This is a genomic window from Bradyrhizobium sp. UFLA05-125 (assembly GCF_059803515.1).
This window is the reverse complement of record NZ_JBANBJ010000015.1, coordinates 57672-114147: the sequence shown is the minus strand read 5'-3', so window position 1 is coordinate 114147 and position 56476 is coordinate 57672. Positions and strand designations below refer to the sequence as shown.

At 65.0% G+C, this 56476-nt stretch carries 53 protein-coding genes and 2 riboswitches (2 of these 55 only partly in view); of the genes, 29 read left to right on the top strand and 24 right to left on the bottom strand.

Going from position 1 to position 56476, the window contains the following annotated elements; genetic code table 11:
- A protein-coding gene (locus tag SO156_RS16610) for a cobyric acid synthase (protein WP_498535540.1) crosses the window boundary here: on the bottom strand, positions 1-1411 show its 5' portion. The gene continues 38 nt to the left of window position 1, outside the view; the window shows 1411 of its 1449 coding nt (coding positions 1-1411); it begins with the start codon at positions 1409-1411; the stop codon falls past the left edge of the window.
- A gap of 7 nt (positions 1412-1418) precedes the next feature.
- Positions 1419-2054: a cob(I)yrinic acid a,c-diamide adenosyltransferase gene (gene cobO / locus SO156_RS16605; RefSeq protein WP_498535539.1), complete on the bottom strand. Its 636-nt coding sequence runs from the start codon at positions 2052-2054 to the stop codon at positions 1419-1421.
- Positions 2055-2094: 40 nt separating this feature from the next.
- Positions 2095-2314, top strand: a riboswitch (cobalamin riboswitch).
- A 94-nt stretch (positions 2315-2408) separates the two neighbouring features.
- Here cobO and SO156_RS16600 point away from each other — a divergent pair.
- The 7 genes from SO156_RS16600 to cobJ are packed head-to-tail and all read left to right on the top strand — an operon-like array spanning position 2409 to position 10331.
- Entirely contained in the window at positions 2409-2783 is a 375-nt protein-coding gene (locus tag SO156_RS16600) for a DUF1636 family protein (RefSeq protein WP_458151331.1), read from the top strand.
- The gene (cobW, locus tag SO156_RS16595) at positions 2780-3814 is read left to right on the top strand and encodes a cobalamin biosynthesis protein CobW (RefSeq protein WP_458151332.1); all 1035 of its coding nucleotides are present in this window, start codon (positions 2780-2782) and stop codon (positions 3812-3814) included. The genes SO156_RS16600 and cobW overlap by 4 nt, the downstream gene beginning before the upstream one ends.
- A gap of 14 nt (positions 3815-3828) precedes the next feature.
- Positions 3829-7077 carry a cobaltochelatase subunit CobN gene (cobN, locus tag SO156_RS16590; RefSeq protein ID WP_498535538.1) on the top strand — a complete coding sequence of 1083 codons (3249 nt, stop codon included), beginning with the start codon at positions 3829-3831 and terminating at the stop codon, positions 7075-7077.
- Entirely contained in the window at positions 7074-8237 is a 1164-nt protein-coding gene (gene cobG / locus SO156_RS16585; protein ID WP_498535537.1) for a precorrin-3B synthase, read from the top strand. The genes cobN and cobG overlap by 4 nt, the downstream gene beginning before the upstream one ends.
- A complete protein-coding gene (locus SO156_RS16580; protein ID WP_498535536.1) occupies positions 8237-8866 on the top strand; it encodes a precorrin-8X methylmutase in 630 nt (209 codons plus the stop codon). Before cobG ends, SO156_RS16580 begins: the two co-directional genes overlap by 1 nt.
- Positions 8867-8868: 2 nt before the next feature.
- On the top strand, positions 8869-9600 hold the full coding sequence (locus tag SO156_RS16575; RefSeq protein ID WP_498535535.1) for a precorrin-2 C(20)-methyltransferase: 732 nt from the start codon (positions 8869-8871) through the stop codon (positions 9598-9600).
- Complete coding sequence (cobJ, locus tag SO156_RS16570) at positions 9597-10331, top strand: precorrin-3B C(17)-methyltransferase (RefSeq protein WP_498535534.1); 735 nt, start codon at positions 9597-9599, stop codon at positions 10329-10331. Before SO156_RS16575 ends, cobJ begins: the two co-directional genes overlap by 4 nt.
- Here the strand turns inward: cobJ and SO156_RS16565 are convergent.
- Positions 10307-11053, bottom strand: a complete 747-nt coding sequence (locus SO156_RS16565; protein ID WP_498535533.1) for a cobalt-precorrin-6A reductase — start codon at positions 11051-11053, stop codon at positions 10307-10309. The genes cobJ and SO156_RS16565 overlap by 25 nt on opposite strands.
- Between SO156_RS16565 and cbiE the strand changes: the two genes are divergently transcribed.
- Genes cbiE through cobT form a run of 7 tightly spaced genes read left to right on the top strand, consistent with a single transcriptional unit; the run spans position 11052 to position 17253 of the window.
- Positions 11052-12230, top strand: coding sequence for a precorrin-6y C5,15-methyltransferase (decarboxylating) subunit CbiE (gene cbiE / locus SO156_RS16560; RefSeq protein ID WP_498535532.1), 1179 nt, complete (start codon positions 11052-11054; stop codon positions 12228-12230). The genes SO156_RS16565 and cbiE overlap by 2 nt on opposite strands.
- Positions 12227-12595 carry a cobalamin biosynthesis protein gene (locus tag SO156_RS16555; RefSeq protein WP_498535531.1) on the top strand — a complete coding sequence of 123 codons (369 nt, stop codon included), beginning with the start codon at positions 12227-12229 and terminating at the stop codon, positions 12593-12595. Before cbiE ends, SO156_RS16555 begins: the two co-directional genes overlap by 4 nt.
- Positions 12592-13374, top strand: a complete 783-nt coding sequence (cobM, locus tag SO156_RS16550; protein ID WP_458150963.1) for a precorrin-4 C(11)-methyltransferase — start codon at positions 12592-12594, stop codon at positions 13372-13374. The genes SO156_RS16555 and cobM overlap by 4 nt, the downstream gene beginning before the upstream one ends.
- A complete protein-coding gene (locus tag SO156_RS16545) occupies positions 13374-14684 on the top strand; it encodes a cobyrinic acid a,c-diamide synthase CobB (protein WP_498535530.1) in 1311 nt (436 codons plus the stop codon). Before cobM ends, SO156_RS16545 begins: the two co-directional genes overlap by 1 nt.
- Entirely contained in the window at positions 14681-15418 is a 738-nt protein-coding gene (gene cobA, locus SO156_RS16540; protein WP_498535529.1) for a uroporphyrinogen-III C-methyltransferase, read from the top strand. Before SO156_RS16545 ends, cobA begins: the two co-directional genes overlap by 4 nt.
- A complete protein-coding gene (cobF, locus tag SO156_RS16535) occupies positions 15412-16161 on the top strand; it encodes a precorrin-6A synthase (deacetylating) (RefSeq protein ID WP_458150960.1) in 750 nt (249 codons plus the stop codon). Before cobA ends, cobF begins: the two co-directional genes overlap by 7 nt.
- Positions 16162-16194: 33 nt before the next feature.
- The gene (cobT, locus tag SO156_RS16530; protein ID WP_498535528.1) at positions 16195-17253 is read left to right on the top strand and encodes a nicotinate-nucleotide--dimethylbenzimidazole phosphoribosyltransferase; all 1059 of its coding nucleotides are present in this window, start codon (positions 16195-16197) and stop codon (positions 17251-17253) included.
- 132 nt (positions 17254-17385) lie between these two features.
- Here the strand turns inward: cobT and SO156_RS16525 are convergent, their stop codons facing one another.
- The gene (locus SO156_RS16525) at positions 17386-17958 is read right to left on the bottom strand and encodes a histidine phosphatase family protein (protein WP_458150958.1); all 573 of its coding nucleotides are present in this window, start codon (positions 17956-17958) and stop codon (positions 17386-17388) included.
- Between the two features lie 75 nt (positions 17959-18033).
- A riboswitch (cobalamin riboswitch) is annotated at positions 18034-18232 on the top strand.
- A 120-nt stretch (positions 18233-18352) separates the two neighbouring features.
- Between SO156_RS16525 and SO156_RS16520 the strand changes: the two genes are divergently transcribed.
- A complete protein-coding gene (locus SO156_RS16520; protein WP_498535527.1) occupies positions 18353-20710 on the top strand; it encodes a TonB-dependent receptor in 2358 nt (785 codons plus the stop codon).
- 12 nt (positions 20711-20722) lie between these two features.
- The gene (locus SO156_RS16515) at positions 20723-22171 is read left to right on the top strand and encodes a PepSY domain-containing protein (protein WP_498535526.1); all 1449 of its coding nucleotides are present in this window, start codon (positions 20723-20725) and stop codon (positions 22169-22171) included.
- Positions 22172-22177: 6 nt separating this feature from the next.
- On the opposite strand, the gene SO156_RS16510 is transcribed toward SO156_RS16515, so the two are convergent.
- A complete protein-coding gene (locus tag SO156_RS16510) occupies positions 22178-22831 on the bottom strand; it encodes an alpha/beta hydrolase (protein ID WP_498535525.1) in 654 nt (217 codons plus the stop codon).
- The gene (locus SO156_RS16505) at positions 22831-23769 is read right to left on the bottom strand and encodes a ring-cleaving dioxygenase (RefSeq protein WP_498535524.1); all 939 of its coding nucleotides are present in this window, start codon (positions 23767-23769) and stop codon (positions 22831-22833) included. The genes SO156_RS16510 and SO156_RS16505 overlap by 1 nt, the downstream gene beginning before the upstream one ends.
- A gap of 133 nt (positions 23770-23902) precedes the next feature.
- Between SO156_RS16505 and SO156_RS16500 the strand changes: the two genes are divergently transcribed.
- Positions 23903-24787, top strand: coding sequence for a LysR family transcriptional regulator (locus SO156_RS16500; RefSeq protein WP_498535523.1), 885 nt, complete (start codon positions 23903-23905; stop codon positions 24785-24787).
- A gap of 408 nt (positions 24788-25195) precedes the next feature.
- The gene (locus SO156_RS16495; protein WP_458150952.1) at positions 25196-25858 is read left to right on the top strand and encodes a response regulator transcription factor; all 663 of its coding nucleotides are present in this window, start codon (positions 25196-25198) and stop codon (positions 25856-25858) included.
- 3 nt (positions 25859-25861) lie between these two features.
- On the opposite strand, the gene SO156_RS16490 is transcribed toward SO156_RS16495, so the two are convergent.
- The 6 genes from SO156_RS16490 to SO156_RS16465 all read right to left on the bottom strand — a co-directional run bounded on the left by SO156_RS16490 (position 25862) and on the right by SO156_RS16465 (position 32866).
- Positions 25862-26257 carry a response regulator transcription factor gene (locus SO156_RS16490; RefSeq protein ID WP_498535522.1) on the bottom strand — a complete coding sequence of 132 codons (396 nt, stop codon included), beginning with the start codon at positions 26255-26257 and terminating at the stop codon, positions 25862-25864.
- Positions 26258-26500: 243 nt separating this feature from the next.
- Entirely contained in the window at positions 26501-28453 is a 1953-nt protein-coding gene (locus SO156_RS16485; protein ID WP_498535521.1) for an alpha/beta hydrolase domain-containing protein, read from the bottom strand.
- A gap of 81 nt (positions 28454-28534) precedes the next feature.
- A complete protein-coding gene (locus SO156_RS16480; RefSeq protein ID WP_458150950.1) occupies positions 28535-29218 on the bottom strand; it encodes an SDR family NAD(P)-dependent oxidoreductase in 684 nt (227 codons plus the stop codon).
- A gap of 4 nt (positions 29219-29222) precedes the next feature.
- Positions 29223-30413: a sialidase family protein gene (locus SO156_RS16475; protein ID WP_498535520.1), complete on the bottom strand. Its 1191-nt coding sequence runs from the start codon at positions 30411-30413 to the stop codon at positions 29223-29225.
- Entirely contained in the window at positions 30410-31846 is a 1437-nt protein-coding gene (locus SO156_RS16470) for a sodium:solute symporter family protein (RefSeq protein ID WP_498535519.1), read from the bottom strand. Before SO156_RS16470 ends, SO156_RS16475 begins: the two co-directional genes overlap by 4 nt.
- A gap of 222 nt (positions 31847-32068) precedes the next feature.
- Positions 32069-32866 carry an IclR family transcriptional regulator gene (locus SO156_RS16465; RefSeq protein WP_498535518.1) on the bottom strand — a complete coding sequence of 266 codons (798 nt, stop codon included), beginning with the start codon at positions 32864-32866 and terminating at the stop codon, positions 32069-32071.
- Positions 32867-33100: 234 nt separating this feature from the next.
- On the opposite strand from SO156_RS16465, the gene SO156_RS16460 reads away from it, so the two are divergent.
- The 10 genes from SO156_RS16460 to SO156_RS16415 all read left to right on the top strand — a co-directional run bounded on the left by SO156_RS16460 (position 33101) and on the right by SO156_RS16415 (position 43601).
- A complete protein-coding gene (locus SO156_RS16460; protein WP_498535517.1) occupies positions 33101-34006 on the top strand; it encodes a dihydrodipicolinate synthase family protein in 906 nt (301 codons plus the stop codon).
- Positions 34003-35118: a four-carbon acid sugar kinase family protein gene (locus SO156_RS16455; protein WP_498535516.1), complete on the top strand. Its 1116-nt coding sequence runs from the start codon at positions 34003-34005 to the stop codon at positions 35116-35118. The genes SO156_RS16460 and SO156_RS16455 overlap by 4 nt, the downstream gene beginning before the upstream one ends.
- Positions 35115-36146 (top strand): 4-hydroxythreonine-4-phosphate dehydrogenase PdxA, encoded by a 1032-nt coding sequence (pdxA, locus tag SO156_RS16450; RefSeq protein ID WP_458150944.1) that lies wholly within the window; start codon positions 35115-35117, stop codon positions 36144-36146. The genes SO156_RS16455 and pdxA overlap by 4 nt, the downstream gene beginning before the upstream one ends.
- 17 nt (positions 36147-36163) lie before the next feature.
- Complete coding sequence (locus SO156_RS16445; RefSeq protein WP_498535515.1) at positions 36164-37294, top strand: iron-containing alcohol dehydrogenase; 1131 nt, start codon at positions 36164-36166, stop codon at positions 37292-37294.
- 123 nt (positions 37295-37417) lie between these two features.
- Positions 37418-38590: an ROK family transcriptional regulator gene (locus SO156_RS16440; protein WP_458150328.1), complete on the top strand. Its 1173-nt coding sequence runs from the start codon at positions 37418-37420 to the stop codon at positions 38588-38590.
- Positions 38591-38648: 58 nt separating this feature from the next.
- On the top strand, positions 38649-39938 hold the full coding sequence (locus SO156_RS16435; protein WP_498535514.1) for an ABC transporter substrate-binding protein: 1290 nt from the start codon (positions 38649-38651) through the stop codon (positions 39936-39938).
- 77 nt (positions 39939-40015) lie between these two features.
- Positions 40016-40864, top strand: coding sequence for a carbohydrate ABC transporter permease (locus tag SO156_RS16430; protein ID WP_498535560.1), 849 nt, complete (start codon positions 40016-40018; stop codon positions 40862-40864).
- Entirely contained in the window at positions 40857-41714 is an 858-nt protein-coding gene (locus tag SO156_RS16425; RefSeq protein WP_458150330.1) for a carbohydrate ABC transporter permease, read from the top strand. The genes SO156_RS16430 and SO156_RS16425 overlap by 8 nt, the downstream gene beginning before the upstream one ends.
- Before the next feature lie 10 nt (positions 41715-41724).
- Positions 41725-42837 (top strand): ABC transporter ATP-binding protein, encoded by a 1113-nt coding sequence (locus tag SO156_RS16420; protein ID WP_458150331.1) that lies wholly within the window; start codon positions 41725-41727, stop codon positions 42835-42837.
- Entirely contained in the window at positions 42834-43601 is a 768-nt protein-coding gene (locus SO156_RS16415) for an SDR family NAD(P)-dependent oxidoreductase (RefSeq protein WP_498535513.1), read from the top strand. Before SO156_RS16420 ends, SO156_RS16415 begins: the two co-directional genes overlap by 4 nt.
- 37 nt (positions 43602-43638) lie before the next feature.
- Here SO156_RS16415 and SO156_RS16410 read toward each other — a convergent pair whose 3' ends face one another.
- From SO156_RS16410 to SO156_RS16365, 10 genes are all read right to left on the bottom strand, one after another.
- A complete protein-coding gene (locus tag SO156_RS16410) occupies positions 43639-46791 on the bottom strand; it encodes an efflux RND transporter permease subunit (protein ID WP_498535512.1) in 3153 nt (1050 codons plus the stop codon).
- Positions 46788-48011: an efflux RND transporter periplasmic adaptor subunit gene (locus SO156_RS16405; protein ID WP_498535511.1), complete on the bottom strand. Its 1224-nt coding sequence runs from the start codon at positions 48009-48011 to the stop codon at positions 46788-46790. Before SO156_RS16405 ends, SO156_RS16410 begins: the two co-directional genes overlap by 4 nt.
- Before the next feature lie 104 nt (positions 48012-48115).
- On the bottom strand, positions 48116-48439 hold the full coding sequence (locus tag SO156_RS16400) for a twin-arginine translocation signal domain-containing protein (protein ID WP_458150335.1): 324 nt from the start codon (positions 48437-48439) through the stop codon (positions 48116-48118).
- A 21-nt stretch (positions 48440-48460) separates the two neighbouring features.
- Positions 48461-48739 (bottom strand): DUF308 domain-containing protein, encoded by a 279-nt coding sequence (locus SO156_RS16395; RefSeq protein ID WP_498535510.1) that lies wholly within the window; start codon positions 48737-48739, stop codon positions 48461-48463.
- A 158-nt stretch (positions 48740-48897) separates the two neighbouring features.
- Positions 48898-49383: a DUF992 domain-containing protein gene (locus tag SO156_RS16390; RefSeq protein ID WP_498535509.1), complete on the bottom strand. Its 486-nt coding sequence runs from the start codon at positions 49381-49383 to the stop codon at positions 48898-48900.
- A gap of 1 nt (position 49384) precedes the next feature.
- Positions 49385-49987: a hypothetical protein gene (locus SO156_RS16385; protein WP_458150338.1), complete on the bottom strand. Its 603-nt coding sequence runs from the start codon at positions 49985-49987 to the stop codon at positions 49385-49387.
- Entirely contained in the window at positions 49984-51120 is a 1137-nt protein-coding gene (locus SO156_RS16380; RefSeq protein ID WP_458150339.1) for an AI-2E family transporter, read from the bottom strand. Before SO156_RS16380 ends, SO156_RS16385 begins: the two co-directional genes overlap by 4 nt.
- 41 nt (positions 51121-51161) lie before the next feature.
- Positions 51162-51398 carry a hypothetical protein gene (locus tag SO156_RS16375; protein WP_498535508.1) on the bottom strand — a complete coding sequence of 79 codons (237 nt, stop codon included), beginning with the start codon at positions 51396-51398 and terminating at the stop codon, positions 51162-51164.
- A 34-nt stretch (positions 51399-51432) separates the two neighbouring features.
- Positions 51433-52872 carry a basic amino acid/polyamine antiporter gene (locus tag SO156_RS16370; RefSeq protein ID WP_498535507.1) on the bottom strand — a complete coding sequence of 480 codons (1440 nt, stop codon included), beginning with the start codon at positions 52870-52872 and terminating at the stop codon, positions 51433-51435.
- A 218-nt stretch (positions 52873-53090) separates the two neighbouring features.
- Complete coding sequence (locus tag SO156_RS16365; protein WP_498535506.1) at positions 53091-53273, bottom strand: DUF6894 family protein; 183 nt, start codon at positions 53271-53273, stop codon at positions 53091-53093.
- A gap of 229 nt (positions 53274-53502) precedes the next feature.
- Here SO156_RS16365 and SO156_RS16360 point away from each other — a divergent pair, with 229 nt between their 5' ends.
- Positions 53503-54216 (top strand): Bax inhibitor-1/YccA family protein, encoded by a 714-nt coding sequence (locus SO156_RS16360; protein ID WP_498535505.1) that lies wholly within the window; start codon positions 53503-53505, stop codon positions 54214-54216.
- A 15-nt stretch (positions 54217-54231) separates the two neighbouring features.
- Here SO156_RS16360 and SO156_RS16355 read toward each other — a convergent pair whose 3' ends face one another.
- On the bottom strand, positions 54232-54735 hold the full coding sequence (locus SO156_RS16355) for a DUF1269 domain-containing protein (RefSeq protein WP_498535504.1): 504 nt from the start codon (positions 54733-54735) through the stop codon (positions 54232-54234).
- Positions 54736-55008: 273 nt separating this feature from the next.
- Positions 55009-56476: the 3' portion of a complex I subunit 5 family protein gene (locus tag SO156_RS16350; RefSeq protein WP_498535559.1), read on the bottom strand. The gene runs 164 nt beyond the window's last position; 1468 of the gene's 1632 nt are visible here — the last part of the coding sequence; its start codon lies off the right edge, out of view; its stop codon occupies positions 55009-55011.

Genomic DNA, 56476 nt, shown 5'->3' with positions numbered 1-56476 from the left:
GCGCCTCGATGTGATCGGCGAGCGCGTCGAGCGCGCTCTCCACCCGGGCGTGATAGGGCTGATCGGCCGAGGGAATGTCGAGCTGCGCGAGGAACGCCATGCGGAAACCGTCCGACGTGAACAGGCCGTGCAGATAGCTGCCGTGCACGCGCCCATCGCCGGAGATCGCGCCTTCCGGCGCGCCGTCGAGCATTGCGAAGGGACGCGCGCGATCCAGCCCTTCGGTGCGGCCGATGTGAATTTCGTAGGCGTCGATGGGCTCGCTGGTTCCGGCATGGCGCGCGGTGACGCGCGTGAGCGTCTTTTGCGGCGACATCACCGTCGTAACATCGAGAAGGCCAAGACCTGCCGTCTCTCCGGCTGGGCCCTCGATGCCTTCGGGATCATCCACGCTGTGACCGAGCATCTGATAGCCGCCACAGACACCCAGCACATGGCCGCCACGGCGGTGATGCGCGAGGAGATCGATGTCCCAGCCTTGCGCGCGCAAGAAGGCGAGGTCGCCGCGCGTTGATTTCGAGCCGGGAATGATGACGAGCCGCGCGTCTCCGGGAATCGCCTCGCCCGGGCGGACCATCACGAGGTCAACGTTGGGCTCGACCTTGAGCGGATCGAGATCGTCGAAATTGGCGATCCGCGATAGCGCCAGAAACGCGATCTTGCTTTTGCCGGGCTTCCGCGCCTCGCCCAATCCCAGTGCATCCTCGGCCGGCAACTCGCCGGCGCGCGCGAACCAGGGCAGCACGCCAAAACCGCGCCAGGATGTCCTGTCCTGGATCAGGCGGTAGCCGTCATCGAACAGCGTGGGATCGCCGCGAAACTTGTTGATGATGAACCCCTGGATCATCGCGGCATCGTCAGGATCGATTACGGCCTTGATGCCGACGAGTTGCGCGATGACGCCGCCGCGGTCGATGTCGCCGATCAGCACGACGGGCACATCGGCTTTCCGCGCAAAGCCCATATTGGCGATGTCGGCCTTGCGCAGATTGACCTCGGCCGGGCTGCCGGCGCCTTCGACCAGCACGAGATCGGTGCGCGCCTTCAGCCGTTCGAAGCTTTCGAGCACGGCGCCCATCAGCGAAGGCTTCATCGCGGCGTAGTCGCGGGCGCGTGCGGTCGCGATGCGCTTGCCCTGCACGATGATTTGCGCTCCGACATCGGTCTCGGGCTTGAGCAGCACCGGATTCATGTCGGTGTGCGGCTCGACGCCGGCGGCGAGCGCCTGGAGCGCCTGCGCACGGCCGATCTCGCCGCCGTCGACGGTGACGGCCGCATTGTTCGACATGTTCTGCGGCTTGAACGGGAGCACGCGCAGGCCGCGGCGCTTTGCGGCACGCGCAAGGCCCGCGACGACGAGCGACTTGCCCACGTCCGAGCCCGCTCCCTGGATCATCAATGCGCGCGCCATCGAAGTCTCAGAACTCGACGCCCGCTTGCGCCTTGATGCCGGAGCGGAACGGATGTTTCACCAGCGTCATCTCGGTGACGAGATCGGCGATCTCGATCAGCTCGTCCTTGGCGTTGCGCCCGGTGAGGACGACATGCGTCAGCGGTGGCTTCTGCGTTTTCAGGAAATCGACGACCTCGGCGATATCGAGATAGTCGTAGCGCAGCGCGATGTTGATCTCGTCGAGCACGACCATGCGCAGGCGTTCGTCCGATATCAGCTCCTTCGCCTTATCCCAGCCGGCGCGCGCGGCGGCGATGTCGCGGGCGCGGTCCTGCGTCTCCCAGGTAAAGCCTTCGCCCATGGCGTGGAACTGGCAGAGATCGCCAAAATGCCCGGTGAGCAGCCGCCGCTCGCCGGTATCCCACGCGCCCTTGATGAACTGGACGACCGCGCAAGGGAAGCCATGTGCGACACAGCGAACGATCATTCCGAAAGCGGAGGAGGACTTGCCCTTGCCCGCGCCGGTATGGACGATGATCAGTCCCTTTTCGCCGCTCTTGGTCGCCATGATCTTGTCGCGGGCGACCTTGATTTTCGCCATTTTCGCAGCATGCCGGGCGTCCGTGTTGTCCACCGCTGGGGTATCCGGTTCAGGCGTCATCTGAAATGGTCCTTCGGCTTGACAAGTGGCGGCCATGGGCAAATGGTGGGCCAGCGTTGGTTCCTGTCCTACGACAGGCGAAGAGGGAATGCGATAGGGCTCGTATCGGCAAGATTCGTGTTCGAAAAGCAGCCGCCCCCGCGACCGTGACCGGAGAGATGCCCGAAGCCACTGATCCCATGGGGGATCGGGAAGGCGGGGATCGAAGGGAAAAAACCTGCTCCGCAAGCCGGGAGACCTGCCAGCGCGAATGTTTTTGGACCGGCGGACGGGGTGTTCCGCGACGGGGAAACGGACCCTCTCTCGAGCGGTTCGTGCGCCTCATCGCCTCCCGCAGATATCCTGGAAGGGGCGATGGCCGTTACACTTCACGTTTGCATCACCTGCCGCGCCGGGCAGACACTCGGCGAAGGCGAAACCACGCCCGGCGCACGGCTGCATGCCGCGATCCTCGACGCCGGCGTGCCCGAAGGCGTCAACCTGGTTCCCGTCGAATGCCTGTCGGCCTGTAGCCAGGGCTGCTCGGTAGCTCTCAGCGCGCCCGGTCGATGGTCCTATGTCTATGGCCGCCTGTCGGATGCCAATGCGAACGACGTGATCGCAGGCGCTTCGGCCTACGCCGCAGCGCCCGACGGCATCGTGCCATGGCGCAGCCGTCCCGAAATCTTCCGCAAGCAATCGCTTGCCCGCATTCCCCCCATCGCCGTCGTGCCGGAGGCCGCCGAATGAACACGCTCGCAAAAGTCCCGGTCACGGTCGTCACGGGTTTTCTGGGATCAGGCAAGACGACGCTGATCCAGCATCTGATCAGCAATGCCAACGGCAAGAAGCTCGCGGTGCTCGTCAACGAGTTCGGCAGTGAAGGTGTCGACGGCCAGATCCTGAGATCCTGTGCCGATGCCAATTGCCCAGAGGAAAACATCGTCGAGCTCGCCAATGGCTGCATCTGCTGCACCGTGGCCGACGATTTCATTCCAGCGATGGAACAACTGCTCGCGCGCCAGGTGAGGCCGGATCACATCCTGATCGAGACGTCGGGGCTGGCCTTGCCGAAGCCGCTGCTGAAGGCGTTCGACTGGCCGGAAATCCGCTCGCGGATCACGGTCGATGGCGTGATTGCGCTGGCCGACGCCGAGGCGGTCGCAGCCGGACGCTTCGCGCCGGACCCGGATGCGGTGGAAGCGCAGCGCGCGGCGGATGAGAATCTCGATCACGAGACGCCGCTGTCGGAGGTGTTCGAGGACCAGATCGCCTGCGCCGATATCGTGCTCCTGACCAAGGCCGACCTCGCAGGTGCGGCAGGCCTCGAAGCAGCCAAGGCGGCGATCGCAGCGGAGATGCCGCGTCCGGTGCCTATGCTCCCCGTGGTCGACGGCGCGGTCGATCTGCGCGTCATCCTCGGCCTTGAAGCGGCGGCCGAAGACGATCTCGCCGCGCGCCCATCGCATCACGACGGCGAGGACGAGCACGAGCACAACGATTTCAACTCCGTCGTGATCGATCTGCCTGAGGTCGTCGACGTCGAGGCGCTGATCGCCTCGGTGCAGCGGCTGGCGCGCGAGCAGAACGTGTTGCGTGCAAAAGGCTATATCGCGGTCAAGGGTAAGCCTATGCGGCTGTTGCTGCAATCGGTCGGCGAGCGGGTTCGGCACCAGTTCGATCAGCCCTGGGGCGCGTCTCCCCGGCAATCGAAGCTGGTCGTGATCGGCGAGCATGGCGATATCGACGAGGCGGCGATCAAGGCAGGGCTTGGCATTTAAGGACTCGGCATCTGATGCACGTCGTTTTCCGCGAGAGCCGTGGTCTGGAGGAGACCGCGACGCCAAGGGACATCGGGCAGGACCCGGCCGATCTCGTGGTGCTCTCGTTCTCGGATTCCGATCTCGCCGCGTTCGCTGCCGGCTGGCGGCGAGGGCGCGCTGGCCTGCCGTCGCTGCGGCTCGCCAATCTCGCCGAGCTGCGTCATCCGCTGTCGATCGACACTTATATCGAGCGGACGCTGTCGCAAGCGCGCGGCATTCTGGTGCGCCTGATCGGCGGCGAGTCCTATTGGGCCTATGGGCTCGCGGCCCTGCATCAACTGGCGAAAGACCGCGGAATCGCGCTTGCCGTGTTGCCGGCGGATGGTCGCGACGATGAACGGCTGGATGCGTTCTCGACGTTGCCGGTCTCGACGCTCAGACGGCTCAAGGTGCTCTGCGACAAGGGCGGACCGGTTGCCGCACAAGCCGCGATCGCGCAGCTTGGGCTGGCCTCGGGTCTCTATGCGGGGCCCGTCGTTGGTGAGATCGAGGTCCCCGAGATCGGTTTCTACGAGCCGGGGCGCGGTGTTGTCGGGGCATTGCCCGATCCTGACGGAAAACCTCGCGCGTTCGTGACCTTCTACCGCTCGTATCTTACGGCCGCGGACACGGCGCCGGTCGATGCGCTGATCGCAGCGCTGAGGCAGAAGGGATTTGATGCCCACGGCGTGTTCGTGACGTCGTTGAAGGCACCTGACGTCGCCCACTGGTTGCACGCGCAATTTGCGCAGCATCCGCCGGCGGCCATCGTCAATGCGACCGCGTTCTCCGCAGCTGGCGACGACGGCGCGACGCCGTTCGATGCTGCATCGTGTCCGGTCTTCCAGGTCGCACTCTCCACGGCACGGCGCGAGGACTGGGCCGAATCGCTCCGCGGGCTTTCGCCGGGCGATCTCGCGATGCACGTCGTGCTGCCGGAGGTCGACGGCCGCGTGTTCGCGGGGGTGGTGAGCTTCAAGTCGGCCGGCGAGCGCGATCCTGATTTGCAGTTTTCGCACCTTGCCCATCGGCCGGACGATGAGCGCATCGCTGCCGTCGTTGCGCGCGTGGCCGCCTGGCAGCGGCTCGCGGAAAAGCCGGCGGGGGAGAAGCGGCCGGCGATCGTGCTCTCCAACTATCCCGGTCGGCCGCACCAGATCGCCCATGCGGTCGGGCTCGACGCGCTCGCTTCCGTTGAAGCGCTGCTCAGTGATCTCGGTGAGGCCGGTTTCGACGTCGAGCCGCAGGGTGCGCTCGGCGATGTCTTGCCGAAACAGGAGTTGACGTGGAGCGTCGCCGACTATCGCGCGGCGCTTTCCTGCCTTCCACGGGCATTGCAGGATGACCTCGAGCGTGCCTGGGGTGCACCCGAGGACGATCCGAGCTGCCGCGGCGGCGAATTTCATTTCGCGGCGATCGAAAGCGGCAAGGCGATCATCACAGTGCAGCCGGAGCGCGGCGAGGTCAGTCACCGTGACGCCGACTATCACGATCTTTCGCGCACGCCGCGTCACGCCTATGTCGCGTTCTATCTCTGGCTCCGGCAGCAGCGCATCGACGCCGTCGTGCACATGGGCGCGCATGGCACGCTGGAATGGCTGCCGGGAAAATCCGTGGCGCTGTCGTCGTCCTGCTGGCCCGAGGCGCTGATCGGCGATCTGCCTGTCATCTATCCCTTCATCGTCAACGATCCCGGCGAGGCGGCGCAGGCCAAGCGGCGCACCGGCGCGGTCACGATCGGCCATCTCCCGCCACAGCTGACGAAGTCCGCTGTGCCGGAGGGCCTGCGCCGGCTCGAGCAATTGCTCGACGAATATTCGACTGCCGATGGTCTCGATCCCGCGCGCCGGCAGCGGCTCATTGCTGCGATCCGCGACGAGGCGCACGCGGCCGGCCTCGACGCCGATCTCGGCCTCGCCGCAACGGCTGCATCGGCCGAAGCGATCCCCCGCATCGATCGTTTCGTCTGCGATCTCAAGGAAAGCCAGTTCGGAGACGGCCTGCATGTGTTCGGCCGGGGGACTTGCGGCGAAGCGGAGAGGGACGCGCTGATCGCCGCGTTGTCCGGCCGCCGCGTCGCGCCCGGGCCTGCGGGCTCGCCGTATCGCGGGCGCCAGGACGTGCTGCCGACCGGACGCAACTTGTTTGCCGTCGATCCGCGCGCCGTGCCGACGCCGTCGGCGCATGCGCAAGGTATCAGGCTTGCGGAAGAACTGTTGCGCCGTCACCTGCAGGATCATGGCGACTGGCCGAAAGGGCTTGTCGTCGATCTCTGGGGTTCCGCCACCATGCGCACGGCCGGTGAGGAGTTTGCGATGGCGCTGCATCTGGCCGGTCTCGCGCCGCACTGGGATCACGGGTCGGGACGTGTGACCGGCTACGACATCATCGCTCCGGCCGAGCTCGGCCGTCCCCGCATCGACGTCACGCTGCGGGTGTCTGGCCTGTTCCGCGACGTCTTCTCGAGCCTCGCGCAATTGTTCGACGCAGCCAGCGAAGCGCTCTCGAAGCGCGACGACGAGGGCGACGAAAATCCCTATCGCATGCGCGTCGCGCGCGTGTTCGGGCCACGTCCCGGACAATACGGCGTCGGCCTGTCCTCGATACCGGATGTCTTCACGCAAGACTCGCGTGCGGCGGCCGGCGAGGCCTGGCTGTCGGCATCATCCTGGGCGTTGTCATCAGATGGCGAGATGCGGCCCGATCGCGCCGGCATCGAGACGAGGCTCGCGAGCGCCGACGCCTTCGTCCATATACAAGATCTACCGGAGACGGATTTGCTGCTCGCCGCCGACTATGCCGCGCATGAAGCAGGCGTTGCAGCGGCGGCGGCAAGGTTAGGTGCGGCCGCGCCATCGCTCTATCACCTCGACGCGACGCGGCCCGACCAGCCGCAGGCGCGCGCGCTGACGGAGGAGATTTCGCGCGTCGCCCGCGCCCGCGCCGCCAATCCGGACTGGATCGCAGGCATGATGCGCCATGGTTTTCGCGGCGCTGCCGAGATCACAGCGACGCTCGAGCATATGGCCGCATTCGCGCATCTGGCGGGCGCCGTGCCACCGCATCTGTTCGATCTCTATTATGACGCGACCCTCGGCAATGACGATGTTCGGACGTTCATGGCGCAGGAAAATCCGGCCGCATTGGCTGCGATGGAAACCTGCTTCACCCGACTGCATGAAGCCTCGCTCTGGAAGACGCGCCGCAACTCGATCGCGGCAGCGCTGAAGGAGGCCTCATGAGCGCAGTCGCGATCAAAGGCTGGTGCCCCGGCGCGCTGCGGCCGATGCTGTCGGGCGATGGCCTCGTGGTGCGCGTGCGTCCGCATGGCGGTCGGCTGGTGGCGACGCAGGCGGCGGGCATTGCGAGCCTTGCCGCGCGCTATGGCAACGGTTTGATCGACGTGACCAGCCGGGCCAATCTTCAAGTGAGGGGTGTGACCGAGGTGGCGCATCTGCCTCTCCTCGATGGCCTCAAGCAGTTGGGCCTGCTGGATTCGGACCCCGATACCGAATCGCGACGCAATATTCTGGTGACGCCATTCTGGAACGTCGACGACGACACCTGCTTGATGGCCGACGAGCTCGAGCAGGCCCTGGCCGACAGCGCGCTCGATCTTCCGACCAAGTTCGGTTTCGCTATCGATGATGGCTGTGAGCGTGTGCTGGCTGGCGCGTCCGCGGATATCCGGATCGAACGCGACCGCGCGGGAGGGCTGACGGTGCGTGCCGACGGCGCGCAACTTGGCCGGTCCGTCACACGCATAGAGGCTGTGTCCGCCGCGCTCGCGCTGGCAGAATGGTTCGTGGCATCCGGCGGCGCCAAGGGTGGACGAGGACGCATGGCGGCGCATATCGCCGACGGCGCGAAATTGCTCGACGCCTTGCGCGGCGAGTCGCTGCCGGCCGCCGCAGCCGTTGCGCCGCGTCCCGGTCTTTATCCGCATGGCGCGATCGTGGGTGTCGCGTTCGGCCAGTTACCGCATTCGGCGCTCACTCGTCTTGCCTCTCGTGCCCCGGCGCTGCGTATGACGCCGTGGCGGATGGTTTTGGCGGAGGGCATGCGTGACATGCCGGGCGGTGAAGGCCTCATTACCGAGGCCGATGATCCCGCGCTGCGCGTGATCGCCTGCAGTGGCGCACCGCGTTGCCGCGAGGCGCATGCCGATACGCGCGCGCTTGCGGCAGCGCTCGCGCCGAAGATCGCACCCGATGCACGGCTTCACGTGTCCGGTTGCGCCAAGGGGTGTGCGCATTCGGGACCGGCAACGCTCACGCTGGTTGCGACCCGCGATGGATTCGACCTCGTCCGCTCCGGCTCGACCCGTGATGCGCCGGTGCTGCGCGGACTGAGCGGCACCGCCATCGTCAAGAATCCTTCCCTGCTCATGGGAGGGCGCTGATGGCGCACGTGTACGAGACCGACGGCGCGGCGATCTATCGACAATCCTTTGCGACCATCCGTGCCGAAGCCGACCTCGCGCGCTTCGCGCCGGACGAAGAGCAGGTCGTTGTGCGCATGATCCATGCCGCTGGAATGGTTGGGCTCGAGGCCCATATCCGTTTCACGCCGGGCATGGCGCGCACCGCGCGCGTGGCGCTCGAGAAGGGCGCGTCGATCCTGTGCGATGCGCGCATGGTGTCGGAGGGAATCACGCGCGCGCGGTTGCCGGCCGGCAATGCCGTCATCTGCACGCTCGGTGATCCCGCCGTGCCCGCGCTGGCGCACGCCATGCGCAACACGCGCTCGGCGGCGGCGCTCGAACTCTGGCGTCCGCATCTTGAAGGTGCGATCGTCGCCATCGGCAACGCGCCGACCGCGCTGTTTCACCTGCTCAACATGCTGGAGGACCGCGACTGTCCGCGGCCAGCGGCGATCATAGGCTGTCCGGTCGGCTTCGTCGGCGCGGCCGAATCCAAGGCGGCGTTGATGACGAATCCTCCAACGCCGGCATTGACTGTCGAGGGGCGGCTCGGTGGCTCGGCGATCACCGTTGCTGCCGTGAATGCGCTGGCAAGCCGGAACGAATGAAGATGGGGCGTATCATCTGTTGCGGCCTTGGGCCTGGCGATCCCGACCTGATGAGCGTCCGCGCCGATCGCGAGGTGCGTGCGGCCAGGCACGTCGCTTATTTTCGTAAGCAAGGCCGTCCGGGCCAGGCGCGACGCATCGTCGAGGGCATGCTTGCGGCCGATGTCACCGAATATCCGATGGAATATCCGGTCACGACGGAGATTGCCTTCGACAGTCCGGAATATATGCGACTGCTCGGCGGATTCTACGACGAATGGGCGGAGCGGCTGGCGCGGCTGGCACGCGCGATCGACGTCGTGGTGCTCTGCGAGGGCGATCCTTATTTCTACGGCTCCTTCATGCATCTGCACGCGCGCCTGCAGGGGCGTGTCGAGATCGAGGTGATCGCCGGCATTCCCGGCATGGCCGGTTGCTGGAACGCGGTCGGCCAGCCGATCGCGCTCGGCGACGACGTGACGACGGTGCTGATGGGGACGCTCGCCGAGGACGAGCTCGAGCAGCGCATGTGTAATTCCGATGCGCTCGTCATCATGAAGACGGGGCGCAACCTGCAGAAGGTGCGCCGTGCGCTTGCTTCCGCCGGCAGGCTCGACGATGCCTGGCTGGTCGAGCGCGGCACCATGCCCGGCGAACGCGTCGTGCGGCTCGCCGAGATCGACGAAGCCGACTGTCCCTATTTCGCGATCGTGCTGGTGCACGGCCGCGGGCGGCGAATGGACGCGGGCGAATGATGGGAACGCTGACTATTGCGGGGCTTGGGCCCGGCGACGAGGCGCTGGTGACGCCGGAGGTTTCCGCCGCCCTTGCTGCTGCGACTGATGTGGTGGGCTACGCGCCCTATGTCGGGCGTGTTGCTCCCAGGGATGGACTGACGCTGCATCCGTCCGACAATCGCGTGGAGCTTCAGCGCGCGAGCGAGGCACTGCGGCTCGCGGCCGAGGGACGAAACGTCGTCGTGGTGTCCTCCGGTGATCCCGGCGTGTTCGCGATGGCGTCGGCCGTATTCGAGGCGCTTGAACAGGCTCCAGAATGGCAGAAGCTTCCGATCCGCGTTCTGCCTGGCGTGACCGCGATGCTGGCCGCTGCTGCGCGCGCAGGCGCGCCGCTCGGCCACGATTTTTGCGCGATCAATCTCTCCGACAATCTCAAGCCGTGGCCATTGATCGAGAAGCGCCTGCGGCTTGCAGCCGAGGCGGACTTCGCAATCGCGCTCTACAATCCGCGCTCGGCGAGCCGGCCGGAAGGCTTTGGCCGAGCGCTCGCGGTATTGAGGGAGGCGGGCTGCGGCGAACGGCTGGTGATCTTCGCCCGCGCGATCAGCGCGCCGGACGAGCGGATCGAGACGGTCACGCTCAACGAGGCGACGCCCGGGATGGCCGACATGCGCACGCTCGTCATCGTCGGCAATTCGCAGACGCGCCGCGTTGGTCGCTGGGTCTATGCGCCGAGGCAGGTCCGATGACCGAGCCACGCCATGACCTCGGCCACGCTTTCGACGCGATGCCGTCGGGGCAGGTGCGGCCGCGCGATCATGATGACGGGCAGGCCAAGCGCGCGGCCCGCGTCGATCTTGGCGCGCGCGCCATCGCCGCCGGAATTGCGGGCGACGATCCATGCGATGCCACGCGATCGCAGCATCTCGACTTCGCCCTGGTAGGTGAACGGCCCACGCGACACGATGATTTCGGCGTCAAACGGCAGCGTTCCCTCGGGCGGATCCACGAATCGCAATGTGTAGGCGTGCTGCGGCTTCTCGCGGAATGGGGCGATATGCTGCCGGCCGATCGCGAGGAAGACGCGCGCCGGCGTCTCGGGCAGGGCCGCGAGGGCGGCGGCGATGTCGGCGACCTCGATCCAGTGATCACCGGGGGCTTTGATCCACGGCGCGCGTTCGAGCGCGACAAGGGGCGTATGCGTTTCCGCGCACGCCAGGGCGGCGTTGCGGCTCATCTCCGCTGCAAAGGGATGGGTGGCGTCGATGACATGCGTGATGCCTTCTTGCCGGATGTAATCCGCAAGTCCGCTCACACCGCCAAAGCCACCCGTGCGGATCGGCAGCGGTTGTCCGGCCGGCGCGCGGGTGCGGCCGCCGTAGGAATAGATCGCATCGACGCCGGCGCGCGCGATCTCCGCGGCGAGCGCATTGGCATCACTCGTTCCGCCCAGAATGAGGGCGCGCGTCATGGCTGATCCCTGGCTGACCATCATCGGTATCGGCGAAGATGGCCTTGCCGGCCTCTCCGAGGCAAGCCGAAAGGCACTTGCCAGGGCCGAGACGGTGTTCGGCGGCGAGCGCCATCTTGCGCTTGCAGGCATAACCGATCGTGGCCACCCGTGGCCAGTGCCGTTCGATGCCGATGTCGTGCTGGGCTGCCGCGGCCGGCCCACCGTGGTGCTCGCGTCGGGCGATCCGTTCTGGCACGGTGCCGGCGCCAGCCTCGCCGAGAGATTGGAAGCGGGTGAGTGGATCGCGCATTCCTCGCCGTCGACATTCTCGCTTGCCGCGGCGAGGCTGGGCTGGCGACTCGAGTCTTGCATCTGCGTTGCGCTCCATGCCGCCCCGTTCGAGCGCCTGGTGCCGCATCTCGCAAATGGCGCGCGGATCATCTGCCTCGTGCGCGACGGCAAGGCGGCCGGCGATCTCGCGAAGTGGCTGACGGAGCGGGGCTGGGGCGCATCGCCGTTCTGGACGCTATTCGCGCTCGGCGGCCAGCGCGAGCGTATCGTGACGCACCGTACAGATGCTCATACAGCCGAGCCTGGCGACCTTGTTGCGGTCGCGCTGGAGGCGAGGGGCCTGAATGGCATTGCCCGCAGCTCCGGCCTTGCCGACGATCTCTTTGTGCATGATGGCCAGATCACGAAGCGAGCGATACGCGCGCTGGCCTTGTCCGCGCTGGCGCCGCGGCCGGGCGAACGTCTCTGGGACGTCGGCGCGGGCTCCGGCTCGATCTCGGTGGAATGGGCCGTGTGCGGCGGCGCGGCAATGGCGATCGAGGCGCGCGAGGATCGCGCTGCGAACATCCGCAGCAATGCCGCGGCTTTCGGACTAGCGCATCGAATCACTGTGGTCGTGGGAGCTGCGCCGGGCGTTTTGTCCGGCCTTGAGACACCTGATGCCGTATTCATCGGCGGCGGCCTCGATGCCACAATGTTCGACGCCGTCTGGTCGCGGATTGCGCCGGGCACGCGGCTGGTGGCGCACGCCGTGACGCTAGAGACGGAAACGCTGCTGGTGGAGCTAAACCGGCGCCTTGGCGGCGAACTAATGCGGGTCGAGATCGCGCATGCGGGCCCGTTGGGGCGCTACCGGTCCTGGGAGGCGGCGCGGCCGGTCGTGCAATGGAGCGTGGTGCGATGAAGGTCGCAGGGCTCGGCTTCAAGCGCGACGCCACGCTCGCCGCACTGCGCGAGGCACTTCTCGCCGCGGGCGGTGTGAAAGGTCTCGCGGCCGTTGCAACCGTCAGCGACAAGGCGGACAGCGCGGCGCTGAAGTTGCTGGCGGGCGAATTCAACCTGCCGATCATGGCTGTTTCGGTCGATGTGCTCGCCGGCATCACGACGCCGACGCAGTCAAAGCGCATCAAGGAAAAATTCGGTACCGGCTCGGTGGCGGAAGCCGTCGCGCTCGCGGCAGCGGGCCGTGACGCGAGACTGGTTGCGCCGCGCGTGGTCTCGCGGGACCGGACCGCGACCGCGGCGATTGCGGAGGGAGACGGCGAATGACCGTGCATTTCATTGGGGCGGGTCCGGGCGCCGCCGACCTCCTCACTTTGCGCGGGCGCGATCTGATCGCGGCCTCGCCGGTGTGCCTCTATGCGGGCTCGCTCGTGCCCGAAGGCGTCCTGGCGCACTGCCCGAAGGGCGCGCGGATCGTCAATACGGCGCCGCTGTCGCTCGACGAGATCATCGCTGAGATCGCCAGTGCCCATGCGGAAGCCAAGGACGTTGCGCGGCTGCATTCGGGCGACCTGTCGATTTGGTCGGCGATGGGTGAGCAATTGCGCCGCCTGCGTGCTCTCGGCATTCCCTTCACCGTCACGCCGGGCGTGCCCTCGTTCTCGGCTGCTGCGGCGGCATTGGAGGCCGAACTGACGTTGCCAGGGCTTGCGCAGTCCGTGGTGCTGACGCGCACGCCAGGCCGGGCGAGCGCGATGCCGGAGGGTGAGAAGCTCGCGACTTTTGCCGCGACCGGCGCGGTGCTCGCAATCCATCTCTCGATCCATCTGCTCGACAAGGTCGTCGCGGATCTGAAGCCGCATTATGGCGCGGACTGTCCGGTGGCGATCGTCTGGCGCGCGAGCTGGCCGGACCAGCGCATCGTGCGCGCCACGCTCGCAACGCTCGATGCGGCCGTCGGCACCGAGCTCGAACGCACGGCGCTCATCCTGGTGGGTCGCACGCTTGGCTCGGAGGAGTTCTCCGAGAGCCGCCTTTATGCAGCCGACTACGACCGCCGCTACCGGCCGGTTGGTCCTGCGCCGCGCTTTCCGGAGGCATCGTGATGGCGACAGGTCTCGTCATCTCGGCGCCGGCTTCCGGCGTCGGCAAGACGACGCTGACGCTGGCGCTCGCACGCGCCTATCGCGATCGCGGCCTCAAGGTGCAGTGCTTCAAGAGCGGCCCCGATTACATCGACCCGGCCTTTCATGCGGCCGCCACGGGACGCGCCTCCGTCAACATCGACAGCTGGGCGATGGATCGCGCGACGATCGAAGATCTCGTCAGCCGCGGTGCGAATGCCGATCTCGTACTGGCCGAGGGCTCGATGGGCCTGTTCGACGGCGTCGCTGCGCGCGGCGTCTCGGGCACCGGTGCCACCGCCGACATCGCGGAGATGATGGGCTGGCCCGTGCTGCTGGTGATCGATCCGTCCGGCCAGGCGCAGACAGCCGCGGCGATTGCCGCGGGCCTGCGAGATTTTCGCCGCGGTGTGCAGCTTGCAGGCGTCGTGCTCAACCGCGTCGCGAGCCTGCGGCATGAGGACCTCGTGCGGCGTGCGTTGAAGGATGCGGGCATTGCCGTGTTCGGCGCGCTGCCGCGTCATGCCGAGATCAGCCTGCCGAAGCGGCATCTCGGCCTGGTGCAGGCGGAGGAGCAGATGGAGATCGGTCGCCTGATCGGTGAGGCCGCGCGCTTCGTCGGCGAGCACGTCGATCTCGACGCCGTGCTAGGCGCTGCATCCGCATGGACATCGCAGCCCATCACGAACCGGCTTAGCGTTACGCCGCCCGGCCAGCGCATTGCACTGGCGCGCGATGCGGCGTTCTCCTTCGTCTATCCGCACATGCTCGAGGCCTGGCGCGCCGCCGGTGCCGAGATCCTGCCCTTCTCACCGCTCGCCGATGAGGGGCCCGATGCGAGCGCCGACGTGTGCTGGCTGCCCGGCGGCTATCCGGAATTGCACGCCGGTCGCATCGCGGCGAATACGCGCTTCCGCGAGCGTTTGCGCGCCTTCGCCGAGACGCGGCCGGTGCACGGCGAATGTGGCGGCTACATGGTGATGGGCGCGGCCCTGACCGACGCCGACGGCGCGCGGCACGAGATGCTGAGCCTTCTGGGCCTTCAGACGAGCTTTGCCAAGCGGCGCATGCATCTCGGCTATCGGCTGGCCGAGCTCGCGGCGCCGATGCCGGGACGTCAGCCCGGCGCACGCCTGCGCGGTCATGAATTCCATTATTCGACGATTCTCGCGCAGCCTGATGTACCGCTTGCGATCGTGCGTGACGCGACAGGCGCTGTTGTCGCGGAGACCGGATCGCGGCGCGGGCATGCGACGGGCACCTTCTTTCATCTGATTTCGGAGGACCGGTGAGCGGCTTCGTCTCCTTCATCTCTGCCGGTCCCGGCGATCCCGAGCTTTTGACGCTCAAGGGCGCCGCGCGGCTGCGCGAGGCCGACGTCGTGCTCTACGACGATCTCGCTTCCGGTGCGATCCTCGAGCTTGCCAGGCCCGGCGCCAATCTGGTGGCGGTCGGAAAACGCGCCGGGAGGCCTTCGACCAAGCAGCAGCACGTCAACCGCCTGCTGGTTGATTATGCGGCGACCGGCGCACGCGTGGTGCGGTTGAAATCCGGCGATGCCGGCATCTTCGGCCGGCTCGAGGAGGAGATCGAGACGCTTCGGGTGTCGGGGATCGGCTACGAGATCGTGCCCGGCGTCACCTCGGCCTGCGTCGCGGCGGCGCAAGCCGGCATCCCCCTGACCCGGCGAAACACCGCGCGCCGGGTGCAGTTCGTGACCGGGGCCGATGTGACCGGGCAGTTGCCGCAAAATCTGAACTGGGCGGCGCTGGCCGACCCGGACGCCACGACGGTGGTCTATATGGGCCGGCGCACGTTTCCGGAACTGGCCGCAAGGCTGATCGCGCAGGGTCTTTCGCCGGATACGCCGGCGTTGTTTGCGGAATCCCTGGGCCGCAACGATGAGCGGCTGGTACGCACGACCATCGCGAAACTCGCCGAAGAACTCGCGCAGGCCGCGCCCGCGAACACAGCTGCCGTCATCCTGTTCGGCGCGCTGGCGGAGGTTGACGCATCATCATGCTGACGCTTTCTCTGATAGGCATTGGTTGCGGCGATCCGGAGCAGCTCACGCTGGCCGCGATCCGCGCCATCAACGCGGCCGACCTTGTCCTGATCCCGCGCAAGGGGACGCAGAAGTCCGATCTCGCCGAACTGCGGCGGACGATTTGCGCTGATGTGCTCACCAGCAAAGAGACGCGTCTCGCAGAGTTCGATCTGCCGGAGCGTGATGTCGGCGATGCCGACTACCGCAAGGGGGTCGACGACTGGCACAACGCGGTCGCGGCGACATGGTCGCAGGCGATCGCGGGACATCTCGGACATGATGGCCGCGTTGCGTTGCTGATCTGGGGCGATCCGTCGCTCTATGATTCCTCCTTGCGGATCGCGCGACGGCTCGACCCTTTGCCGGCGATCGAAGTCGTCCCCGGCATCACCTCGATCCAGGCGCTGTGCGCGGCGCACGCGCTGCCGCTGAACGATATCGGCGAGCCTTTCCTGGTGACGACAGGGCGGCGCCTGCGCGAAGGCGGCTGGCCTGACGGTACCGACACCGTGGTCGTGATGCTCGATGGTGGCACGGCGTTTCAGTCACTCGATCCGGAAGGCCTGCAGATATGGTGGGGCGCCTATCTCGGAATGCCCGATCAGGTCGTCATGTCGGGTGCATTGGCCGAGATAGGCGCGCGCATCGTCGCGGTACGCCAAGAGGCGCGCGAACGGCACGGCTGGATCATGGACAGCTACATTCTCAAACGCAGAGCGTGACGCGATCGCGGTCGCGTGAACGGAGGCAACGACATGCTCCCCAATTGGGTCTACGAGAAATGCCCGGGCATCTCTACCGCGCACCGCGAGGCGGCGATCGCGCGGCAGGCGCAACTGACCAAGCCGGCCGGTGCACTCGGCCGGCTCGAGCAGGTCGCAATCGACCTTGCGGGCTTGCAGGAGACGGATCAGCCGCGCGCCGCGCGCGCGCCAATCATCGTCTTTGCTGGCGATCACGGCATCGTCGCCCAGGGCGTCTCCGCCTATCCGCAGGAAGTCACGATCGCGATGATGTCGAACTTCGCCGCTGGCGGTGCGGCGATCTCGGTGCTGGCGCGTGAACTGGGCTCAAGTCTTGAGGTCGTGGACGCGGGCACGCTGGCGCCATCGCCAGTGCCGGGCATCATCACCGACAAGCCGCGCTGTGGCACCCGCGACTTCAGTGCGGAAGCTGCGATCGAGCCAGTGGAGCTGGTCTTTGCGTTCGAATGCGGGCAGCGCGCGGTGGTGCGCGCGGCGGAAGGACAACCCGACCTTCTGCTCCTCGGCGAAATGGGCATTGGCAACACCACGGCTTCGGCAGCGATCGCGGCGAGCCTGCTTGGCGTGGGTGCCGATGAAATCGCAGGCAGCGGCACCGGCGTTGATGCCGCGGGCCGGGCTCGCAAGGCGCGCGTAATCGACACTGCACTTGCGCGGCATGGCTTGACGAAGGCAGGTGCATCTGCGGAGGAGGTCCTCCGTACGGTCGGCGGCCTCGAAATCGCGGCGATCTGCGGCGCGATCATCGCGGCAGCGCAGCGGCGTATTCCGATCTTGATCGACGGATTCATCGTGTCGGTTGCCGCGCTGGCAGCCGCGCGCCTCAATCCGTCATGCCAGCCGTTCCTGCTGCCGTCGCACCAGTCGGCGGAGCAGGGGCATCGCCTGGTACTTCGTGCGCTCAACGTTCAGCCGCTGGTCAGCCTCGATCTCCGGCTCGGCGAGGGATCGGGCGCGGCGATCGCACTGCCGCTGGTGCGGCTCGCCTGCGCCCTGCACAATGGCATGGCGACGTTCGCGCAGGCCAACGTTCCGGATCGTCCTGCATAGGGCATGATCCGGAAAAGTGCGTAGCGGTTTTCCCTCGCGACAAACGCGGAACGCGTTTGCGCGGAGATCATGCTCAAACAACAACCTAAAGCGCGATGACGATTCCTCCCAATCTCATCGCGCTTTACGGCTTCAAGCGATAGTTTGATTGACGGAGACGACTCGCCAGCCGTTCGACAGGCGGTCGATGCGAGTGAGCGAGAGCGGATCGATCCCAAACCGCAGGGATGCCTGCGGTGCGAGATCGAGGGCGATGCACAGCGCAGCGCGGACGGTGCCGGAATGGACGACCAGAATCGCTGATCCTCTTTCGATACGGTGAAGTCCTTCGCGGGTTCTGGCGATCTGGTCTTCGAAGCTTTCACCGCCCGGAGGCCTTGAGCCGGCCGGATCGGCCCAGAATTTTGGATAGGCGTCGCCGCCCGCGGCGGCGAGATCATCATGACGTCGCCCGGTCCATTCGCCAAAATCCTGCTCGCTGAATTCGGACATGAGGATCGGATCGAGCGCGAGGGCGTGCGCCGTGTCGACGGTCCGTCGGGCCGGGCTCGCGTAGCTCGCGGCCCCCTGCGGCAGACACCGTCGTAGCGCGTCGAGGCGGCCCGGGTCGCTGAGATCGGCCGGCGCATCCATGGCGTGGATCGTCCCCGCGACGCCGTCGACGACCGCATGCCGGACCAACCAGAGGAAGGTGTCCCCTTCCATTCAGCATCTCCAAAGACGTTTGCACCGTTACGGCGAGAACGCCGCAGCCTGCACATTGACTCTCTCTCGCTCTTAATCATAGATGCGCGCGACGGTTTCCCCATCCGGGGATGAAAAGGGAATGCGGTGCGGGGATTTCCCCAAAGCCGCAGCTGCCCCCGCAACTGTAAGCGGAGAATCCTTCGTCACAAGCCACTGGGCTCTCGGTCCCGGGAAGGCGGCGAAGAGGTCACGACCCGCGAGCCAGGAGACCTGCCGTCAGCCGTGGTCACACGCGAAGATGTCGGTCGGGGAGTACAGACATTTGGCTTAGCCGGGGGCGAGAAACGCCCTGAAGGTTGAGACTTGGTTCGCTGTGACGTGCCACTGACGTCATACCGAGGTTTCTCGAACTGTGTCTCCTACCCGTATTGTACGACCGCGCGCCTTCCTGCTCGCCTCCGCCGCCCTCACATCGTTTGCTGCCGTCGATATGCCTGCTGCGCTGGCGCAGCAGGCCCGCGAACCCCTGCCGCCGGTCGAGGTGTCGCCCGCACAATCCCGCAAGCAGGTCAAGCCGGCCGGCCGGGAGGCGCAGAGCGCACGGCGCGCGGCCGCGCGCAGGTCGGCGACCGCATCGACAGCTCCCAAGCCCGTCGTGCCGGCTGCAGCCGCGCAGACACCGCTCAACACCAATGCCGTGGCCGAAAGCGCCTCGCGCCTCGGCCTGACCGTACGCGAGACGCCCGCGACCGTCGAGGTGATCTCGGCCGAGACCATGCGGGAGCAGGGCTATCGCACCGTGTCCGAGGTCGCGCAGGGCGCCGTCGGCGTCACCTCAGGCGACAATCCGGCAGAGCCCTCGGCCTTCTCGATGCGCGGCTTCACCAACAGCCAGATCAATATCCTCTACAACGGCATCAAGATCGGCCCGCAGAACATGACCTCGCGGATCGCGGACACTGCCAATCTCGAAGCCGTGGAATTTCTGAAGGGGCCGGCCTCGCTGATGTCGGGCGAGGGCGCCAGCGGCGGCGCGATCAATTTCGTGACCAAGCAGCCGCACACCGGACCGGTCCAGAATGAGGCGGACTTTTCATATGACTCGCTGAACTCGTTCCGCACGCATTATGGCTCGGGCGGTAGCACCAATGTCCAGGGATTGGACTACCGCTTCGACATCAGCCGTTCCTCGCTCAACGGCTTTGCCGACGACACCAATACCAAGACGCTCGACGTCTCCGGCCAGCTCAACTATCGCATCTCGGACAGTCTCAAAGTCTGGGGCGCAATCGAGTACCGGGAAGATCGCGGCAAGGCCTATTGGGGTGCGCCGCTGGTGCCGGTGGCCTATAGCGGCTCGCATGCGACGTCGGGTATCGTCTCCGGCAATTATGTCTCCAACTTCAACGGCACGAATCTCGGTGCGGTCACGATCGATGATCGCACCTTCAACACCAACTATAACGTTCTCGATAATCGCAACGTCGCGCAGGAGGTGTGGCTGCGTGGCGGTTTCGAGCTGAAGCTGGCGCCCGACCTGACCTTGAAGAGTCAGGCCTATGCCTATGGCGCCGAGCGCAGCTGGTTCAACAATGAAGTCGAGGCGTTCAATTCCACGACGAATTTGGTGGACCGGGAGCGCTTCTATGTCGCACACAGCCAGCGCCTCGTCGGCAACATCACCGACCTGACCTGGGATGCGAATATCGCAGGCTTTGACAACCGCCTCGTCACGACTCTGTCGTCAAGCTATCTCGATTTTGTCAGGCCGGGTGCAGCCAACTTCCCCGATGATACCGTCACGCTGGTGGATCCCGCGCGTGGTTATTATGGCCTGCTCACGACGCAGCAACAGACGGCGCGGATCGACAACGAGGCGCTGTCGTTCGAGGACCGGCTGAAGATCACCCGAAGCTTCGCGCTGATCGGCGGCCTGCGCGTAGAGCATATCGGGCTCGATCGCAATTCGACCAACGTCAGCGGTCTTGAGAAGGCGGGCTTCCCGTTCTCGAAAGACTGGGCGCCGGTGACCGGTCGCATCGGCTACACCTGGGAAGCCGTGCCCGGCCTGACCTTCTTCAGCCAGTACGCGACCGGCGCCGATGTCTCGGCCAACAACATCTTCCTGCTCGCGCCTACCCAGCCGCTCGACCTGACGACGTCGCGCACCTACGAGACCGGCGTCAAGCATCTGTTCTGGGACAACAGGGCGGAGTGGTCGTTCTCGGCCTACGACATCCTGCGCAAGAACGTCTACGCAGCCGCTGGCGGCATGCAGCTCAATATCGCCGGACAGCAGGAGTCAAAGGGTGTGGAGCTCGCCGGTGCCGTGCGCGTGACGGACGCCGTGCGGCTGTGGGGCAATATCGCCTATGTCGATGCGCGCTATGCCGACTACAATTTCGCCGGTGGCTCTTTCTCCGGCAATACGCCGCCCAACGTGCCGCGCATCGTCGCCAATGCCGGCGCATCCTATCGCTTCTTCACGCCATGGCCGGTGGAGCTCGGCGTGGTCGGACGTCACGTCGGCGATCGCTACAACACGGATGCGAACACCGTGACGCTGAACGCCTACACGGTCGCGGACGTCTACGCTTTCGTAGACATCCCGAAATCGGTATTCTCCGCCGTCGAGCAGACGCGCCTGACGTTCCGCGTGCGCAACATCACCGACAAACGCTATGCGATCTGGGGCGATCCGTTCTACCCCGATCAGGTCCTGCTGGGAGCGCCGCGCACCTATGAGATCTCCGCTGCGTTCAAGTGGTAAGGTGATGATCGCATGATGGGCGCGACGATCCTGCTGCACCGCTGGCTCGGCATTGCGTTCTGCCTGCTGTTTGCGATGTGGTTCGCAAGCGGAATCGTGATGCACTTCGTTCCGTTTCCCTCGCTCGGCGAAGCGGAACGTTTCGAAGGTCTCGCGCCACTGGCACAAGCAGGCGAGGTGATTGGTCCGTCAGACGCCGTGAGGGCGAGCGGGCTGTCCGACGCCGCGCATGTCCGGCTGATCCGGCGGAGCGACGGTCCCGTCTATGTTATCGCGACTCCGTCGCTGTCGCGGGCGATCCGCGCAACAGCTGGCACCGACGCAGCTGTGACATCACCGGACGTTGCACTTGCCATCGCGACCGGTCATGCGCGACGGCGCGGGCTCGATGTTGCCCGCGCGTCGGTCGTCGCGCTTGCCGACCATGATCAATGGAGCGTGCCGAACGGCTTCGATCGGCATCGGCCGCTGTTCCGCGTGGCACTCGACGACGCTGATGGGACGGAGCTTTACGTGTCGTCGGTCACGGGCGAGATCGTCCTGGATACGACGCGGCGCGAGCGCGGGTGGAATCTCGTCGGCAGCGTCGTGCACTGGATCTATCCGACTGTGCTGAGGCGCAACTGGTCGCTGTGGGACGGGGTGGTCTGGAGCCTCTCGCTGCTCGCATTGATCGCAGCCGTGCTTGGCGCTGCGCTCGGGATTGCACGGGTTAGGCTTCGCGAAGGCCGAAAGTTGTCACCCTATCGTGGCTGGCATGCTCTGCATCACGTCATTGGATTGCTGGCGACGACCTTCCTTCTGACCTGGATCTTCAGCGGCTGGCTGTCCATGGACCACGGGCGCTTGTTCTCGCGCGGGCAGCTGACGCAGTCCGAGGCGGACGCCGCCGCTGCCGCGCCTGACTGGCGCGCATCGGCAGGGGTGAGCTGGCCGCCGATCTCACCATCGGCCCGCGAGCTCGAGTGGTTCGCCTTCAACGGCAGCTTCTATCGCCGCGATCGCGTCGGTCTCGACAGGCAGATCCTGGTCCGGGCAGGGGATTCGACACCGGACCGGCAACAGCCATTCTTGAGTGCTCGCGATATCTCAGGATTGACCGAGCGTCTTGCGGCTGGATGTGGCGTTCCAACGCCGCTCAGTGCGAATGATGATTATCCGGCATCGTCCGCGCTGCCGGGCGCACCCGTTTATCGCGCGAAATGCGGTGAGATCTGGTTCGACATCGATGGCGCGAACGGTGCCGTGCTGCAAAGGCTGGACCCGTCGCGACGGGCCTATCGTTGGTTCTACAGCGCGCTGCACACGCTCGATTTTCCCATCCTGCTGGCGCATCCGCACCTGCGCAGCGTTCTGATCGTCGGCTTGTGTGTCCTCGGCTTCCTGTTCTCGCTGACCGGCATTGTCATCGGCTGGCGCCGATTGCGTTACACAATCGGCGCCGGAGTGTTGCGGCCGTGATGGACCTCATGCGTTCGCGGCTTCGTTGCGGCGTGAGCCGTCGGACAATCCTTTCTCGGCCAGCCACTCGCGCGCCAGATTGACGTCGAGCTGCGAGAGTTGGTGGCCGACCGGCAACACGCGGCCCTCGACGCGCGCGCCCGATGCGACCAGCGTCTTGGCAAGGCCTTCGATGTTGTCGGGCGGAACGATCGGATCGTGCTGGCCGGAGAGCAGCAGCACCGACTTGCCGGCGAGATCGGCTTGCGGAGGCTTTGCCAGCGGCGCCATCGCGCGCAGCAGCACGGCACCGCGCAGGGTTTGCGGTCGAAGCAGCAGGATGGCTGCGGCGATGTTGGCGCCATTGGAATAGCCGAGCGCCACAGGCGCCGCGATGCCGTACTCGTTGCGTGCGGCATCGACGAAGTCAGCGAGCTCGTGCGCGCGGCGCACGACGTCCGCCTCGTCGAACACGCCTTCGGCAAGACGCCGGAAGAAGCGTGGCGCGCCGCCTTCCAGCACTTGCCCGCGCACCGACAACAATGCGCGGTCAGGAGCGACCATGCGGCCGAGCGGGATCAGGTCGTTCTCGTCGCCACCTGTGCCGTGCAGGAGCAGCAGCGGCGCGAGATCGCGCCGCGTGCCCTTCTCGAAGCGGTGGATGAAAGAGAGCTTGCTCATCACGCCGCCTTTTCATCGTTCAGCGGGGCCAGCACGCCTTCGATGTCCTTGCGATGCGCCTCCAGGAAGGGCGGCAGCTTCAAGGCCTCGCCGAGCGTTGCGAGCGGCTCGTCAACTGCGAAGCCCGGAATGTCGGTCGCGATCTCGAACAGGATGCCGCCGGGCTCGCGGAAATAGATCGAGCGGAAGTAGTTGCGGTCCTTCTGCTCGGTCGGTTGCATGCCGTGCTCGGTCACGAGCTTGCGCGCCATCTCCGCTTCAGTTGCGTCGTCGGCGGCGCGGAAGGCGATATGATGCACGGAGCCGCGACCCATGCGGCCGGGCAGAAAGCCCTTGGCCTCATAGATGTCGACGACGCCACCGACTGCGTTCGGCGAACGATAGCGGCTGATCGAACCTTCGCGGCCGGCGGCCTCGAAGCCGAGCACGTTGCTCAGGATGGCGCCTGTCTTGGCGGCATCATCGAGCAGCAGCGTCACGCCGTGAAAGCCGCGGATCGCGTGCTCGGCCGGAATGTCACTGTTGCTCCAGGCGCGCTCGTTCTCGGCACCGGGAACGCCGACCAGAGCCAGGCTCATGCCGTCGGGGTCGGTGAAGGACAGCACACTCTCGCCAAAGCGCTTCTCCAGGGCCTCGTGCGCGACACCCTTCTCGATGAAGCGATGGGTCCAGTAGCCGATCGAGCGAGCGGGGACGCGGAAGGCGGTCTGCTGGGTCTGGCCGACGCCGCCCCGGCCCGGAGCCGCATGCTCCCATGGGAAGAAGGTAAGGATGGTGCCGGGCGTGCCGCTTTCGTCGCCATAATAAAGATGATAGGTGCCGGGATCGTCGAAATTCACGGTCTTCTTGACCAGCCGCAGGCCCAGGAGCTCTCGGTAGAACTTCAGGTTCCTCAGCGGGTTACCGGAAATCGCGGTGACGTGGTGAAGGCCGGCCATGACTTGTCTCCATTGCGTGTGAGCCCCGCGGGCTCGTCATGACCGAAATATTGTTCTGCTCCATTCCAAAAGACAATCTGGCGTTTCATGGCATCACTGTCTATGAATTGGAAACAATTGGATGGATGCCGGAATGGACAAGCTGGCAAGCCTGCGGGCTTTTGCGAAAGTGGTCGAGCTCGGCAGCTTTTCCGAAGCGGGCCGGGCGCTGCGGTTGTCGCGGTCCGCGGTGAGCAAGTATGTCGGGGAGCTGGAGAACGAACTCGGCGTGCAGCTCTTGAACCGCACCACGCGCCGGGTCAGCCCGACCGAAAACGGCCAAGCCTATTTCGAGCGCGTGCTTGGCATCATCGGCGAGCTAGAGGCCGCGGACCAGACCGTCACCCAATCGCAGGCGACACCGCGCGGATTGCTGCGGGTCAATGCGCCGATGTCGTTCGGCACGCTTCGGCTCGGGCCGGCGATTGCCGAGTTCATGCGGCGCTATCCCGAGCTTCGCATCCAGCTCGTGCTGAGCGACGAGAATGTCGATCCGCTCCAGGACGGTCTCGACGTCACGTTGCGGATTGCCGACCTGGAGTCGTCGAGCCTGATCGCGCGCAAGATCGCGCCGATCGCCCGTGTGATCTGTGCCTCACCGGATTACTTCAGTAGCCACGGCGTGCCGTCGCATCCCAACGATTTGCGCGGTCACAACTGCCTCACTTACGGATTCCTCTCCACTGGCAACCAGTGGAAGCTGTCGGGCAAGGACGGCGATCACTGGATCCAGCCCTCCTGGACGCTATGCGTCAACAATGCCGAAGTGCTGCGCGATGCCGCGGTGGCCGGGCGGGGGATTGCGTTGCTCCCTGTCTTCATCGGCGAGGACGCATTGCAGACGGGGCGCTTGCGGACCTGTCTCGATGACTATCATGCGCCGCCGCTGGCGCTCTACGCACTCTATCCGCCGACACGCCATCTCGCACTCAAGGTGCGTCTGTTCATCGATTTTCTGGTGGAACGGTTCGAACGCTGATACGCCGGACGGGTTTCGGTGCAACGCAGCAGATGATGTCCGATGGCGGAGTGGCGGCCCGCGCTAAGGTTTGCTTAACGAGTGCCGGCGTTGCCTGCGCTTGGCGTCCGCCAGAAGGCGCACCCGTTGAGGCGGGCTACACGCCGGCGAGCAGGACGATCGCGGCGATCAGCATCGTAACGCCGAGCGCCGGGAACACGAGTGATATGGTTTCGCTGCTCATGCTACTAACCTACTGAATTCGTTTCGCTTCGCTAGCTATACGATGGCATAGTCGAGCGTACTGAATGGTTCAGTCTATTTCACCGGAAGGTTGCGGACGGATGGCCACGCGGGCTGATCGGCGGCTTCCCTCGTCTTGGGGGGGCCGCTACACTCCTTGGTCGAAGCACGTGTCAAGGTGCGCTTGTGGCGGAGCCCAAGGACAAGGATCAACCCGCGACAGTGGTCGTGATCGATGACGATCCGAGCATAAGGCAATCGCTTGGGAATCTGCTGCGGTCGGCGGGATTCCGGGTCAGCCTGATGGGTTCGGTCGGCGAGTTTCTGGAGGCGGGGCGTCCGGAAGGACCAACCTGCCTGGTGCTCGATGTGCGTCTGCCGGGACAGAGCGGACTCGAGTTGCAGCGCGAGCTCGGCACCGGCAAGCGGCAGTTGCCGATCATCTTCATCACCGGCCATGCCGATATCCCGATGTCCGTTCAGGCGATGAAGGGCGGCGCGATCGAATTCCTGACAAAGCCATTTCGCGAGCAAGACCTGCTCGACGCGATCCAGCTTGGCCATGCCCGCGACCGGGCCTGGCTCGAACAGGAGAAGATCACCGCTGAGCTGAAGACCCGCTTCGAAACGTTGACGCCGCGGGAGCGCGAAGTCATGGCGCTGGTGGTGAGCGGCCGGCTGAACAAGCAGATCGCGGCGGAGCTTGGCCTCAGCGAGATCACCGTCAAGGTTCATCGCGGCCAGGTGATGCGAAAGATGCATGCGAAGTCGCTGCCCGAGTTGTCGCGCATGGCCGACCGGGTTCTTCTTGCGCTGGGAAAATCGAACGACAGCGGCAAGGTGGCCTGACGGTCACCGGTCTGCTTGCGCCAGGGCGTTACGAATGGCGCTGAGCAGATCGTCCTCGTTGAACGGCTTGGCGAGCAGGCAACGCACGCCATCCTGCTGTGCGCGCGCGCGGACATGGTCGCTCGGGTAGGCGGTTATGACGATCGTGGGGATCGAATTTCCCTGGTCGAGCAGCGTCTGGTGCAGATCAAGTCCGCTCATGTTCGGCATATTGGCGTCGACGACCAAGCAACCAACCTGGTCCATCTTCGCGAAGCGCAAAAACTCCTCCGCAGATGCAAAGACTTCCGCAGAAACACCAATGGAGCGCAACAGCCCGCCAACTGCGGTACGAACCGAGTTGTCGTCGTCTACGATCGCAACGAGTGGTCCTGCATGGGGTACTTGCACGATCCGCAATCCCGAAAACGGGCATCGGCGGGACGACAACGACGATCCCGACCGTTGACGAGAGCTTAGTTCCAACCGTCAATCGCGGCGACTATACAAGTGTATACTAGGTTGCCGCCGGCTTGCCGGCACTTCGCTTGCACAGGAATTGCTAGAGCATGATCCGGAAAAGTGCGAAGCGGCTTTCCGAAAAGATCATGCTCAAACAATAACCTAAGGCGCGATGGTGATTCATCCCATTCTCATCGCGCTTTAAGGCGCCAGTCGGGCCAGCGTGCCGGCTTGAGCTGCGGCGACGGCATCGGCTGCATCCTCGGGAAGGAGGAGGCGGTCGTCGACCATGCGCACGCTTGCAGCCTTGACCGCGGCCACATAAGAATCCGGCGTCGGATAGAGCTCCTCGATCGAGGGACGGGGATCGCCGGCGGCGAGGCGCTCGGCGCGCGTGCCGGCGAAGGCGAGCGTGCCGCCCATCTGGGTGCACAGCGTCTGCGCGCCGTCGGCTCCGGCGATCGCATTCCATCCCGTGTAGGTCGCGCGAGCCGCAGCAAGCAATGGCAGCCGGACGCCGGCCAGCGCGTTGCCATCAGCACCGGCGCGCGGCAGATAGAGCGGATATTCCCCGCGCACCTTCGGCAACGGAGCTGCCTGCTCGATCGCCTCGGCGCGCGCATACTGAGCGCGATAGCTGAGGCCCGGTATCGGCACCGGATAGACGTCGCCGGCTGCTGCAAGCGTATTCTGCGCCAGTGTCGGGTAGCGGCTTGCCGGCGGTGCCACGTCGTCGGTGATCCACGCGCGCAAATCGGAGAGCAGCGCGCGGAAGGCTGGACCGCCATACACGGGATTGAGAGGCAGGGTGCAGGTCGGCCTGTGTGTCACGACGGCAGTCGCGACATTGCCGTGTGGACTGCCCGTGACCATGTAGAGCCGCACCTCGGGTGGCGGTTCCAGATCGCGCCCGCGCGTGTCGGTAACGAGCAAGCTCGCTTCGGACCCCCAGAACTCGAACTCGGAGTCGATTTGCATGATGCGCGGGCATGTGTTGGTCAGACTGCACCGAAGCAACAGCCCGTCGCGCCGGCCAGTGAACGCATCCTCCGTCACGGCATAAGTGAAGGGGAAGCGCAGCACGGGATAGAGCCGATCGAATTCAGGTCCGGGATTGCGGCCTGGCTCGGCAAAACGGTCATTGGTGAAGCTGCGCCGCGCGCCGGGGATGATCGGCATCATCGCCTCGAAAACCAGACGTCCGGCTTCGTCCTCGTTCATGCCAAAATAAAGCACGTCGCGAAGCACGCGACCGGACTGCGAGATGCCAAGTCCGATCGCTCGCGAGATGCCGCTCTGCCCATTGGCCGCGAGCGGATTGGCCGGGCCGCCCTCACGTCTCAGGAAGGCGGCGACGTCGCGGATCGCGGCAAGTCCCATGCCGGTTACCTTCGGGTCGCGCGCCGTGTAGGTCAGCTCGTACAGCGCATCCGCGATCAAGCCGGGCGGGCGCGTGATCTCGATCGTCGTGTCGTCAACGAAGGTCAACTTGAGCTCCGGTGGAGTTTGCCGCGGGTCATCGGCGCGAGCGTGCACCGACAATTGCGCGCTACCCCGGTCCGAGACGGGATAGCTCAGTGTCGCCCGGTGCGGATTGGTCGTGTCGCCAAAGCTCCACTCCTCGCGGACCGGCCCGGTGATTCCGGCGACGACCGGCACCTGGATCCCCAGCAAGCCAGCGCCCGTGGGCGCATCCGCCTGCCAGCCCGCCCAGACCAGCGTGTAGCCCTGCGACAGCAGGAAGCCGCGGCCCATGTCATCCGCCTGGTCGAGACGAATGCTTCCCTGGATCGAGCTATTGTCGAACCACGCCGATATCAGCCTGCGTCCACGGTTTGGTATTTCGAACAGCAGGATGCCGTTCGGATGCGCAGGGCGGAGGACGACCACGTCGCTGGTTGCCTCGACCTTGCCGTCAGCATTACGCGGCGCTCGGTCGAGATCGGTGATGACTGCGTTGCGGGGATTGGCCGGATCGAGCGCGATGGTGGCGCTCGCCGTGATCCTCTCGACCTGACCGGCGGCGCCGAAGCTGCGACCTTGCAGGGCGGAGGTGGTGCGATCGAGGACGTTGAACCGTGCGACCTCTGCACTGGCGGGCGCAGAACAGGCGAGCGCGATCAGCCCGTTCAAGAGAGCGGCGTGGCGTACCATGTCGTGTCTCCTCCCAGAGTCAGGACATGATGAGTAGAGCGTGGCCGGATCGATCTGGCAAGCCGCAGGCGAGCGTCGCGTTCAGAGCGAGCTGCCACCGCAGATGACGAGTTGCTGCCCGGTGATTGCGCCTGCTTCCGCCGAGAGCAGGAACGCCACGCTGGCCGCCACTTCCTCGGGGCGAATGAAGCGGCCGATCGGCGGCAGTTTGGGTGCCACATTGGCGCGCGTCGGGTCGTTCAGCATCGGCGTCTCGGTTGCTGCGGGCGCAACGACGTTGACCGTGATGCCGCGTGGGGCGAGCTCGGCCGCCCATGAACGCGCGAGCGCAACCAGCGCCGCTTTCGTCGCAGCATATTGTCCACGGCCGGACGCGCCCGATGCGGTCCGGCTGCCGATGAAGACGATACGCCCGCCCTCGGGCAGGCGCGGAGCGAGCGCGTTGGCGAGACGCTCGGTAACCTCGACATGCAGTCGCCACATCGCGGCACCGTCGTCATGGTTGAGCGCGCCGAGCAGGCCGACCTTGAGAACGCCTGCGGCGTGGACGAGAGCCGTCGGTGCGATGCCTGCGACAGCAGGCGCTATGGCGTCGATGTTGCCCAGATCAAGCGACAAGTGATCAAACGACGGATGGTCGAAAGGTGCGGGACGGCGACTGATTCCGGTGACGCGCCAGCTGTCGCGCAGCAGGCGTTCGACGATCGCGGCGCCGATGCCGGAACTTGCGCCTGTCACAAGCGCATGGGGCCGCCCGCCATCCATCATCCTAGTCCCTGGCAATGTGCGTGGCCCATGGCTCGGTCACGCGAACGTGCTTGATCGCCCGGCGATGGTAGGTGAAGGCCATGTGAAGCGCGCCGTCGGCGCTCTGCTTGACCGAGGGATATGACAGCTCGCGGTTGGTCTGGTCGCGCGAATTGTTCGTCATGCAATAGCCGTCGCCGGTCTCGACGTTGCGCTTGGTCCAGCTCCGTCCGCCGTCGCTCGAGATGGCGAGCGTCATCGGCGCTCTCGGCGCACCCCAGAACGCGCTGCGTCCGTCCGTTTTGCCGTCGCCAGCGATGACGGGTGGCAGCTCGTCCTCGATCTCGTCGTAGAGCGACAGGCGGCGCTCGGTCGTGGCATTGGCGCTGCTGTCATTGAAGACGAGTGCGAGATGTCCGTCGGCAAGCCGCGTGAACTGGATCGACGAGTTGTTGTTCGGAAGGATGGTCGCGACCGGCGTCGTCCAGGTGCGGCCGTGATCGGTGGATCGGCTCTGATAGATGTTGTCCGCCCAGCGGCTGCGAAACAGTGCGAGCAGCGAACCGTCGTCAAGACGCTCGATGCACATATGCACGCAGCCGCGGCTTCCCGGGACGTCCACGTCGCGCCAGGTCGCGCCTGCATCGGAGGAGATCTTCACGGCGCTGGTGTCCTCGTCGCCGTTCCATTTCCGTCCCGGCGTGCTGTGACAATAGAAGACGGGCAGGAGCCAGTCGCCGTTGTCGAGCACCACGATCGGCTGCCGGATGAAGGTGCCGCGGCCGCGCTGCTCCGGAAACAGCGTTTCGATCGGGCCCCAGGTCCGGCCATGGTCGCGCGACAGGCGCCTGCGGACGAAGGCTGTGTCCTGGTTACCTGCAAGCTGCGCCGTCCACATCAGCCACAGCGTGCCATCCGGGGCAGGGAACAACACCGGGTTCTGCTCGGAACGCCTGGAGTCATCGGACAATTTCTCGGCCGGCGACCATTGCGTCGTGCCGCGGGCAAGGCGGGAGAAATAGACTGATATGTCCGACATGCCTTCCTGCGTGCCGCCGAACCAGACGCAGCCGAGGTCGCCGCTCGCAAGCGTCATCAGATTGGCCGCGTGGTTCTGCACGCAGGGCGAGGGAATGAAGGCGTCGAACCGGTCGGGATCGCCGGCCACTTGGCGGACGACACCGTCGGCCGCGATCTCGGTATCTGCGATCATGCTGAAGTCCTTTCTGCGAGAGCATTGCCTTGCGCGGCCGTCGGGGCGGCGCGCTCGGTGGGCGCGCGGCCGAGCACGAGGCGCTCGATCGCCATCACGATCAGGGGCGTCGCTGCTGCGATGTACATGTTGTCGATGCCGAAGGGATTTCCGAGCAGATACCAGACCGTCGTCGAGATTGCTGCGCCGATCAGGCCGGCGGTCGCGCCGCGGTTGCTGGCAAACAGCGGCAGATAGAAGCCCATCATCGCGACGATGGTGATCGACAGCCGAAGCGCGCGCGTGAAGAACGACAGCTTGAGGATCTCGGGGATGAAGAACACGAAGACCAGCGGCAAGATGCCGATCACGATCGAGAATACGCGAGTCATCTTCAGCTCGCGCTCCGGCGTCGGTTTCCAGTAGGGGACATAGAAGTCACGCACCACGAGCGAGGCGATGGCGAGTGCGACCGTGCAGACGCTGACGAAGATCGAGGCGACCAGCGACGTCGTGACGAAAGCGGAGGCCAGCGGCGGCATCTTCTCCAGGAATACCGGCAGCGCGTAGAGGCTGTTCATGTCGGGGTAGAGGAACTTCGCCGCAACGCCGATCAGGGCGAGCAGGAAGCCGAGCGGGAGGCAGAACGCCGCCGCGTAGAGGGTCGCTTTGCGGGCGTCGTCGGCGCTGGGTGTCGAGGCGATCGCCTGCACGATGAACTGCGTCGAGAAGATCGCGCCGACCGTGCCGAAGGTCCAGGCGAAGATGGTCGTGAAGCCGATCTTGCCGTCCCAGCTGAAGTAATAGGCCGGCAGTTTCGCCTGGATCGGCGCGATTCCGCCGGTCAACGACATTGCGACCGCGAAGATGATGAGGATGCCGACGACCTTGATGGCGCTGTGCAGGATCGTGACCCAGGCCACGCCCTTCAGGCCGCCGAACACGTAGTAGAACGTAGAGACCACGGCGATGATGCACATCGCGACGGGCAGGCTGATATGCAGCGAGGTGGCGATGGCGGCTGCGCCGCTGACATAGTTGCCGACGTTCACGAGCAGCAGCGCGTAGATCATGATCACCGACACCGTGAGCATGGTCGACTTGCCGTATTTCTGCGCGATCGCGGCCGAGATCGTGTATTCGCCGGAATTGTAGAGCTTCTTGACCATCAAGAACCCGAACAGGAGGAAGCCGATCGAAGCCCCGAGCACGGCCCATCCAGCGGCCATGCCGGACTGAAACGCTTCCTGTGCCGTGCCGACGGTCGACTTGGCGCCGACGAATTCGGACATCATGAGCACGCCGACGACGACGGCCGGCATGGCGCGTGCGCCGGTCATGAACTGATCGCTCGTCCTGCTGCGCAGCTTGATCGTGAGCCACGACGTGAAGGCGATGTAGGCAGCGATCATCGCGACGATGAGCGTGCTCTCTCCATTGAGGATGGCTTGCATCAGTGGTGTTTCCTCTGGTGACGCGGACGCGGTGTTGTGAAGCCCGCTGTGTCCGGTTTCGTCCGATTGTTGTTTGATCGGAATACGAACAAATGTTGTTAGTGGCTATTAGACCTCCCCGGGCGCCCTCCGTCAAGCGTACGCGTTGACGCGGCGGCGGGTCGCACCCGCCGCGCGTTCATTGCCGCAGCGGGTTCAATGGGTTCCCGGTTGGAGGAAGGATCAGCCGCTCATCTGGACCGCGTTGGTCAAGAGCTTGGCGACCCGCAGCACCTCCGGCAGCGCCGACTTTTCGAACGTCTTGATATCGATGCGGTTGGCATCGACGGTGAGGCTGATACCTGCCACGATGGATTTGTCGGGGCCGAACACGGGTGCTGCGAGGGTGCGCAGGCCATAAGCGTTTTCGCCGTCCGAGACGGCATAACCCTGCTTGCGCACCTGATCGAGCCGCGTGAGCAACAGCTTCAGATCCGTCAGCGTGCGCTCCGACAATTTGATCCGCTCGGTGGCGTCGAGCCGCGCGACCTGCTCGTTTTTCGGCAGGCCCGCAAGCATGACGTGGCCGAGCGCTGCGGCGTAGGCCTTGATCCGGCTGCCGGGCCTGCGGTCGATCTTGTGGCGGTCGAGGCCGGCGCTGACGCGCGCGAGATAGACGACGTCGCTACCGTCGAGAACGCCGAGCGATGCGGCGTCACCGAGCGCCGGGACCAGCTCGCGCAGCAGCGGTTCGGCCTGGCCGCGCAGATTGCCGGCGGAGAGCGCGGTGTATCCGAGATCGAGGCATTTCAGGCTGAGGCGATAATGGCGCGTCGCCTCGTTGGCGTGGAGGTAGCCGAGCTTGACCAGCGTCTGCACCAGGCGGAACGCCGTGCCGCGGTCCATCTCGGCGCGCTCGGCGATCTCCGTGATCGTCAATTCGAACTCTTCGGCCGAAAAGCTCTTCAGCACGGCGAAGGCCTTGGCCACCGAGTTCACGAAGTTCTTGGGATTGTCGGCTGGCGATGCAGTCTTGGCCAATGTTCGTTTCCTCATCTGGCGGCGCCTCGTCCACGAGGGAAACAGTTGGAACTCCTCGCGAATCCGCGCTCTATTTCGGCCGGCCCGGCGAGCAGGCAAGCCGTCCCGGATGGAAAGGCATGAGCTGCTCGCTTGACGGCCGCGACTGCGAAGTCTAATCCTCTCCCCAAGGTTTGACAACAATTGTTCGGATTCCGATCATTCGATCGGCCGGATGCCAACGGAGGATCTCTCGTGGTGGACGTTCAGCCCAAAGGCGTGTTTTGCGCGGCGTTGACGCCGCTGGATGCCGATCTAGCGCCGGATCATGCCGTCTTCGTCGCGCATTGTCGCCATCTTCTGAGCGAAGGTTGTGACGGCATCGCATTGCTGGGCACGACCGGCGAAGCCAATTCGTTTTCCGCGAGCGAACGCAAGGCGCTGATCGAGACCGTCGTCCGCGCAGGGATCGCGCCGTCAAAGCTCCTGCCCGGAACCGGCGTGCCGGCGTTGACCGAGACGGTAGAGCTGACGCGGCATGCCCTCTCGCTCGGTGTCACGACCGTCGTGATGCTGCCGCCGTTCTACTACAAGGACATCACGGACGAGGGACTGTATGCCTCCTACAGCGAGGTCATTCAGCGTGTCGCGGACCCTCGTCTCAAGGTCGTGCTCTATCACATCCCCCAGATGTCGCATCAGCCGATCCCGCACGCGGTGATCGCGCGGCTGCGCGCGGCTTATCCGGACGTCATTGTCGGCATCAAGGATTCCTCCGGCGACTTCGCCAATATGACCGCGATGATCGAGAACTTCCCGGGCTTTGCCGTGCTGGCAGGTGCCGATCCGCTGCTGCTGCCGCTTCTGAAGAAGGGCGGCGCGGGCTGCATCACCGCGACCTCGAACCTGGTGGCGCGTGAGCTCGCCTACGTGTTCCATCATTATAATGACGATGATGCAGCGCTGGAGGCGGCGCAGAACCGCATCATCAAGGCGCGCGAGCGCGTCTCCGTGTTCCCGCAGATCGCTTCGCTAAAGACGCTGCTGGCGCAGGAAACCGGCCATGCCGGCTGGCGCCGGATGCGGCCGCCGCTGCTGCCGTTGACGCAGGAGAACGCCGACACACTCCTAGCCGCAAGTCGCGTCAAGGAGCAGGTGTGAGGCCGTCGTTCCGCCTTCTCGCCGATGATCTGACCGGTGCGCTGGACACGGCTGCCGAGTTCGTCGGCATGTGCGGACCGCTTCAGGTGACATGGGCGGAGGCGCTGCCTGCGCAACTTCCCGCCTGCCTCGCCGTCGATACCGGCACGCGCGAGCGTGACAAGGCCGAGAGCGCTCAGATCGTCGAGCGCCTCGCGCCGCTGCTGCGCAGTGGGGCGATCGCCTACAAGAAGGTTGATAGCCTGTTGCGCGGCGCCTGGGCGGCCGAGCTCGGGGCGTGCCTGCGATCGGGGCCGTGGAGGTCCTGCATCTTGGCCCCGGCTTTCGCCTATCAGGGACGCCGCACCTTTGGCGGCCAGCAATATGCGCGCGCCCATGACGGGAGCTGGTCGCGGGTCGGCGACAACCTGCTGGCGCAGCTCGCGGCCGAAGGCCTCGACGGACAGACTGGACGGTTCGACACCGATTTGCCTGCCGGCATCAGCGTCTTCGATGCTGAGAGCGAGGATGATCTCGATCGCATCGTCGCGATCGGGCGCAGCGCGTCGCAGCCGGTCCTGTGGTGCGGCAGCGGTGGTCTCGCCGGCGCGCTCGCACGCGGCAGCGATGCGTCCGCGCCGTCGGTACTGCGTAAGCCGGTTCTCGGGCTGTTTGGATCGGACCAGCCTGCGACGGCCGCACAGCTTGCGGCTTGCGGTGAGGCCGTGGTTGCGCTTGCGGAAACCAGCGAAGACAACGCGGGACTGGTTCGCCGCAAGCTCTGCACGGAAGGCGTCGCGCTGGTGAAGTTCGACCTCGCCTCCGGTCTGTCCCGAGGTGAAGCGGCGCGCCGCATCGCGCGCGGACTCGGGTCGCTGACCGCTGCGCTGGAGCCGCCGGGCACGCTGATCGTCGCGGGCGGCGAGACCTTGCGGGCGGTGTGCCTTGCGCTGGGCGCAAACGCGCTCGAGGTGACCGGACGCATCATGCCGGGCCTGCCATGCTCCATCATTCGCGGGGGCCGCTGGGACGGCGTTGCCGTGATCTCGAAATCAGGCGCCTTCGGCGCGCCGAGCCTGTGGCACACACTGTTGCAGGACAGTCATTTGATCAACGAAAGACACGACATATGACCCATCCGCATCTCGCCATCACCATGGGCGATCCCGCCGGGATCGGTCCGGAGATCATCATCAAGGCCTGTGAGAAGCTGCGATCGCGGATCGAAGCCGGTGATCTCCGGCTGTTGATCATCGGCAGCGGCGCAGCGTTGAAGAATGCGGCCGTGCAACTGGCGGCGAACCTCGATATCCCCGAGGTGCGCGCGTCGGACAAGGATTGGCCGAACCTGTGCTTTCTCCAGGCCGATGATGAAGGCGAGCCGATCAAGCCAGGCGTGCTGACGGCCGACGGCGGCCGCTTCGCCTTCAAGGCGGTGGAGCAGGGAGTACGCCTGACGCAGGCCGGACGGATCGGCGGCATCGTGACCGCTCCGCTCAACAAGGAAGCGCTCAACAAGGCCGGCTTCCACTATCCCGGCCATACCGAGATGCTGGCCGAACTCACCGGCGTCAAAGGCTCGGTGATGATGCTTGCCCATGGCAACATGCGCGTCAGCCATGTCTCGACCCACGTCGCGCTTCAGGACGTTCCGAAGCGGCTGACGCCGGAACGCCTGCGCTATGTCATCGATCTCACCGACAAGGCACTGCGCGGGCTCGGCCTGGAAAAGCCGAAGATCGCCGTTGCCGCACTCAATCCGCACGCCGGCGAGGGGGGATTGTTCGGCCGCCAGGACATCGACGTGTCGGAGCCGACGATCGCGAAGGCGGTCGCCGACGGACTCAACATCGTCGGCCCGGTGCCGGGCGATACCGTGTTCGTGAAGCTGCGCGCCGGCCAGTACGACGCCGTGATCGCGATGTATCACGACCAGGGACACATCCCGGTCAAGCTGCTCGGCTTCGAGGTCGATCCTGCCACCGGCCGCTGGCAGGAACTGTCCGGCGTCAACATCACGCTCGGGCTGCCGATCATCCGCACCTCCGTCGACCACGGCACCGCCTTCGATATCGCCGGCAAGGGCATCGCCAATGAGCGCAGCCTGATCGAGGCGATCGAATATGCCGAACGTCTTGCCGCCAGCGCGACGCGCGCCTGAGCCCGGGAAGGAAAATCATGACCAACCTGTCTGCACCAATCGAAATCATCCGCCCCGAGGTGATTGAGTTCGGATCCGGCACCATTGCCGCGGTGGCGCGGTTTGCGAGCGGGAAGGGCGTGCGGCGTTCGCTCGTCATCGCAGATGGCTTCAACGCGGCGCGCGTCGACCTGCTCGCGCTGCCGGGCGAGGTGACCGTATTCGGTGAGGTCAAGCCGGAGCCGGACGTTCCCAATCTGGAGAAGGCGCTTAGCGTCGCGCGCGCGGCGCGGCCGGATCTCGTGGTCGGCTTTGGCGGCGGCAGCGCGATGGATCTCGCCAAGCTCGTCGCCGTGCTCTGCACCGGCGAGCAGAAGCTTGCTGATGTCGTCGGTCCCGACAAGGTCGCGGGCCGCGCCATCGCGCTGATCCAGGTGCCGACCACCTCCGGCACCGGCAGCGAAGGCGGCATCCGCGCGCTGGTCACCGATCCCACAACCCGCAACAAGCTCGCGGTGCAGAGCCGCTTCATGCTGGCCGATCTCGCCGTCGTCGACCCTGATCTCACCATGACCGTTCCGCCGCAGGTCACGGCTGCGACCGGCGTCGACGCGCTCGCGCACTGCACTGAAGCCTTCACCAGCCGCAAGGCTCATCCGACCATCGATCTCTATGCGCGCGAAGGCATCCGCCTGGTCGGCCGCTATCTCGGTCGTGCGGTGAGGGACGGTTCGGATCGCGAAGCGCGGGCGGCGTTGTCACTGGCATCGCTCTATGGCGGCTTCTGCCTCGGGCCGGTGAACACCACCGCGGGCCACGCGGTGGCCTATCCTCTCGGCACGCGCCATCACGTTGCCCATGGTCTCGCCTGCGCGGTGATCTTCCCGCATACGCTGGCGTTCAACATGCCGGCGGTGGAAGCGAAGACGGAGGCCGTGCTGGAGGCGCTCGGCGCGCCGGCGACGAAAAATCCTTCGGCTGCATTTGACTCGGCCTATCGCTTCTGCACGGATCTCGGCATCGAGATGAAATTGTCCGCGCTCGGCGTGCCCGCGGATGACCTTGGCGCGATGGCCGACGAGGCCCACGCAATCCGCCGCCTTCTCGACAACAATCCGCGCGATCTCAGCCGCGATGCCATCCTGAAGATGTATCAGGCGGCATTCTGATCACACGCCGCTTTGCTGCCGCGCACAACACTAAGTCCAACGTCTAGTCAGCAGGCGACTTGACAGTCGAAACGCTCCACGCGCACATTCTTACACTAAGTAAGAATGACGACAGGGACGGAAATGTCGGAGCAGCCGAGAAGTCGGCGGCAGACGCGTGCGGCCATTCTTGGGCATCTGCTCAAGTCGGGCGGCATGTTTCGGCCTCCTCTGGCCAGGGCGGTGCGCCTGTCTGAGGCGAGCCTGTCGCGCATCCTGATTGATCTGAAGGCGGAGGGCCTGATCGCGGAAGTGAGGCGACCTGCGCCTTACATCGGTGGCCCAACCGGTCTGGTGTCGCTCGACACGTCCGTGGCCTTGGCGGCATTCGAGCTGACCACACAGCGGCTGAGTGTCGCGGTCGGGGCGCTTTCGGGTGAGCTGAGCTACGTCGAGCGTCTGCCATTGCCGAAGACGCTGACGGTCGACACCGTCGGCGGGGTCTTCCGCGACGCGCTGCATTTGCTCCAGACCTGGACGCGGCGGCGAGGGGTCGACCTTGCGCAGATCGGAGTTTCGGTTCCCGGACTCGGCCGGCTGAGTGAACTGCACAATCCGATCATTCCCTGCGACATTACCCAGGTTCGCGACATGTTCAGCGAGATGTTTGCGGACGTGCCGGTCGAGTTCACGAACTCGGTCGTGGCGCATGCGATGTTTCATCGCTGCCGCACCGAACATTATCCGCTTGTGGGCGCCCATCTGTTCGTGTTCGTCGGCCAGGGTGTCGCGGGCGCATGGGTGGACGACGCGATCGAGGCCAATGCCTCGCGGCCGGTCGAGCTGGGCCACATGGTGTTCGGCGAGGGCGGTCCGCGATGCCGCTGCGGCCATCATGGCTGCGTCGAAGCCTATGCCTCGCTTCCTGCACTCGCCGAGCTTCTTGGTATTGGCGAAACGGATTTGCTCCAGCTCGGCGACGATTGGGTAAATGCAATCTCGGTTCCGTCCCGTCTGCGCCAGGAGTTGCGGCGCCGCTTGTTCCGGCTCGGCCTTGCGATCGGCAATACGCTGAACGTTAAGCCCTGTCCTGGTGTTGTCATCAGCGGCTGGCCGTCCCTTCTCGCGGAGGACGACCGAAAGGCCGTGGTCGAGGGGATCGATGCCAGCCTGCTCGGCGGACGCAAGCTCGCCGAGGTGTCGCTCGCTTTCGTGCCGCCGTCGAACAGTAACGATCCGAATGCGGCGCTCGCCTTTGCCGCCTGTTGCCTGGCGTGCCGCGGCGGCATGCCGGCCGCATCGACGGAGGCTGCCTGAAATGCCCTGAGGCCTGCGGCTCGCCGCGCCAAAAAGTTCACACCCGGGAGGAACTGCTATGCCGATCACAACAATAACAAGGCGTCATCTGCTCGCTGGATCCGCTGCCGCGCTGGCACTGCCGGCGCTTGCGCGCGCGCAAGGTGCGGTCAAGCCGCGGCTGACCGTCATCTCGCAATGGTCCGCAGGCAGCGATGGCGCGGCTATCACGGCGCTCGGCAAGAAATTCGAGGAGAAGGGCGGAATTTGGCAGCACTCGCCCGTCCCGGGGTTCACCACCGAGATGATGAACAAGCTGCGTGCTCAGATCATCGCCGGCGATCCGCCAGCCTGTTCGCAACTCAAGGGCCCCGAGATTGCGGCTTGGTCGAAGATAGCCCCGACCGTCAATCTCGATGCCCTTGTTGCTGCCGCCGGCTACGAAAAGGTTGTCGCTCCAGATCTTGCACGATTGCATAAGCCGGGGGGCAAGTGGATTTCGCTGCCATTGCAAATCTACAGCACCAACACGTTGTTTCTCTCCAAACGTGCGATGGACAAAGCCAAGGCCGACAAGATCCCCGTCACCTGGGCCGACTTCAACGATCTCGCCGAGAAGATGAAAGCGGGGGGTGTCACATTTCCCATCGCCAACGGCGGCACCCGCCCCGACGACGGGCAGAAATTCGAGGCCTCTTTCGCCGGCATCAGTCCGACTTCATACCGCGCGGCCATCATGAATCTCGACACGAAGGCCCTGCAGGGCCCCGAGATAAAGGCCGCGTTCGCGCAGGTGCGCAAGATCGCCGACTGGATGGATCCCAACGTCGGCGCCCAACCCTTTGCCACCAACCTGAAGCGTTTCGTCGACGGCGACATGGGCATAATGATCCAGGGCGGGTGGGCGCAGGGCGTGTTACGCAACGCCGGTTTCAAGTTCGACGACTTTGTCATCGCCCCGGGCCCCAGTGACAATACCAAGCCGGTGTTCCTGTTGAATGCCGATGCCTTCATATTCTGGCAGCGCAAAGAGGCCGATCTGCAGGCCGGTCAGACATTGATGGCCCAGCTCGTCATGGATCCGGCGATCCAGACAATGTATTCGCAGATCACGGGATCGATACCCGTGCGCACCGATGTCGACCTCTCCGGTGCCGGCTGGTCGGATGGTCAGCGGCGAACGGCAGCCGCGCTCAAGGATGCTGTCGCCAACAATCAGGCCGTCCTGAGCCTCGCGCACAACATGGCGCAGGAAAACGGCCTGACCGCCGCGATGATCGACGTGATCACAGAGTATGTGAAGAACAAGACGATCACGCCGGAGCAGGCGGTCACCCGCCTCGCCGACGCCGTCGAGGGCGCGCGTTGACCGACGTCGTCTCTACAGCAACGCGACCGGGCCGGCCGGCGATTCCCGACGTGGTGCGCCGGCTGCCCGAATATCTGATGATCTGGGTGCCGCTGCTCTTGTCCGCCGCGCATCTCGTGTCGTTTTCGCTGTGGACGATCTGGATTTCGTTCACGCCATCGACGCTTGTTCCGGTCTCGGGCTGGGTGGGCTTGCGCAATTACACGTCGGTCTTGGCGTCACGAAACTGGCAGATCGCCTTCGACAATCTGCTGCTGTTTGGCAGTGCCTTCGTGCTGCTGAGCTTGATGACCGGCCTCGTGCTTGCGATCCTGCTCGATCAGCGCATTCGTGGCGAGAACGTGCTGCGATCCATCTTCCTGTACCCCCTGGCGGTGTCGTTCGTCGTCACCGGAACGGTCTGGAGCTGGCTGCTCAATCCTGGCATCGGGATCGAGAAGCTCGTCCATGACCTCGGCTGGACCTCGTTCCGGTTCGACTGGCTGGTCAACCGCGACATGGCAATCTGGACGATCGTTATCGCTGCGATCTGGCAATCCTCGGGCTTCGCCATGGCGCTCTTCCTTGCCGGCCTTCGTTCCGTCGATGCCGACATCGTCAAGGCGGCGCAGATCGACGGCGCCGGACCGATCCGGATCTACGGGCGCGTCATTTTGCCAACGCTGTGGCCGATCACCATAACCGTGATCGTCGTTCAGCTGCAGTTCGCGATTTCAGCCTTCGACCTCGTCCGCGCGCTCACCAACGGCGGGCCCGGGATCGCGACCCAGCTACCGGCTTTGGTCGTCTACGATCTCATGTTCCAGCGCAGCCAGCTCGGTCGGGGTGCGGCCGCGGCGGTGCTCATGCTGCTGATTCTTCTTGCGGTGCTGGTGCCATATGCAGCGTGGCGTTATTACCAGCGACGGCGGGTGACGCATGCGTGACCGAGCCTTCAAGCCGAGCCGAATTCTGATCTATCTGCTCGTGTCGTTGATCGCGGCTGTCTGGCTCGCGCCACTGGTTGTCGTCGTGCTGAACTCGCTCCGTAGCAACGAGGAGATCGCGCAGGCCTCAATGATCGGCTGGCCGCAACATTGGGCCTGGAGCAACTATTTCAAGGCCTGGAGCGGCTTCTGCGTCGCCGAGACCTGTGCGGGCATCCGGCCCTACATGCTGAACTCTGCGCTGGTCACGATTCCCGCGACTATCTTCTCCACCGTGCTCGGTGCGATCGCTGGCTACGCCGTGTCGCTGTGGCGCTTCCGCGGCGATAACTGGATTTATGGCATCGTGACGCTTGGTCTGTTCCTTCCGCAGCAGATGCGCCTGCTGCCCTGGACCATCGTGCTGCGGGACATCGGTCTCATCAACACGCTGACAGGCCTGGTGCTGATTCACACGATCCAGGGGCTCTCCTTCACCGTGCTGTTCTGCCGAAATTACTATGTCGCCATTCCACATGAGTTAATCAGGGCTGCGCGCATTGATGGCGCCGGGTTCTTTCGCATTTTTTGGCGCATCATTCTGCCGCTCTCGTCCCCCATCTTGATCGTCACCGTGATCTGGCAGTTCACGCACATCTGGAACGAGTTCCTCTATGGCGTGACGTTCACGACCGGCCAACAGCAGCCGGTCACGGCCGCTCTCATCGCGCTATCTGCAGCAATCGCGGATATCCCGCAGCATGGCGTGCAGAGCGCTGCGGTGATCATCGCAGCGCTGCCTACTTTGTTGATCTATCTCTTCGGCGGCAGGTACTTCGTGCGCGGCCTTACCGCCGGGGCCGTGAAATGATGGGATTGTCATGGCAGCACTAAGCATTCGCGCCCTGTCGAAGCGCTACGCCAATCTGGAGGTGCTGAAGGGCATCGATCTTGACATCGAGAGCGGCGAGTTCACCGTACTGGTCGGGCCGTCGGGCTGCGGCAAGTCCACACTGCTCAACATCGTGGCCGGGCTCGATCGTGCGAGCGCGGGGACGATCGAGATCGGCGGACGCGTCGTGAACGACATCCCGCCCAAGGACCGTGACATCGCGATGGTGTTCCAGTCCTATGCGCTCTACCCGTCGATGACGGTGCGCCAGAACATCACTTTCGGCATGGAGTGCCGCCACGTGCCGAAAGCGGAGCAGGAAAAGGCGCTGGCGAATGTGGCCAAGCTGCTCCAGATCGAGCCGCTGCTCGGCCGCAAGCCGTCGCAACTGTCCGGCGGCCAACGGCAGCGGGTGGCGATGGGCCGCGCGCTGGTGCGCGATCCACTGCTGTTCCTGTTCGACGAGCCGCTGTCCAATCTCGATGCCAAGCTGCGCGTCGAGATGCGGATGGAGATCAAGCGGCTGCATCAGCGCATCGGCGCCACCATCGTCTACGTCACCCACGATCAGATCGAGGCGATGACGATGGCGACGCGGATCGCGGTCATGCACCAGGGCGAGGTGCAGCAGTTCGCCGATCCCGACACAGTCTACCGCTATCCGGCCAATCTGTTCGTGGCGCGCTTCATGGGCTCACCGCCGATGAACACGATGAAGGCACGTCTCGAAGCGGACAATGGCGGGCCAGTGGTCGTGATCGGCGCGGGGCGGCCGGACGAAGCCCGGCTGCGCCTGCAAGGATACGACGCGGCCGCGTCCTTCGTTGGTCGCGACGTCGTGGTCGGTATCAGGCCGGAATGCATCGCCGAGGGAAATCGCGGTTTCAACGGCGCCGGCGCGCCCGTCGTCGTCAACGCGCCGGTCGAGATGGTCGAGCCCACCGGTGCGGAGACCATCGTGTTGCTGCGGCTCGGCGGCGAGTCCGCATTGGCGCGGATCGCGCCCGACATCCGGCCGGTGCCCGGCGAGCGCGCCGCCTTCGCACTCGACACGCGCCGCATCTGCCTGTTCGACCCCGAGACGGAGCGGCTGATCGCATGACCGAGACGAGTTATCCCAGCCTTGCGGACCAGGTGGTGTTGATTACAGGCGGCGCCAGCGGTATCGGCGCGGCCTTCGTGCGCGCATTCGCGGCCCAACGGGCCCGCGTCGCTTTTCTCGACATCGACACCGATGCCGGTGAAGCCTTGGTGCGGGAGGTGACGGGCGCAGGCGGCGCAGCGCCGCTGTTCGTGTCGTGCGACTTGCTCGACATCGAGGCTCTGCGCGAGGCGATGGCACGGGTCCACGGTACGCTTGGCGATGCCGCGGTGCTGGTGAACAACGCCGCCAACGACCAGCGCCAGGTGCTGTCCGAGGTGACGCCGGCAGAATTCGACTGGACAATCGGCGTCAACTTCAAACACGTCTTCTTCGCCGCGCAAGCGGTCGTGCCGCAGATGCAGGCACGCGGTGGTGGTTCGATCATCAACATGTCGTCAGTGGCCTGGATACGCGGCGCGCCGGCGCTGCCGGTTTACGCCGCGGCCAAGGCGGCGATCGTCGGCTTCACCAACGCGCTTGCCCGGCTGGTCGGCCCCGACCGCATCCGCGTCAATGCGATTGCGCCGGGCATGGTAATCACCGAGCGTCAGCGCCGGCTCTGGTACCCGGACGAGCAAAAGATCGCAGAACTCCGCACGCGACAGGCCATTCCGGACGCCGTGACGCCGGATGACATTGCGCAGATGGCGCTGTTCCTCGCCTCCGACAATAGCCAGCGCATCACACGCCAGTGCTTTCAGGTCGACGGCGGCCTTGGCTAGGAAAGAACACGTCCGGCCACGACTTGCGCGTCATGGTCTAGGTCGTTTCATCGACGGGCGGCGTCAGGTGGGTGTTTGATCCGGATTTCGCCTTCGCCCGCTCGCGCAGGCGCTGGAACGTCACGTAGAGCATCGGCACCATGAAGATCCCGATCGAGCTGGCGGCCAGCATGCCGGCGAACACCGCGGTGCCGACGGCACGGCGGCTGAGCTCGGCGGCACCGCTCGCGATGACGAGCGGCAGGAGACCGAGGATGAACGCAACCGATGTCATCATGACCGCGCGGAAGCGCATGTGCGCTCCCTGGATCGCCGCATCGTGGAGCGCCACGCCCGCCTCGCGCTGCTCCTTTGCGAATTCCACGATCAGGATGCCGTTCTTGGCGGCGAGCGCGATCAGGACCACGAGGCCGATCTGGCCATAGAGATCGAGATTGAGGCCGGCGACCTTGATACCGACATAGGAGCCGAGCACTCCGACGACGACCGACAGGAGCACCGGGATCGGGATCACCGTGCTTTCGTACAGCGCGACCAGGAACAGATAGGCGAACAATACGGCGAGCATCAGCACGATGCCGGTTTGGCCGGCGGCCTGCTGCTCCTGATAGGCGGTGCCGGTCCACTCGAAACTGTAGCCCGCCGGCAGCACGGCGTTGGAGATCTCCGCCATGGTCGCGATCGCGGTGCCGGACGAGATGCCTGGCGCCGGGCTGCCGTTCACCGTTACCGAGCGATAGTTGTTGTAGCGGGTAATCACCTGCGGTCCGGTCACGATCTTGATGCCGGCCAACGTCCGTATCGGCACCATCTGGCCGGTGTCGTTGCGCAAATAGATCCGCCAGATGTCGGAGATATCGGCGCGATCGAATGCCTCGCCCTGGACGTTGACCTGCCAGGTGCGGCCGTACAGGTTGAAGTTGTTGACGTAGATGCCGCCGAGCGTCGCCTGCAAGGCGGTGAAGATGTCACTGACGTTGACGCCGAGCGCCTGCGCCTTGCGACGGTCGATGTCGAGGAAGATCGAAGGATTGGTCGCGGTGAAGGTCGAGAAGACTCGAGCCAGCCGCGGATCGGCGTTGGCGGCGCTGATCAATGCGCCGGTGACGCTGGAAATCGCCGCGGGGCTTTGTCCTTCCAGCGCCTCGAGCTGGTATTCGAACCCGCCGGAGGTGGAGAGGCCGATGATCGGCGGCATGTTGAAGGGCAGCACGTTTGCCTGCGGGATCTGCGCGCCGGCTGCGAAGGTTTGCGCGATCAATGCCTGTGCGGAATCGGCCGCGGCCTTGCGATCGGCAAAAGGCTTGAGCCGGGTCACGACCAGCGCGCTGTTCGGCTCGGATGCGCCGTCGAGCAGTGAGAAGCCGATGACGGCGAGGACGTGATCAACCGCCGGCATTTTCTTCAGGATGTCCTCGATCTTTTGGGTGACCTCGCTGGTGCGAGCGACCGACGCGCCGTCGGGGAGTTGCACCGACGTGAAGAAGGCGCCCTGGTCTTCCTCGGGCAGGAATCCCGTCGGCGTGATCCGCGACATGCCGAAAATCCCGGCGGCGAAGATGGCAGCGAACAGGAGGGAGAGTGCGGCCGTGCGCAACAGCCAGCGCACCCCGCTGCTGTAACGGTCTCGCAACCAGTCGATGCCGCCAAGCACGCGCCCGATGATGCCGCGCCTAGGCCCGGTGTGGCGCAGGAACAGCGCGCAGAGCGCGGGCGACAATGTCAGCGCGTTCAATGCGGAGATGATCATGGCCGCGCTGATCGTGACCGCAAACTGGCGAAACAGCGTGCCGGAAATGCCCGGAATGAACGCGATCGGCACGAATACGGAGAGCAGCACCAGCGTGATCGCGATGATCGGCGCCGTGATCTGAGTCATGGCCTTCTTGCTGGCTTCGATGGGGGACAGCGCCGGCTCTTCCTCCATCACACGTTCCACGTTCTCGACCACCACGATGGCGTCATCCACGACGATGCCGATGGCGAGCACCATTGCGAGCAGCGACACCGTGTTGGCCGAATAGCCGGCCATCAGCAGCACGGCGAAAGTGCCGATCAGGCTTACGGGAACGGCCACGGCCGGGATCACGGTGGCGCGGAGATTGCCGAGGAAGAGGTACACCACGATCACGACCAGGACGAAGGCCTCGGCCAGGGTTCGCAGGACTTCGGTGATCGTATCCCATACGAAGCTCGTGGAGTCGTATTGCACGAGGTAGCTGAGCCCGGTCGGGAAGCGCTTGGACAGTCGTTGCATCGTGGCCGCGACCGCCTTCGCCGTCGTCACGGCATTGGCGCCCGGTGCGAGATAGATCGCGATCGGCACGGCAGAGCGGCCATCGATCCGTGCTTCGCTGTCGAGATTTTGCGCGCCCATCTCGACCCGGGCGACGTCCTTCACCAGCAGCGAGGAACCGTCCGGATTGGCGCGCAGCACGATGTTGGCGAATTGATCGGTGGTGGCGAGCCGGCCGAGGGTCTGCACATTGAACTGGAATTGCTGGTCATCGCTGATCGGCCGCGCCCCGATGCGGCCGACCGGTGCCTGGACGCTTTGGGCGCGGATCGCGGCAATGACGTCCGACGGTGTCAGATTGAGGCTGGTCAGCCGCTGCGTATCGAACCAGATCCGCATCGAGTAGTTCATCTTGGCGAACAGGTTGGTCTGGCCGACCCCCGGCGTGCTCGCGAGGGCATCGAGCACGTTGATGATGGCGTAGTTGGTGATGAAGAGCGGATCCTGCTGCCCGTCGGCGCTGTAGAGCACCAGGAATTGCAGGATCGCCGAGGACCGCTTGCGCACGGTCACGCCCTGCTGCTGCACTTCGGTCGGCAGTTGCGACAGCGCGCTCTGGACGCGATTGTTGACGTTGACCGTATTGATATCGGGATTGGTGCCGAGCGCGAAGGAAACGGTCAGCGTATAGGTGCCGTCATTGGCACTGGTCGATTTCATGTAGAGGGCGCGGTCCACGCCGATGACCTGCGCCTCCAGTGGCTGGGCGACGCTGCCTTCGACCACCTCCGCGGACGCGCCGGGGAACGTGGCGGAGACGGAGACCTGCGGCGGCACGATGTCCGGAAACTGCGCCACCGGGATCTGCATCAGCGCGAGTGCACCGGCGATGGTGATGATGAATGCGATCACCATCGCCAGTCGCGGACGATCGATGAAGATCGCGGACATCATGGCTTGGCGCCTACCGCTTTGCCGGACGTGCCGGTATCGCTTGTGGCGGCGTTCATGCTCGACAGGATCAGCGGGCTTGCCGGACCCGGCGCAACGACCTGGCCGGGGCGGGCCCGCTGCAGGCCCTCGACAATGACCTTGTCGCCGGCGGTGAGCCCGCTGATCACGGCGGCGATGGTCGGCGTCGATTGTCCGAGCTTGATGCGATGCTGCTCGGCCTTGTTGTCGGCACCGACGGTGAGAACATAATCACCCTGCTGGTCCGAGAGCACGGCGGAGCGGGGGATCGCCAGCACCTCGACGGGCTCGACGCCTTCGAGCACGACGGTGACGAATTCGCCGTCGGTCAGTTCGTGGACGGTCACGCCCGCGGCCGAAGGTGCCCGCAGGATCGGGTTGGCGATCTCGCCGCGCACGGTGACCGTATCGGTGTTTTGCGCGATGGTGTTGTCGACGAAATTCAGCTTGCCGGTCTGGCCATACATGCGGCCGTCGGGGAGCCGCAACCTGATCACCACGGCTTCCAGGCCGCCTTTCGGACCATAGCGCTCGCGCAATTCCAGCCCCTGGCGAAGCGGCACGGGGAAGGTGACGTACATCGGGTCCTGGCTGACGATGGTGGTCAGCACGCCCGAGCTCGGACTGACGACGTTGCCTTCGGTGACTGACGTGCGTCCGATCTTGCCGTCGATCGCTGCGCTGATCACGGTGTAGTCGAGATTGATCCGGGACGCATCGACCTGTGCCTGCGCGGCCTGTACCTGCGCTTCCAGGCTGCGCTGGTTCGCAATGGCGGCGTCGTAGGTCGATTGTTGTCCGGCCGGTCCGCCGAGCAGCGTGCGCGCGCGTTCGGTGGTCAATTTGGCGTTTTCGAGCGTCGCCTGGAGCTGCGCCACCTGTGCCTGCTTTGCCTCGAGGTCGGCTTCGAAGGGGCCACGTTCGAGATGATAGAGCTGATCTCCGGTCTTGATTTCCGCGCCTTCGACGAACAGCCGCTTTTCCAGAAACGCGGTGACGCGTGCGACGACGTTGACGCGATTGATCGCTTCGATCCGACCGATGAATTCGCTGGTCTCGGTGATCGGCCGCTTGGCTGCTTCCACGACGCCGACCGCAGGCGGCCCGGCGGGAGCAGGCTGCGTCCAGGCTGTCCCGCCGGTGGTGATGATCGTCACGAGGCTTGCCAGCAGCAGTCTGACCGAGGCTTGCGCAAGGTCCATCGTCCGCTCCTTGCCCCGGCCCTGACATCAGTGGCGCAGGCCTCACTCACGCCCGCGGCGCGCGGTTGCTGCGTGCAGGCTCGTCGTAGCCTTTGCGACGGCTCCTAGCGCCACCGCCATCCACATTGACGACGGCCGCGATGCCACCAGCAGACCCAGCGGCGCCTGCGCCGCGGCGGCGGTGGTGGCGGTCGTCCCCAGCCGGGGCCGGGTCCCCAACCGGGGCCAGTTCCAGGTCCCCAGCCAGGTCCCGGTCCCCACTGCGCTTGCGTCACGAGATCGGACGGCGTCCCCGCCTGCCCGAGATCGGGAGCGATCGGCATGGCTTCCGCGGTCTCGATCAAGCGAACGCCGATGGCGCCGATCGCTGCGGCGGCAACGGCACTCTGGGCAAAGCCGAGGAAAGCACGGCGGGAGGGAGCATTCATCATCTTCTCCTCTTTTGTCACTCAGTTCGCCCCACGGACCGCAGCGCATAGAGCAGCCGCCAAGCAGAACCTGCCACAGGAAGCCGCCCATCCCCTGGTCCAGAAGGCGCGCATGATCTCGAACGCACCGGCCGCTATCGCGATCACGCCGATCAGCTTGACGCTGATGAGTGTTGCGAACACGACGTCACCGAGTGCAAAAAGACCGGCGGCGATCAGCACGATGCCAAGCAGCGCGCAGACGCAGAATGGGGGCGGAGCGAGGCCCTCGATGTCGGTTCGGCTGTCATAGGCTGCCATGCCATTCTCCTCATCGGCAATGGCTCGATCGACACGCCTGAATGCTAGCTTGGAACCCGCAACGCCGACATCCGACGAAACCCTGATCAATGGAGCGGGAATATTCCCATTTGCATGAATGGCGACGCTGCGATCGCTCGAGAGGCGCCAGCGAATTGCTATCGCCGTCCCCTCGGCCCCAGCGTCAGATTGGTGACACCCGCTGCGAGATTGAGGCCGATCGATCGCTCGATGGAGAGCGGCTGCAGCATCACGCTGCGCCGCGAGCCGCCGATCAGGACATTGGCGCCGAGGCCGGGCCCCAGTGCGAGATTGCCGCTCGCGCCAACATAGTTGCCGCGCAGGGTGCCGGGGCCGATGCGCGAGTTCTTGGCGAGCACGGCCCAGGAGAGAGTGCCTGCGCTGGTCACGCCGATATCAAGACCAATGCGCCTGATCCGCCCCTCATAGATGTACTGCCGCGGCGGATTGCTCGCGTGGAACACGCAGCGCAGCGTCTGCGCCGATCCGAGCACCAGCCCTACGCGCGGGTTGCTGAAACACAGGAGCCGGCCGACCCTGAAGGTCTCCGCGCGCGCGGGCAGGGTAAGCGCGCATAGCAGCGCCGATACGCCGATCACTGCAATGATCCGTGTCATTCGCATGTCAGGTCTCCATGTGCGTCTTGGTGTCGGCGGGCGCGGTCCTCGGCCGCCGGTCCTGGCGAAGCCAGAAGGTCAGGCCGAGGCCGATGAGGAGCACGGCGCCCAGCAGGAAAAAGAAGAAGGACTGCTTCAGCCAGGATATCGCCGGAACTGCCAAGCCCATCGCAAGGCCGAGGAAGGCAATCTGCAGCGACAGAAGGCTGACGCCCGCCAGGAACGTTCCGAGCGCGAGCAACGTCAGCAAAACGAGCCCGGTTGCCGGTGTCGGAAGCAGCTGCTGCACGCCCGACACCAGGATGATGTTCATCGTGACCAGGACGGCGACCCAGTGCAGCGCCTGTGTCCAGATCAACCGCAACTTGGCATCCCTAGCTTCGACCTCCCGCCATTTGGTGATGACGCAGACCACGCCGATGGCAAGCGCCAGGAACTCCCAATAACCGACGAGCGGCTGGTGCGAGACATTGGTGTAGCCGACGCCCGCAATCGCCAGCACCAGCGCCACGATATAAGGAAGCTGCTGCCACAGGAAATGGGCCATGCCCGAATGAGCTTCGCCGCTCTCGGCCTGCTGCGTATCCATCTCGCGCTCAGTGTCGTTCATGGGTCACCCACGCGTGATTTGCCGTTGTTGAGCGCCAGTCTGGGGCCATCGCCGAGATAATCCTCGACATAGAACCTGATGATCGCGACCCGGCCGATGGCAACCAGCGGCATCGCCAGCGCAATGCCCATGACGCCGAACAGCGCGCCCAGCAAGACGATCGCGACCAGGGTCCAGGCCGGCGGGATTTCCACGGCCTGGCGCTGGATCAGCGGCCCGATCACATAGCCTTCGACCGACTGGATGATGGTGTAGACGACGACGGCCCAGATCAGCAGCGAGCCGCCAAGAGGCATCGCGACGAGCGCGATCGGAATGGCGGCGACGATCGGCCCGAGATAGGGGATGAAGTTCGACAACCCTGCCTGGAGGCCAAGCACGAATGGGCCGGGCAGCCCGATCAGGTAAAGCGCGACCCAGACGCACAGCGTCATCAGGATGATGCGGATGAGTTGTCCCACGAACCAGAGCCGCATGACGTTGCCCATCTCGTCCATCACCTCGCGCGTCCGTGCCCGATATGACGGCTTCACCAGCATCACCAGGCTTTCGCGATGGCTGGTGGGGTCGAACGCAAAGAGGATTCCGAGGAACAGGATCACAAGCGTAGCGGTCAGCACGCTCGAGGCGCCGCCCAGCACGAACTGGGCGTGGCTGAGAAGCCGGCCTTGATCGGAGAGCAGCCATTGCGCGAAATCCCGACCCCACTCCGGGCCGAGCAGATCGACGCCGTAGGACAATAGATGCTGTTGGAGGATGTCGAGCTGGGTGTCCATCACCTTGAGCAATATTCGCGTCTGCTCCGGCAGCTTGCGCACACCCCAGACGAGGCCAAGTCCCGACAGGGCGGTGAGGAACAGAAGCACGAGCGTCAATCGCCAGACCCGCTTCAGCGGGAGGGCGTGCGCGAGCGCCCGCGCGGCGGCATCCAGCAAGGCCGCAAACAACACGCCCGCGAAAACGACGAGGAGGCTCGAAACGGATTGCCATGCCAGGAACAGTGCGACGCATGCGGCAAGCAGAGTGAGCCCCGTCGTGAGCAGGCTGCGCCGGCCATCGCTGCCGGTGGGGTCGGCTTCGTCGCGCCGCACCACCTCGCGGAGCCTGTCTTGTCCGATCCGTGTGTCGCTCATCGATCGACCAATTCGCGGGATTCGGCGATCCCTGCGTTGCTCTAGGTGCGAACCCGACGGCTGCCATAGTGTGGATGGACGCCGCCGCGATGACGCCAGTAGCGGTGCTTCGTCGGGTTCGTGTTGGTATTGGGTGCGGTTGTACTGGGTGCGGCTGCGCCTGGCTCTTTCGGCGGGGCCACGCCCTTGGTGTCGGATTGCGCCAGGGATGGGGTCGAAGGTGCAATCGCTGCCGTCAGTCCAAAGATCAGACCGGCGCAGAGGGCCCGGATGTTCATGCTCGCCTCCAATTTGACAACCAAACGAATGGGTTCAGATCGAGATCGCTCCGACGGTCAGTGCATAGATGCCGGCGCATGCAGCGACCGTCAGCGCTGCGAATGTGACGGCTTCGAATGGCCTGAAGGTCGTCTCCTTGCGCTCGCGTTTTGCGAGAAAGAATAGCACCGTTCCGGGCGCATACAGGATGGACGACAGCAGCAGAAACTTGGGACCGCCCGCATAGATCATGCCGGCGGCATAGAGCGTCGCGACGGCCGAGCGGATCCAGTCGATGGTGCGGGCGCGCTCGCCTGCATCGTAGGTCTCCCCGAGAGAGGCGAGCTTCAGCCCATATGCCGCGACGAAGAAATAGGGGATCAGGGTCATCGCGCTGGTCATCTTCAGCGCGAGCGTGAAGGCATATTCTGCAAACCAGGTGACGAGCAGAAAGGCCTGGATGACGCAGTTGGTGAGCCAGAGCGCGCCCGCCGGGACCTGGTGCGCGTTCATGCTGCCGAGGAAGGAGGGCATGGTGCGGTTCAGCGCCGCCGAGTGCAGGACTTCAGCTGCGAGCAGCGACCATGACAGGTAGTTTCCGAGGATCGAGATCAGGAGTCCGACGCTGATGAAGATGCTGCCCCAGCGGCCGACCATCGCCTCCATCACGCCGGCCATCGACGGCGTCGGAAGCGCGGCCAGCGCCTCGCGCGGCAGCACGCCGTAGGAAAGGAGCGTCACGAGGACGAGGAGGCTCAAAACGATGAGAAAGCCCATGACGGTCGCAACCCCGATGTCGGAGCGGTCCTTGGCATAACGCGAGTACACGCTTGCCCCCTCGATCCCGACGAAGACGAAGACGGTGAGCAGCATCGTACCGCGGACCTGAGTGAAAACGTCCGCAAGAGCTGGCTCGTCCGTTCCCCAGAAGCTTTGTGACAACCGTCCGGCGTCCACGGCGAAGATCGCCACGATGATGAACGTCAGGATCGGGACGATCTTGGCGTAGGTTGCGATTGTGTTGAGGGTGGTCGCTCCCTTGATGCCGCGAAGCACCAGGACATGCACGCCCCACAGGAGCACGGATGCCGCCGCGATCGCCGTCGGCGTCGTGCCGTCACCGAACACGGGAAAGAACTGCCCGAGCGTGGCCTTGATCAGGATGAGACAGGTGACGTCGGCAAGACAGCAACCGATCCAATAGCCGGCGGCGCAGGCAAAGCCGATGTAATCGCCGAATCCGGCCCTGGCGTAAGCGTAGATGCCTGCGTCGAGCTCCGGCTTGCGGCGTGCGAGCGCCTGGAACACCAGTGCCAGCATCAGCATGCCGGTACCGGCAATGATCCAAGCGATGATCGCCCCAAGCACGCCCGTGGCACGACCGAAGGATGCGGGCAATGCGAAGATGCCCGAACCCACCATCGACCCGACCACGAGCGCGGTGAGCGCGCTTCGAGAGAGCGTCTGAGCGGCCTCGTGCGACGAAGGAGCCATGACGGGAATGGCCTCCCGATCGGAGATGAGCCTGATACGACAGACCGCGGGGTTCGCGGGATGGCGTCGACCCTTGAGGCCTGCAACCTTAGAGGCGGCTTTCCCGTCCGCACATCAGGGATTCTCTGTAGAGGGTGATGGCCGTAAATCGGCATCGCCGGGAGCTCGCGGACAGCGGCTCAGCCTTCAGCGACCGTGCATCGCTCGGAACTCGACAGTTAACCGGATACCGCAGCGCACGCCACAAACACGAAGCTTTCGCGAAAAAACTCTCCGGTCTTGGCGAGCTCGGCTGCAATCCGCCTGGCGTGCTCCAGCGCCGCATCCTGGTCGGCGTGCTCGCATCCAATCCAGTCGGGGAAGACGCCATATCTGTCGACGATATGAAAGAAGTAGCGCATGCTGCTGAACTAGGCCGGCGCGTGGACGGCTGCCAGTGACAAACCCGTAAGGCACATCCGCCAAAGGAATGACGGGCGGCCCGGCGGATTTCGCTTCCGTAAGGTTGAGGCGGCCTTCCCCGAACTAGGGGAATCTTGCCCCGGTTCCTCGGGTGATCAGCCGATGTCCGGGAGCTGCGCACTGGAATAGCCTGATCTCATCCCGCCGACGCGCGAGAGGAGGAAAGCGATGTCGAACTATGATCAGAACCTGGCCGCCTCAGGTCAGGCCGGCGGCAGCGCGATTGCGATTGACGCCGGACTGCGCGACTACATGTTGCGGATCTACAATCACATGGCCGCTGGCGTGGCCGTGACCGCGGTTGCGGCGTGGCTGACCTATCAGCTGGTTGATCCCAGCTGGCTGCAAAGTCCGGTGATGTGGGTCTTCATCCTGGCGCCACTCGCGCTGGTATTCTTCCTGGGATCGCGCATCAATACGCTGGCGGTCTCGACGGCGAGGACGCTGTTTTTCGTCTATGCCGCCCTGGTCGGCATATCGCTCTCGATCCTGCTCCATATCTACACGAGCGCTTCGATCACACGCGTGTTCTTCATCACGGCTGCGACCTTTGGCGCACTCAGCCTGTTCGGGTATACGACGAGGCGCGACCTGTCGGGCGTCGGCACCTTCCTGTTCATGGGCCTGATCGGCATCATCATCGCAAGCCTGGTGAACCTCTTCCTGAGGTCGTCCGGGCTCGACTGGCTGATCTCGATCATCGGTGTCGGTGTCTTTGCAGGCCTCACTGCCTATGACACGCAACGCATCAAGGCGATGTACGACAGCGGGGACGATGAGACCTCGGCAGGCCGGAAGTCCGTTCTTGCCGCGCTGTCGCTCTATCTCAACTTCATCAACCTGTTCATGATGCTGCTGCGCCTCGCCGGCAGCCGACGCTGAGCAGCGAAGGCGGCCTCAGGCCGCCGGTCGCTCTGCCGCGCTGGCGAGTGCGTCGCGCAGCAACTTTTCCTTGCTCTCGTCCAGGGATGTCTTCAGCACGACGCCGCCGGCATCCTTGATCTCCTTGAGCACCTTGTCCGCCGTCATGTGCTTGATCAGGACGAACAAGGCCGCGTTGCCAGTGTGGAGGTTGCCGGACAGCTCCTTCATGAAGGCATCGTCGATGCCGAAATCGGACAGTGCGCCGCCCAGCGCGCCGGACGCCGCCCCGACCGCAACGCCGAGGATCGGATTCAGGAACAGCACGCCGATCAGGAGTCCCCAAAAGCTTCCCGTCATCGCTCCCACGGCCGTCGTGTTGACGAGCTGGTTGAGCTTGATTCCGCCGGTATCGGTTTTGACCGCGATTACGGCGTCGCTGATGGTGATGAGGTATTCTTTCTGCAATTTGAGCAGCCGCTGACGCACTTCCTCGGCTTTTGCCTCGGTCGGGTACACGATCGCGACGAGATCGGACATCGAAACCTCCTTGAGCTCTGTCGGCTGGGCGGGATGCTGCTGATGGTGCGCTCCGGCACCACGGTAGTCCGCGGCCGCTATGCGCGGCATCGGAGAAAACCCTGGGCTCAAGGGATGAATATTCTGATGCGCGAAGGGGCGGGCGCGAGGCGATCGGCCGGGCCCCCGGCGAGGAGGGAAATCCTGATCCTCGACTAGGAGTACCTTCAACCATTGGCAAACTGGGCAAGTTCCCGGCCGTCCGAGCGATCCGAACTACGGTCTGCCGTCGCTTTACACGGTTGCAAGCATCAAAGTACTGAAGAGCACAGCGAGTGAAAGAAGGGAAATACTTGCCATCGGCCATCGGCAAAGAAGATCGTTGCCCTGTTCGATGAGGTCGCCGAGCGCGATGCAGCCTTTCCGGAGCGAACAAACCGGGCGCATGACAAGCCTCCAGGCTGTGGGAGACGCGAGCGAATGAGCCCCCGGGCGGGCGAGGAATGCCAGTACGGTGCCTCCGAAAACGGGGACAATAGCTTTCGACAGCGGCGCAAAGTTCAACCCGCTTGGCGCCGTGTCGTACGCAGCCGGAAGGTAACTTCCGAAGGGCACGAGGCCGAGCAGGAGCGAGCCGAAAGCCAGCACAAGCGGCGCCAAGTCCCGAATTCGTGGCACCGGGCTCGAAAGAGCAATGAGGTTCGGCGAAGGTGCGAACGCATGCGCCAGGACAAGCACAACATAGGCGGCTGTGAATATCCCGCTGGCCTGGAGCACAATTGCCCACCACCATTGTCCCTTTTCAGCCGCGGCTTGCAACAGCAGATCTTTGGCAACGGAAGCGCCGCTCGGCTGTACGCCCATCAGCGCAATTCCGCCGAACGCGAAAGCCAGGGTGCTGAGGGGGAGTGCTCGCGCAACACCACCTAACCCTGCGACGCGGTCATGACCAAGTGCTCCGTAAATCGATCCGCTGGCCATGAACATCGCCGCCTTTGCCATGGCGTGGGTGATGGTCTGTAGCATTCCTCCTGCCAGGGCATCGCCGGCCTCCAGCCTGTCCGACGCATCCAGTGCCAGCGGGAACATCAGGAAGAGATAGCCGATCTGGGCCAGGGTCGAATAGGCGATCAGGAGTTTCAGCCGCTCCTGCCGTAGAGCGACAAAGCTTCCGAGCACGATTGCCGTTGCTCCCAGCGCTCCGAGTAGCTGGGTAGCCGCGAAGCCAGGCAATGCCGGCATCAACTGAAACCAAAGTCGTGCGATGATGAAGAAAGACCCTTTCACGACGAGGCCCGACAGGATCGCGCTGGCGGTCGCCGGAGCGCCCGCGTGGGCGGACGGCAGCCAAAGATGCAAGGGAACGAGTGCAGTCTTGGCAAGAAGGCCGGTCGTCATCAATGCAGCGGCGATGAGCGTGCCCGGCTGCGCGTTGGCGCGACGTGAGAGCAGCACGACGTCGAGTGTGCCATAGAGACCATAGAGCAGGGCCGTGCCCGCCAGATAAAGCACCGACCCAAGCAGCGCGAAGAGCAGATATCGCAACGCCGCCTGGAGTGTCTCCGAACGGCCGTCGAGCGAGACCAAGGGCACAGCGGCGAATGTCAACAGTTCCAGGGCGACATAAAGCGTGAAGAGGTCTCCCCCCACGAAGATCGTGTTCAGCGCCCCCCATATTGCCAGCAGCAGAATCCAGAATGCGGCCGGTGCCCGCGCCGCCGCTGCAGGCCGAAAATCAGACGCGCCATAGATGGCGACCGCA

What these genes read in the sequence shown, in the direction of transcription:
- SO156_RS16435 (WP_498535514.1), top strand. Translation starts at nt 38,649, where the DNA reads ATGCCGATCACAACAATAACAAGGCGTCATCTGCTCGCTGGATCCGCT.
- cobM (WP_458150963.1), top strand. Translation starts at nt 12,592, where the DNA reads ATGACCGTGCATTTCATTGGGGCGGGTCCGGGCGCCGCCGACCTCCTC.
- SO156_RS16370 (WP_498535507.1), bottom strand. Translation starts at nt 52,872, where the DNA reads ATGGCTCCTTCGTCGCACGAGGCCGCTCAGACGCTCTCTCGAAGCGCG.
- SO156_RS16470 (WP_498535519.1), bottom strand. Translation starts at nt 31,846, where the DNA reads ATGCAAGCCATCCTCAATGGAGAGAGCACGCTCATCGTCGCGATGATC.
- SO156_RS16500 (WP_498535523.1), top strand. Translation starts at nt 23,903, where the DNA reads ATGGACAAGCTGGCAAGCCTGCGGGCTTTTGCGAAAGTGGTCGAGCTC.
- SO156_RS16405 (WP_498535511.1), bottom strand. Translation starts at nt 48,011, where the DNA reads ATGGACCTTGCGCAAGCCTCGGTCAGACTGCTGCTGGCAAGCCTCGTG.
- SO156_RS16565 (WP_498535533.1), bottom strand. Translation starts at nt 11,053, where the DNA reads ATGACGCGCGCCCTCATTCTGGGCGGAACGAGTGATGCCAATGCGCTC.
- cobO (WP_498535539.1), bottom strand. Translation starts at nt 2,054, where the DNA reads ATGACGCCTGAACCGGATACCCCAGCGGTGGACAACACGGACGCCCGG.
- cobF (WP_458150960.1), top strand. Translation starts at nt 15,412, where the DNA reads ATGCTGACGCTTTCTCTGATAGGCATTGGTTGCGGCGATCCGGAGCAG.
- SO156_RS16395 (WP_498535510.1), bottom strand. Translation starts at nt 48,739, where the DNA reads ATGGCAGCCTATGACAGCCGAACCGACATCGAGGGCCTCGCTCCGCCC.
- SO156_RS16485 (WP_498535521.1), bottom strand. Translation starts at nt 28,453, where the DNA reads ATGGTACGCCACGCCGCTCTCTTGAACGGGCTGATCGCGCTCGCCTGT.
- SO156_RS16475 (WP_498535520.1), bottom strand. Translation starts at nt 30,413, where the DNA reads ATGATCGCAGATACCGAGATCGCGGCCGACGGTGTCGTCCGCCAAGTG.
- SO156_RS16410 (WP_498535512.1), bottom strand. Translation starts at nt 46,791, where the DNA reads ATGATGTCCGCGATCTTCATCGATCGTCCGCGACTGGCGATGGTGATC.
- SO156_RS16365 (WP_498535506.1), bottom strand. Translation starts at nt 53,273, where the DNA reads ATGCGCTACTTCTTTCATATCGTCGACAGATATGGCGTCTTCCCCGAC.
- SO156_RS16375 (WP_498535508.1), bottom strand. Translation starts at nt 51,398, where the DNA reads ATGAACATCCGGGCCCTCTGCGCCGGTCTGATCTTTGGACTGACGGCA.
- SO156_RS16385 (WP_458150338.1), bottom strand. Translation starts at nt 49,987, where the DNA reads ATGAACGACACTGAGCGCGAGATGGATACGCAGCAGGCCGAGAGCGGC.
- SO156_RS16415 (WP_498535513.1), top strand. Translation starts at nt 42,834, where the DNA reads ATGACCGAGACGAGTTATCCCAGCCTTGCGGACCAGGTGGTGTTGATT.
- SO156_RS16355 (WP_498535504.1), bottom strand. Translation starts at nt 54,735, where the DNA reads ATGTCCGATCTCGTCGCGATCGTGTACCCGACCGAGGCAAAAGCCGAG.
- SO156_RS16400 (WP_458150335.1), bottom strand. Translation starts at nt 48,439, where the DNA reads ATGAATGCTCCCTCCCGCCGTGCTTTCCTCGGCTTTGCCCAGAGTGCC.
- SO156_RS16480 (WP_458150950.1), bottom strand. Translation starts at nt 29,218, where the DNA reads ATGGATGGCGGGCGGCCCCATGCGCTTGTGACAGGCGCAAGTTCCGGC.
- SO156_RS16515 (WP_498535526.1), top strand. Translation starts at nt 20,723, where the DNA reads ATGATGGGCGCGACGATCCTGCTGCACCGCTGGCTCGGCATTGCGTTC.
- cobW (WP_458151332.1), top strand. Translation starts at nt 2,780, where the DNA reads ATGAACACGCTCGCAAAAGTCCCGGTCACGGTCGTCACGGGTTTTCTG.
- SO156_RS16440 (WP_458150328.1), top strand. Translation starts at nt 37,418, where the DNA reads ATGTCGGAGCAGCCGAGAAGTCGGCGGCAGACGCGTGCGGCCATTCTT.
- SO156_RS16425 (WP_458150330.1), top strand. Translation starts at nt 40,857, where the DNA reads ATGCGTGACCGAGCCTTCAAGCCGAGCCGAATTCTGATCTATCTGCTC.
- SO156_RS16390 (WP_498535509.1), bottom strand. Translation starts at nt 49,383, where the DNA reads ATGCGAATGACACGGATCATTGCAGTGATCGGCGTATCGGCGCTGCTA.
- cbiE (WP_498535532.1), top strand. Translation starts at nt 11,052, where the DNA reads ATGGCTGATCCCTGGCTGACCATCATCGGTATCGGCGAAGATGGCCTT.
- SO156_RS16505 (WP_498535524.1), bottom strand. Translation starts at nt 23,769, where the DNA reads ATGGCCGGCCTTCACCACGTCACCGCGATTTCCGGTAACCCGCTGAGG.
- SO156_RS16360 (WP_498535505.1), top strand. Translation starts at nt 53,503, where the DNA reads ATGTCGAACTATGATCAGAACCTGGCCGCCTCAGGTCAGGCCGGCGGC.
- cobN (WP_498535538.1), top strand. Translation starts at nt 3,829, where the DNA reads ATGCACGTCGTTTTCCGCGAGAGCCGTGGTCTGGAGGAGACCGCGACG.
- cobJ (WP_498535534.1), top strand. Translation starts at nt 9,597, where the DNA reads ATGATGGGAACGCTGACTATTGCGGGGCTTGGGCCCGGCGACGAGGCG.
- SO156_RS16600 (WP_458151331.1), top strand. Translation starts at nt 2,409, where the DNA reads ATGGCCGTTACACTTCACGTTTGCATCACCTGCCGCGCCGGGCAGACA.
- SO156_RS16430 (WP_498535560.1), top strand. Translation starts at nt 40,016, where the DNA reads ATGATCTGGGTGCCGCTGCTCTTGTCCGCCGCGCATCTCGTGTCGTTT.
- SO156_RS16510 (WP_498535525.1), bottom strand. Translation starts at nt 22,831, where the DNA reads ATGAGCAAGCTCTCTTTCATCCACCGCTTCGAGAAGGGCACGCGGCGC.
- SO156_RS16575 (WP_498535535.1), top strand. Translation starts at nt 8,869, where the DNA reads ATGGGGCGTATCATCTGTTGCGGCCTTGGGCCTGGCGATCCCGACCTG.
- SO156_RS16555 (WP_498535531.1), top strand. Translation starts at nt 12,227, where the DNA reads ATGAAGGTCGCAGGGCTCGGCTTCAAGCGCGACGCCACGCTCGCCGCA.
- SO156_RS16445 (WP_498535515.1), top strand. Translation starts at nt 36,164, where the DNA reads ATGACCAACCTGTCTGCACCAATCGAAATCATCCGCCCCGAGGTGATT.
- cobG (WP_498535537.1), top strand. Translation starts at nt 7,074, where the DNA reads ATGAGCGCAGTCGCGATCAAAGGCTGGTGCCCCGGCGCGCTGCGGCCG.
- SO156_RS16380 (WP_458150339.1), bottom strand. Translation starts at nt 51,120, where the DNA reads ATGAGCGACACACGGATCGGACAAGACAGGCTCCGCGAGGTGGTGCGG.
- cobT (WP_498535528.1), top strand. Translation starts at nt 16,195, where the DNA reads ATGCTCCCCAATTGGGTCTACGAGAAATGCCCGGGCATCTCTACCGCG.
- SO156_RS16545 (WP_498535530.1), top strand. Translation starts at nt 13,374, where the DNA reads ATGGCGACAGGTCTCGTCATCTCGGCGCCGGCTTCCGGCGTCGGCAAG.
- pdxA (WP_458150944.1), top strand. Translation starts at nt 35,115, where the DNA reads ATGACCCATCCGCATCTCGCCATCACCATGGGCGATCCCGCCGGGATC.
- SO156_RS16580 (WP_498535536.1), top strand. Translation starts at nt 8,237, where the DNA reads ATGGCGCACGTGTACGAGACCGACGGCGCGGCGATCTATCGACAATCC.
- SO156_RS16525 (WP_458150958.1), bottom strand. Translation starts at nt 17,958, where the DNA reads ATGGAAGGGGACACCTTCCTCTGGTTGGTCCGGCATGCGGTCGTCGAC.
- SO156_RS16420 (WP_458150331.1), top strand. Translation starts at nt 41,725, where the DNA reads ATGGCAGCACTAAGCATTCGCGCCCTGTCGAAGCGCTACGCCAATCTG.